This is a genomic window from Dyadobacter sp. OTU695, assembly GCF_038440355.1.
In the GTDB taxonomy this organism is placed as follows: Bacteria; Bacteroidota; Bacteroidia; order Cytophagales; family Spirosomataceae; genus Dyadobacter.
On record NZ_JASATN010000033.1, the window covers coordinates 1 to 42,949 of the forward strand.

Sequence of the window (42,949 nt, forward strand, 5' to 3'; positions counted from 1 at the left end):
CAACTACAAAAAACAGACCCAGCTTTATCGCTAGGTCTGTTTTTTGTATAGAATTAATAAAATCTAGTCAGAGAAATTACTAGTCCACAATCAACTTACTAATCTGGAAGGCCATTTTGATAGAGTAGCTACTTTTAAGGATACTGACTTTCGGAGACACATTGTCATCCCTGCTAAATGTCCTTGCTATATTTGAATTATATTCTGCAATAATTCCGACTCTTTTATACTGCAAGCCAATTCCGAGATTTCCGCTTGGAGCAAATCGGCGGTACCCGTCAGCATTCCATTTCATGTCTTTCTCATGATTCATGGCCTCTGTGTATCCTATAAACCAGTCACCTGAAAGCCCTCCCTCGAGAAATAACTTTAACCTACTTGCTGAATTAAGATATCCGCGGAGTCCAATTCCGGCCGATCCCCAATAATGTCTTTCGTATTGGTAGAATTGGCTCGTAGAACCACAATTACACAAAGTCTGGTTTGGAAGTTTCTGCGATGTAAAATTCAATCTCGGGATCAGAGATAATGACTTTGTTATAGATCGCTCTCCCCAAAAACCGACCCCATATGAATAATCTGATTTAAAGTCATAAACAGCCCCGGGGATTCTCTCTGCCGTATTAATTTTCCTGTCATACAAGTCCCTACCAAAGCTTGCAGATATACCATAATTCCATTTGGGAATGGTTTGCCCAATCACCAATGAAGTCGATAGAAAACCAAAGGCAACGATAAAAAGTATTATCTTCTTCATAACCGTAGATTTTAAGTAACTATTCTAAAACTACTCTGATTTTTTGAACTTCGAGCTTCGATTCCTTGGCGGGTACGGAATGAATATAGTATACCCCACGCGGAAGCTCGCCGACATTTATATCAATCTTATTATTGTCGCGAAATTTTTTCTGTGAAAAATATTCTCCGATATTCAGCGATACAACAGTTTGCTTCGTCACCTCACTAATTAGTATGACTCGCTCAGGAAGATACTCCAATTCTTCGGTATTTTCAAATTCAATAGTCATCGTCGATGTAGCTGGATTTGGATAGGCGAGAAATCCTGCGCAGCTAACCGATTTGAAACCATAGAATTTTGAAAATGAGGCGCAGGCATTCGAATAATTGTATCGGAACATCCCTTGTTGATTAGGGCCTTGAAACGTAATACTAAGATTGCCCGTACTTGGTTGCGTCCATGGTAAACTAGCTGGTGTGGATGAAATCTTTGTCCAAGAAATTGACGATGCGCCTCTAACAGTCGTGAAGACATTGCCGAAAGTAGGATTTGTATTGAAACAAAACGTGTTCGGATAAGACTCGTCGTCTTCCACCAAGCCATACTGTAGTCCATTGTTAACATAGTAGCCCAATGCTGGAATTGGATCACCTACGTATATTTTTTTATGAATCTTTACAGACGAACAAGCACCAGGGAATGATATTGTTGCCGACACCGTAACCTCGCCGCTCCCTACTCTCGTAGCGGTTCCGGCTGAATTAATTGTAAGGCGACTGGGATCACTCGAAGACCAGCCGCCAAAAGTTGCACCGCTTGGTAGAGAGGTGATGGAAAATGATCCAGTTGTGCAGACCAGATCTGGACCCACTACGGGGCCACCTGCTGTTTTTTCTACCGCTCTTAGAGCATTAATTCGTCCCATTCCAACTTCCTGGTGATATGTTTGTGTAGGGAACTTCGTATTGCCACCAGTTGAGTATGTATACCCACCAACCTTATCAGCAGTTTCTACTATTCTCGTCCTAACCTGTAGTTCGCTTAAGGTTGGATCTACTGATAAAATGAGTGCTGCTAATCCGGCAGCCATAGGGGTCGCCCAAGACGTTCTGATGTCGTTATTTGCCGTGCTGTTAGTGTAGTTGCTACCGACACTTGTGGTAACGTCAAAACCAGGTGCTACAACATCAACCAATCCCGAAGGGTAATTTGAGCCGTTTGATGAATTAGCGTTCCATCTCTGATCGTTTGCATTCGAAGCTCCTATCGCTAATGTTTTGGCATTTCGAACAGGAAGGTATGGAGCAGAGGTAACATTTTTATTTCCCGTAGCAGCTAGTAAAACACAGCCTTTATTGCCTCGTCCGGATGTTGCTGCAGTTGTTAGAGCGTTATCAATGGATTGGTCAATGGTGATATTCGTCGCAACACCAAGCACAAATGACATACTAATAATATCAGCATTACTTGCCGCAAAATTAATTGCCGCTGTTATATACTGATCCTTTGTTCCGCCGCCTCCGCCAATAATATCCCCTACTGCGTTGGTATAGTACGCCCGAATCGGAACAATCTTGCTTGTATATGCACCGCCAGCCACGCCAATAGAGTTATTCCCTGTCGCTGCTGCAAAGCCTGCGCAATTTGTTCCATGGGATTGTTCCCCGGCGACTGGTCCACCACTTGTGCCACTGGGTGTAGCGTCGAACCCAGGCAGAAGGTTTCCGACTAAATCCGGGTGGTTTAATTGCACCCCATTGTCAATTATCGCGATCTTAATCGTAGAACAACCCGTGGTAATATCCCACGCATCCGGGAATTTTGCTTTTATATGTCCCTGATTAGCGATGTACTGATCATTGGGGGTACCAGTCGGAATTACGATGCGAAAATTGTTAGGCTGTGCGAACTCCAAGTCGCCAGTTAAATACAATTTATTACAGACGCCTATTGGATCAGACAATACGGCTTCACCAGTCACATAGTACAATTGATCGTCAAAGGAGTCTTTATTCTTTATTGTCAGATTATTGGATTTCAACATTGCTTGAAAACCTTCAAATCTTCCACTTTTTACCCGAACAATCAGATCATCGAGAAAAGCACCAATAATTTCGCCGCTTTCAGATACCATGAATGGATGAGCGGTCAGAATATTGTCATTTTTGCGCAAAGAGGTAATACTTTGATTAAGATCCAGCTTCGAAATGGAATCTTCGTATGAGAGAACTGCTAAACCATCCATTTGCTCGATTATATTCAATTTAGATGCACTTGGGGCGAGTTCCGATAATTTGGCCCGTTTCAAAAGGCCTTTGTCTCTGTATTGGATAAGAACCTTGCTCTTGCTAAGGTAGATTGGGTATTGTCCTCCTTTTGCAAAATGAACTAAATCTTGTGCGATACCAGAGGCTCCTAGTACCAATGTGAAAAGGGCGATAATAAATAATGTTTTCTTCATAGTGTTTGTTTATAGTCTTTTAAATGTGACACACAATTATTGCTATTCGTTGTTTGAGAGACAAATTTATTTCATCAAATCAACCGAAATTCGACGAGTAGCCGTAATTTTTCGACGAACAATGGGTTTTCGCTAGGCAACCTGTATTTTCGAAAGAACACATAAAAACTTCAAACACATTGCCTTTATATTAGCAACAATGTTAATAAAAGAAGGTAGGTACAAATTGCACCTACCTTCTGAACTCTTCCACTATTAATAGATCGTCTAAACGGCACTAGAATTGCACGCAATGGTCAAATTTGAGGATCTGGCGAAAATCGTCCATCAACGCGAGTTGCCTTTTACTGCGCTGCGACCCGACTGGATGGATCGATCCAGGCACGGCAGATACTTTGAACGGATTCTGATTCGTTGACATAAACATTCTCATCATCTTTCGTAAAAACCCAAACTATTCTCATCATCTTCTGTAATTTTTCTCATCATCTTTTGTGAAAACCGCCTAAAAGCGACCATTTATTCTCACTATCTTTTGGATTAGACATATGGACAAGGCATAACAAAAGTTCCATAGTTAAGGATAACCTTTTTAAAGGGCACGCTGGGCCCGATTTTTCATTTTCTCGAATCCGTTACTGGAAATCATCGAAAGGCCAGTCTCAAAAGCTGTGAAACATTACCCATACTCCCGGCGAGCGGAGCTGTGCTCCTAATTCATTCAATCCAAAAAGCGCGCCCACTGTATCAAACTCGATATATCAATTGAGCTATTTGATAGATTACAACCTTCCTTCCAGCAACAACTTGTCAATTTCTGATGGATTAAGATATTTAGGCTCGGAGATCACAATTTCCAAAACAGCGCCCAGATACTGCTTCGCCAGGGCTACCTTAGGAACCGTTACATTTCCTTCCAGTTTGATTTCCCGCTTTTCATGTATCTTATGCCCGCCGTGCACGATCAACGACCGGTAATCATAGATTTTCTTGACGTTGGCAAAAACCTGAACCGCATCATACGTTCCCGGCGCATAAACAGAAAGTAATGCAGCCATCCGGAGTGCAAGCTTGTGAGTGATCTCACCTTTTTCTTTATCGCTGAGAAGCATTTCCAAAGCAATGATCAGATCAACAATAACGTCTTCTTCTTCCTCTCGCAGGATCGATTTATAATACCTGCGTAAGGCAAACTCAAGCTTGTTTTCTTTCGAGTTGTCAACGGAGGTATATAGACTGGCTATCTTTTTAAGCTCATCCGAACTGACCACCGGAAAGTTTTCCTCGTTCCAGTAAAAATTGTCGAAGAAGGACGGATAATTTCTAGTAGAAGCACCTTGCAGGTACATCAAATCCATTTTGTATCTATCCACCCAGTTGTTCGGATAGAGCAAGAACTGGGCATAACCCGATGTACAGTCGGTGACGACCTTTAACACCGTCAGAAATCTTTGTATTTGCGAGGTCGGATACAGGGCCGCATTTGAAAAAGAACTATCAAAAATCCTTGAAGGGCGTTTGTAGGAGTAGTCTTTCAATACGAGTTCATGTGTCGCAGACATATAGACGCTGCTGGCAATAGCAGGGGAATATGCGATGATTTTGGTTCTTGCACGGTGTGCCTCATCACTGATCCGCCGCAATTCAAGCCCTGGGGCAATTTCAAAACTATCCGTGTCAAACTGAACAAAAAGAATCGGGATGCTAATATCGAAATGAAGGTCTTCTGCGCATAGAAAATTGGCAACCGGCTCGAAGATCGCCCTAAATAATGCCTCGTCAAATATGCTTCCGTGTAACAGGTAGAACCGTTCAATAAAGTCGAGAATAAAATTCTCACACAACAGTTTGTAAAAGCTGTCCGCTCTGGTTTCGTCATCTATCCAGGTTGTGAAATAGGACTTGATCTGGGGCGTTTCCATTACCAGCGAAAGCAATTGGATGTACTCAGGGTAATCATTCGGATCTATGTTTGGCTCCCCATTGCCGACTTGCCTGAATAATCTAGATATGTCATCAAGGTGTCCCTCGGAAAAATCAGGAAAGCCATTTTTTCGATAAGAAAGAACAGGACGCTTTTCAATACTCCAGGGATAATATCTGGCATTGATCGCCGGCTGAATGAGTGGAAGGACTTGTGGGAGCAACTTAACCAGTAGCTCGTATTGTTTCTCAAAGGACATCGTAAAAGCGACTTTAAATTCTCAGATCTTTCGACTCCAAAAAGATTTGGACGAAATGCTAGCCTTGAAGATAAGAAACACAGTAATGATGTTTTTCTGGAAAGGAGATATTATAAAAATACAGACATTACAAAGCTTCCTAATTACGGCTAAAATAATATTTTTACTACATTATTCCCAGCCCATTTTACCTGTGCGGTTTCCCCCTTGGGAGGCAGCTTTTCTTTGTAAGGTAGCTATCGATAATCGTTTTTCATGGCGTTCCCTCCGGTCGAGCTTTTTACCGCAAGCCCGCAGTGCAGCCTGACTTCACTGCGGGCTACAGGGATAAAATCTAAGGCATTGTAAAACTGACGTGTCAGCATGAGATGAAGAGGTATTGTCGTATATTGCAAGTAACCACCTAAATCACTCTTTTGTTTTCATGAAAAAACTGACGAATGCCGAACTAATTGAATCTACACTATCGAAGTTGGGTGCTGTTCGGTGGGAAGATGACGAGCAGATTTTATACGACTATCCCAATCAACAAGTGAACCCTCACATTCATTTTGCTTTTGATGCGGCAGACCTCACTGAGGCAGCACAGGTGACAGTGACCTTGATGGCACGCGGCGATAATTTCAAAAGAGTAAATGGGAATTTTGTCGATATTCATCTCACCTCGCTGGGCGTGTTTCCAATGGAGGGATTTGCCATTTTTTTAGAAGGGCTGGCATCGGCTAAACCTCTAACATTAACGTCACAAACCTAAAAATTGCTGCTGACTCCTTCACCAATAAGGTTTCGGGAGTCACTGGCGATAAGGAGTTTCAGTCAAATTTCACTTCGTATAGAATGGACAGTTATGGCGGACTCACGATAGCAACCGTAGGGACGGCTTTACTTACGTTTACACCTTTCACCGAAAATAATGGCATGGAGATCATTTGTTTACAGGACGAGGCGTTTTATACCCTGATTGAAAGGGTCATCGAGCGGGTTCAACAAAAACAGACAATAAAGACAGACAAATGGGTATCGGGCGAAGAGGCCATGAAAGCTCTGCGGATTACCAGCAAAACGACTCTGCAAAAGCTACGAGATGAAGGCAAAATCCGATTTTCACAGCCTGAGAAAAAAATCATTTTGTATGACATGGACTCGATTCTTGCCTATTTACATAACCACGCAAAAGAGCCGTTTTAATCATGGATGAGCAACAGGAACAACAGTATATCAAGGGGTTTAATAGCGGTTATTTGTTAGCCAAACACGAACCAGGATTGGCAGCCCAACTTACAGCTACGCCTAATGAGCAGAATCCGTATTTTAAGGGGCTGGTATCCGGCAAGCAGGAGTATGACAAGGAAGTACGTGAATGGGCCAAAAGCTTTTCAAAAGGCGCTCCGGCCAAAGAGGATAGAAGCAACCATAAGGAGCGGTAGCGAAATCAGCAGCACAATGATCCGGCTTTTGGAATATTTACTAGAAATACAATTTATAGGTGCATAGAACCATCCTCCAAAACTATCAAAGGAGGATGCGTTTATTATGTTGACCAAGAAGAACAATCCGAGACGACAGACAAGCCAAACACCAGGCCTTCATTCAGAGAATATTATTAAGATTGAGCAAAAGCATTTTCAATCTGTGGTTGATGGCATATGTCAGCAATGCCGCTACCCTTTGTTGGCACTTCGAATTCTCGTCTATGTAATTTGCAGCAGCGATACGCAAGGGCGAGTCTACATCAACGCTCGCCAACTTTCCCGCAAATTAGATGTGCATTATGACACGCTCACAAAATGCCTCAAATACCTTCGGGAAACAGGCATATTGAGTCTAGACCAATGAGACTCTATCTCATTGTCTTTTGCTTTCTACTAGGTATGTTAGCCTGGGCTATTACGTCAAAATAATTGTCCAGTGCAGATCACCTATGTGAGCTTGTCGGCTCCAACTATTCTCCACGTCTCATTTTTACGAATTTGTCGCAAAGATAAAGGACAAATAATTGTTATATTTGTAAATATTACTCTCTTAAAATGGACTTTTTCAATATATGGCCCTGACAGATTTTTTCAGAATTAACCTCCCGTATGGCATCAAAAAAGATGAAGATGGCGCATGGTTTGCATTCAATCGCGAATACAAGCCGTTGGGATATAATGACTCACGAACTCGTGTTGAGTATTCGTCAATACCCATAGCAACTAAATACAAAGGACTGACTACAAATCGGATAAAGAAGATAATCGCTAATCCGAAGTTGATACACTATGACGATAAAGGTGAAGCTATCAGCGCTCATCTTTATAGTGACGCAACAAATCCGCAATCATTTCCTGAACATTGGGATACCTACTTCAAACAGATTAAAGAGTTATCAAAGCTTGAAATAAAGTAGTTACACTTATTGTATATTCCGTTTGCTGAAAGGATCATTTATAGAAAATATGGCAGTTTTGAATGCACGAATTGATAATTTTTATATCCAAAAGCTTGAAATAAAAGACATGCATTCTGAGGAATCCAGAATAGGGATATCCTTTGACTTGGCCAAACATGCTGATGGTCTCATTGTATAATCTGCGTTTTTATTTCATCAGCCAATAAATCCACTAACACATCCCTATGGAAATCTCGATAAGACCGTTGAAATAGAGTCAGTAACAAACTTTATTTTGAGCCGTGATTTGTTAGATGATTTTAAAAATAGAACTAATGACGTGTCAGAACTTTTAGCAGAAATGGCTCAAATAACTATTTCACACGCAAGGGCGGCAGTTTTTGAGATAACACTTCGTAATAATGAACTAGTTTCTGGAATAATGATAAAGCATTTTTCTACTGCGCTTCTGCACGAATATATTTTAGATAACAAATTTGCTCTGACTTACCTCAGAGAACCATTTTAGAATATGATATCAGTAATTTCCGGCATATATACTACTGATTAATTATGCGGATAAACCTTTACCCTATACGTGAAGCAGATAGTCGCCAAAAAGCAATAACCTTGCTGGCTAAATTTCTTCACGAACGGCATTTTATGTCACTCACGAAGTCAGAATGGAAACTGCTATTAAGTCAATTTTTTAAAGAGAATGGCAGCTTCCCCCTCCGGTTTAATAAAGATGGGTTAGCTACAACCGAAAGTCTAGTTGCGTTTGGCAAGGTAATGGATCGGTTTTCTGAACGAATGATAGATACGGTAGATCCTGCTTTTTACTTAGACACGCCAGATATTTTGACACTAAGTGCGAATACTGGTTTTGGCCAAACAGTGATCATTAGACTGGCAGTGAAGAAATAAATATTCGTTGCAGCCCTCCCCCGTAGATGATTCTGAGAAGTCAAAATCGGGTAAGTGATTTTTGAAGATTGCGCCCACGCCTTGGATTTTATATGATAACGTCCTTTATCAGACGTTAAACGTCAGTAAACATTATGATTGAATTGACTATAAAAGTAGCAACGCTACCCGTGCCGGCTTTGGTGGTTAGCGCCGGAGACCGGGCACAGGTGCGCTTCCTGGAATTCTTTGCGGCCACGATCCGGCACCCGAACACCCGGCGTTCCTACTGGCGGGCGGCGGCTGATTTCCTGGGCTACTGTGAGCAGTTAGGTGTGACTGCTATAGATCAAGTGATGCCGCTGCATGTGGCTGCATGGGTGGAGACACTTTGTCGTTCGGTGTCCTCTCCCACCGTCAAACTTCGTTTGGCCGCCGTGCGGCACATGCTGGATTGGCTGGTGACTGGCCAGGTAATCCCCCATAACCTGGCAGCATCAGTTAAAGGACCGCGTCATTCCGTTCAACGAGGCAAAATCCCTATTCTGGATCCAGCCGAAGCAAGGGGTATCCTGGACGGAATCGATATCTCGACACCGATCGGGCTGCGCGACCGCGCGCTAATTGGCTTAATGGTTTACAGTTTTGCGCGGATCGGTGCGGCTGTTGGCATGAAGGTGGAAGATGTGTTCACACAAAACCGTCGGCTATGGCTCCGGCTGCATGAAAAAGGCGGCAAAGTGCATGAAATGCCCTGTCATCACAACTTAGAAACCTACCTGCACGAATATATGGAGGGCACCGGCATCGCCAGTGATCCGCGTGACCCGCTATTCCGCACCATCGGGCGCGGCACAGGTCAATTATCTGGAAATACCCTGCCCCAAGCAAACGCCTGGGCAATGGTCAACAGGCGAGCGAAGGCTGCCGGCATTAAAACAAAGCTGGGTAATCACAGTTGGCGGGCGACCGGAATTACTGCTTATCTGAAAGGTGGCGGAACATTAGAGAAGGCCAAGACGATGGCCAACCACAGCAGCACACGCACAAGCCAGCTTTATGACCGGCGCGACGATGCAATTACACTTGATGAAGTTGAGCGGGTTATAATTTAACCTACTGTTTGTCTACATACATACGTCGTTTTATAAGTGCGCAAAAATGGCCTATAATATGCTGATATATAGTATGTTAGTTTTGTGTTTTTGATGAAGTATTTTTAGCGGAATGTGCTTTAGCCAGTGAGATAGGGGCTTTAACGGGAATCTTGCGATGGCAGGAGGTGTAAACGTCTCATTAACTCAGAACAATTTCTGAGATTGCGGCATTGATTTGTAAGACGACAATTTGAGATTGTTTCTTCGAGGGGTGATTTAGTCCTTGGCCCTCAACCTTCGCCTAGTTCAAAACGGACGTTTAGTGAAACGGCTTGTTTTAATAACTTCCAACGACTATCCGTAGCATAGGCATCGCTTTATCGGTTAACTTAAAGTAATTTTAGCTAACAAAATGAGTCATAAAGAGAATTGATTAACCAATCCAACTTACCACCGTCACTTCAGGTTCTTGCCAGCAGACGCAAAGGGGGGCGAGTAAATTTTAGTGGCATTGAATACCAGTTGCTATTTGCCATCAATAAAGCATTGCGTGTTTTCACTGATGACAATCCGAATCATCGGATAGATCTGGAAGGTCTCGAAGATGTTGACTTACGAAACAAGTTATCCGTGGATGGGCAGGAGCTGTACCAGCTAAAATTCACGTCTGAACCCATTAATGCCAGTACGCTTTGGCGTAAGGGGGTACTTCAAAATTTCGCCGAAGCGCATCTGATTGACAAGCAATTGAAGTTTGTTATCGTAACGAATCAACCCTTCCGAGATGGTAAACTAGCTTCACTCTTTGATGGTACTGCTAGCGTCGAAATATTCGAGTATTGGCAGAATATGTTTAATCAGCTTAAAACCGATTCAAAAACTCGAGATTGGCCATGGGAACGTTTCGACCTACGGGCATTTCTGACCAAGATTCAGTTACAGGTAGTCCGTCTTGACACGCTACGTCTTGAAAACGCATCGTTGATCACGCAATTTTATTCGTTGGACCATCCGAATCATTCCGTTTATCTAAATGCACTCTTCTACCAGTTTTTTATGGTGTCGAGGGCGGGGCAGTCGGTTGATCGGCGATCCTTGCTGGCGTTTGGACAGCAAGTTCAAGATCATCAAGCACAAGGTATTGTGAACCCGGCTGTTCAACACCGGCTCATCGAGCGAGTCAATTTTTTGGTGAGAACAGATAAAAACTACACGGATTATTTCGACGGTCAGCCAGCTCTCCCCGTCCATGTGGTTGCCGGACTGCCGGTCGTTCGGCCTAAAGTAGAGAAAACGATACTTAAGCATATTAATGAATTTGACGTTGCCATTCTAAAAGCCTCCAGTGGTCAGGGAAAATCTACGTTGGCTTGGCGGGTAAGCTATGCGCTGCATCAACAGGGGCAACCCATCTATCAGCTCCATAGCTGCCCGTCCAGCGAATCAACGGGGGGTGTCGTAAACTTTCTGGAATCCAGAGTGACCATTGGGGAAGCCCCTGTAGTAGTTGTTGATGGTCTGTCAAATCAGCACCGCTATTGGGCTACAGTGGCCAGCCGATTAATTGATACACCCGTTCGCTTCATCATCACCACGCGAGAAGAAGATTGGGCACGTTACGGGTCGGACGCTTACGCCGTTAGAACAGGCGACCCTATTAAACTTGAGTTTACTCGTGCGGATGCTAATCAGGTTTTTGATGAACTAAAACGACACAAGCGGCTGCACCCAACAGCCGGACATTGGCAATCGGCCTGGGAAACCGTTTATGAGCGGGGGCTGCTAATGGAATACGTCTTTATGTTGACGAGGGGTGAAATGCTGGCGCAGCGATTGAAGGGACAAATAGCTCGACTAAATCAGGAGCGCGACGGTGCTGTCAAGCTGGCGACGCTACGGCTGATAGCTACGGCAAATGACATAGGAATTCCGCTACTAACCCGGCAATTGTACCGTCACCTAACGGCGCAGTTTCGTCCCCAAACCGACATCGGAGAACTCTTTCGGCAGTTGGAAGCCGAATACTACGTGCGGTTCGATCAACGTTACGTCGAAGGTCTACATCCGGTGCGGTCCCGTCACCTTGTCGAACTTTTGCATGACTACGTACCCATCAGTGATACGTTGCTTGAGTTGGCCCTGCTACTCGAACCAACGGATTGGGAGTTATTCGGTAAAGCTATTCCGCAACGCATCCCCAGCGACGAACGTGGCTCGTTTTTCAAATCCTTGGTTGAATCGAAAGCTAACACCGAAGCGGGCGAGTGGGTTGCCCTACTGTTAGGAATCTACCAGGGTGAGGTAGGCCAACTTGTCGAGCAACACCGGGACCGCTTGGATGAGGTTTTCCAGAATGGAGGTTACGAATTTTTTGCCATATCAACGATTCCGTATCCACATGAAGATGCGTCTCCAATCTCGTTGATTCAACAGATTACCGAAACTACCGATAACCCAATGATACGGGCGATTCGTGAGCTTCCTGCTTTACCCGTTGAAGCAACATCACTACAAAAAATTGTGCCGCTTATTCAGAAGCAACTGCGGCAAGAGCAAGTCTCTGTGAGTGAGATGGGTGAATTACTCAGTTGGTTCGCCCTGATGAACGTACCCGTTGAGTTACCGGATGATGAAGAGCTTCTTCGTTATCTGACAGATATGGAGCCAGAATTGTCTTTTCGGATTGGGGTGGGCTTGCAAGCCTTGCAGCCAGAACGATTTCAAGATTTCGCAAGCCGACACGTCGCTACCATTTGCCATTGGCTTACCCGGAAAACAAACAGTCTTTCTATCGTTCCCGAGGGTACACGTATTGTGATTACCTACCTGCTCACCGACGATAAACATAAAGATTCCAACGGCGAAAGTGTTAGTAGAATTGACAAAGTTCATGCGTGGTTACCTCAGTATGAGACGTATGAGACCAATGCGCTCGTGTTCCCTTTTCCCAACGAAGAGCTAACCCGAATCATCAGGGATAACGCACACAAAACTCTTTCGCCCAAGATGATATTCATGCCGGTCAGGGTACGCGTCAACCAAAGCTGGAACAAAATCCTGGTTGACCCCTATTTGGCCGATTCGGCCTACAGCTGGCAGCTTGGACAGAAAATAATTCGTGAGAAAGCCCTAACCTGCGTTCAATTTTCCTGTCAATTGATGGAACGGGTATTACCACGCAATTCAAAGGGGAATTCGTTGGGCAAACTGTATTCAGAGTGGCGTCGAACGGCTAAAGACCTCCTTGATTTCCACCAAGCGGCCCCCTTATTTCCGTTCAAAGAGTCTGAGTCGGTAAGCACCGGACAAGCATTCAAAGAACAAAAACAGGCGATTTCGTCTTGGGCCTTTGATCTTCGAAATTTCGTCAATCAACTTGATGGCCTGATGCTGCTTGATAAACCCGACACGCGACGGGTTGCGCTGGTGAATGTCCGCAATGCGATTTCTCACCTACCGGGTATGCAGAAGGCATTCAACGAAATAATTGAACAAACGCATCGCTATTTTGATACTCACGATCTGGAAAAGCAGGAACTTTCCTGGTACAACCGTCTTCGCCGGACAGCTGAGTTCTATGCTGAACACGTTACGGATATGGCTTTTAAACCTGTAACCGATGTGACTGCTACTATAGCCGAACATTGGCGCACGAAGCAGGAACTACGCTTTAAAATTCTGAACGTTAGTCTGGATATTTTCGCACAACTCACCGGCTACAGCATCTACAAACCAAATCGGCTGCTCGAAGAGGGACTAATTACGGAGGGAGTCGTGGGCATCGAAGGGCTGTCGGCGGCTGATCTAGCCAATGACTTTGACTGGTTTGCCACCAGTTTGGCTGATGTTGACTCGACCGATATTGATTTTCTTAACGTTATTTTTTGCCAGGACAGGCAGGCTACGGGTGGATTCAGGGTAAACAAGGGTTTTCTTTCCAAAGTAGCCCGATATAACTCAGGCGAAGATGTTTCACTAGACCCGTCGGATAATCCTTATCCAATTAACGTAACCACTGACTTGATTAGTGTTCTGCCTGAAGTTTCCTGGCAGGAGCCAATTCCACACCCGATTGGTAAACCAGTAGCTGAATTGTATCAAACTATCTGGTTGTTCACGGAAACCAAACGGGGAATGGCTGATGGAAGTCTATCCGAAAAGGACTGGAAAGCTTCGCAACTTAACCTGCTCAGACGCGAAGCAGCGGAGGGGCTACGTCAGATTAAACAGACAACATATACGTCTGCAATTCAGCACATAGAGCCACTTTATGATGCAGTACTGGCCCAACCCGATCAATGGTCAGGGCAGCAGTTGGCTGAACATCTTTTGGGTACGATCCAGCTTCTGATAGAAACGAAACCAGTAGACTCGCCTTGAGAGGTGATGATTACACCAGCATAGTGAACTGCTTACAAAAGCCGCGCTTATTGAACTTGATCGTGGCTTTTGCGATAGGTGATTATTTCAGTACATCTTGCTCCTCTTAAATACCTGGTAAGGTTTTCGGACACGAATGATCTCACTATAGCATGGTTCGCCGTTGCGATATCGGCCGAAGTAACCGTCCACGGCTAGAATCAAAAATTTATCGATAGAGGCTAGCCACCTCTTTTTTGGGCTATACCCAACAGTCTTGAATAAACGCTCGAACGTGAGACGTTATACCCTCGTCCCTTACTTGATAGTTAGATGCATGCAAGTTCAATCCAAATTATCTTAACTTACATAAAATGTTGAATAATGAAGCGGAATCTCTACATCATCATATTCTATGGCTTTTCTCTTCCTGCAATGTGCAAAGGAGGAAAATCCGATAAAGCCTGTTAAGAATAAACAAACCATCAACACGCCCTCTATAATTAATTTGACACGCTTATTTCCGCACAGAACTTGGCTCTTTAAGATGCTGCTGCCGGACAAGCAACCTAAACCGAATAAGCCATGCGCGTAAATGTTCGAATCTGAACGGTAGGCAGCTAAAATCGGACAAAACACTTAATTTTCATTTTAAATTATGTTCGTTTCTGCCGAGTTAGGGCCTATTCTAGTTCCTGGCTTTTGATTTGCTATGCAAAGTGAAAAGATATATTTGGAAACATTTCAAACTCGATATGAAAGGTACCCAACTAGGCGAATTTGAAGAGGTAGTGTTGCTGTCGATTGCCATGCTTTACGATGACGCTTACAGTGTGGCCGTCTTGGAAGCATTGAATACACGTCTGGGCAGACCCGTGAGTCTTGGTGTTGTGCACCGGACCATGCAGCGGTTGGAAGAGAAAAAAATGGTCAAATCACGGTTTGGAGAAGCATCGGCCGAGCGAGGCGGCCGACGGAAAAGACTTTTTACAATAACAATGGCAGGCGAAAATGCCCTGCGTGACGCACGGCGCGTGCGTAATGAGCTTTGGGATCGTATTTCGGAAACTGCATTCGGCAATTGATATGAGACCTTCAAACAACTTGCCACCACGCTGGGCCGAACGCCTTATTGAAAGGATCGCTGCCCCGTACCTGCGCGAGGAAATCCTCGGCGACCTGTTCGAACTGTTCCAAAAACGGGTTACGCGTTTTGGCCACATCCTGGCGCAATGGATGTACGTATTGGATATTATACTTCTGATCCATCCCCGGCTCTGGCGGAAAAACCCGGAAACAGCCCGCCTACCTCATTATTCAACTGATTTTTCAAAACCCAATCCAATAGACATGCTTAGCAATTACATGAAAGTCGCAGCGAGAAATTTGAAAACCAACAAAGCATACGCCCTGATCAATATTGCAGGACTTGCACTGGGAATGAGCTGCGCGATCCTGATCTTCATGTTGGTGAGATACCACCTGAGTTTCGACAATTTTCACGCGGGTTCCGAGAGGATCTACCGGATCGTTACCGAGCAGCATCGCGACAATATCAGCTACCAGCGAAGCGTCCCGGCCCCGTTAGGCAAGGCTTTCAGGAATGATTATACTTTCGCAGAAAAAGTTGCCCGGATCGCGACTTTCGAAGAGTCACTCATTACGCTGAGGAATGGAAATGAGCTCAGGAAGTTTAAGGATGAGCTGGCATATGCAGAAGCTGACTTTTTTGAAATTTTCAATTTCCCATTGCTACAAGGAAATAAGGCGACGGCTTTGGAAGCCCCCGGAACGGCCATCATTACCGAGAAGATCGCAGAAAAGTACTTCGCCCATGAAAATCCGATTGGAAAGGTTTTTTGGCTTGATAATAAAATTGCTTTCACCGTGACAGGGATTTTGAAAGACCTGCCGGAAAATTCGGACCGGAAAACGGGTATTTATGTCTCATACAACAGTTTGAAAGCACTTAATCCGTGGCTGGCCAGTGATGACTCCTGGGGCGGCATCCAGAGTGTGATGCAGTGTTTTGTTCGGCTGCGCCCTGGTGTAACCGTAGCCCAGGTTGAAAAAGTGTTCCCGGCCTATGTCAAAAGGTACCGGCCAACGAGTAAAAACGTACACCACTACAAGTTGCAGCACCTGGCGGACATCCACTTTGACTCCCGGTACGACGGCCCGATGGAAAGGCGGAATTTATGGATCCTGTCGGTAATTGGTTTGTTTTTGATAGCTACCGCGTGCGTCAATTTTGTAAATCTTGCCACCGCACAAGCGTTCAAGAGATCTAAGGAAGTGGGTGTGCGTAAAGTTTTGGGCGGCCTTAAAGGACAACTTTTTTGGCAATTTCTTTCCGAAACATTTTTGATTTCAACGGCCGCAATCATCATCGCATTGGTTCTCACCTATTTGGTCCTGCCTGCCGCTAATTCTTTTTTTGATATAAGAATGTCCATTAATCTGCTTTCTGACAGGCTATTATTGACATTTGTTATGATACTGGGAATCCTGGTGACCTTTTTCGCAGGTTCTTATCCAGGGCTTGTCCTGGCGCGTTTCCAACCTATTGCCGCCCTGAAAGGCAAAATGTCGCAGGCCAGCATTGGCGGTTTCAACACACGCCGGACACTGATCGTGATCCAGTTTGCCATTTCTCAGATCCTGATCATTGGGATGGTAGTAATTATCAACCAAATGCGGTATGCCAACCAGGCTGATCTGGGGTTTGATAAAGACGCTATCGTCATGCTCCCGCTGGGCATTGATAGCACGAATGTAAAAATGAAGACACTTAAAAGTGAAATTTCAGAGATTGCGGGTGTTGAAAAAATCTCACTTTGCTTTTCGGCACCCGCTTCCTGGGAGGCCTGGAATAACAGTATCCGGTTTGACAACCAGTCAGAAGAGGTTAATTTCCCCACCAGCATCAAAGCTGGTGATGCAGACTATATTTCCACTTTTGGCCTGGAACTTGCCGCAGGAAGAAATATTTTCCCGACCGATTCGGTGCGGGAGTTTCTGGTAAATGAGACCTTTACCAGAAAATTGAATTTCAAAACACCCCAGGACGCTATCGGTAAGGTCATTGCCGCAAATGGAGGAACGATGGTAGCGCCGATCGTAGGTGTCGTTAAAGATTTTCATGACCGGTCTTTCCACGAAGATATAAACGCGATAGCCTTTACCAGTTTCATTCCCAATTACTCCGTGATGGCAATCAAAGTGAATCTGGCCAATATAAAGTACACAATGTCGGCCATTGAAAAGACCTGGACGGCGAAATATCCCGATCAGATCTTCGAATCCCAGTTTTTGGATGATAGCATTGGGCGGTTTTATGAAACCGAAGAACGAATGCTCAAACTGATCCAGGTATTTTCTTTCATCGCGATCTTCATTGGGGCCCTTGGCTTGTACGGTTTAGTCTCTTTTATGGCAGCCCAAAAAACAAAGGAGATAGGTATCCGCAAGGTTTTAGGTAGCAGCATTTCCGAGGTACTCTGGATTTTTGGCAAGGAATTTTCGACCCTGATCCTGATTGCCTTTGCCATTGCCGCACCAGTTGCATGGTGGGTGATGAACGGCTGGCTGCAGGATTTCAAGTTCCAAATCAAAATTGATGTTTGGGTATTCATCTTAACCCTTGCATCCACATTTCTGATCGTATTAGTCACAGTTTTATATAAAGCTTTAAAGGCGGTCCAAATGGACCCAGTCAAGAGCTTGCGGTCCGAATGACGGTATGTCGTAATTAGGCACCTGCCGAATAAAAGTGGCCGTGCTGAACATAAAGCCTTTTATGCGAAGGGGAATTCTGACAATCTCAGAAAACCCTCCTTAAAAACCAAACCTGAAAGCCCCGGCGTTGAAATGACACACTCAATAAGGTATACCCTGACCGAGCAATTTACAAGTCTGTAACCTTTTCAAACTAGCAAGGTTTTCACTTTAAATGCTGGGACTTCTACCATAAAAGGTATAAGCGCTTAGTGTCCTTACTTCCACAATCGTCAGAAATTCTCATGTTGATTGGATATGCAAGGGTCTCGACTCAAGATCAAAATTTGACAATGCAATTGGATGCCCTTAAAATAACGGGTTGTCAAAAAATTTTTCAAGAAAAGGTATCGACAGTGCAATGAAATCGCTTAAAATCTTAATTATTGAAGACGAGTTAGTCACCGCTCATGACATCAAAGAGACTTTGGAAAAAGCAGGCCACATCATAATTGACATTGCTCGAAACCTGTCTGCCGCTCTGACTTCAGTACGCGTTAATACACCTGATATCATTTTGATCGATATTCATTTAGAGCATTCGACCGAAGACGGCATCGACATAGCTCAACGTATTCTGGCCCTGCAAACCATACCTTTTATTTACCTTACAGGACATTCAGAGCATCCCACCATTGCACGAGCGCAGCAAACACGTCCCGCGGCATATTTGCTTAAGCCATTCCGGCATAAGGAGTTAGCCATCCAGGTTGAGCTGACCTACCATAATTATCAAGTTTCACTGGCTAGTTCAGCGGACCCTTTTTTATCTGACAACCTGTATCTACCCGTAGATCAGGGAAAAGGGTATGTAAAAATCAAAAAGAGCGACGTCCTCTACATGATGGCGGATCGGGTATATGTCGAAATCTATTTGGCAGGCGAGACACAAAAACGTGTTTTTTCGATGAATTTAGGCTATATCTCTCAATTCTTCACTACCGCCAACTTCTATCATTTGTCCCGGTCATTGGTTGTCAATCTGGACCATGTGGAGCGGATTGATAGAGGACAATTTTATGTGAAAGGGCATGAACACGCTGTTTCATTTCCAGAAGCGAACCATAAGCTTTTTCTTCAACAGTTTGCTATTATCAAAACACCGCCCAAACGAGAAAGCAGATGAGAGGTCAAGGAGTCTGCTTCATCGTCCCATGACATGCTGCTGCTCATCTCTTTCCTGCTGCTGGGATGGCCGAGATAGCGCCCTGTCAACCGCGTTTTCGCGCAGGTAATTATTACCCTCTCCCTGCTCAATCTGCTCGATGTTCGATTGGGTCTGAGAATGAAGTTCAATCACCGTCGAGTTATAGTATCCCCTGTTTGAAGGGGTAGGCAGAGGTGGCGAAACATGATCCACGTCTTTCATCGTCTCAAAAGGGATCGCGCGTTTTGCCTCTTCGATGGTCTGTGCATTTCTGGCCGCCGAATCCGCAGCGGATGGCGTGATGTCATCGCGCACAGAAACGAGTTTGATATTGCGCCGTGCTTCGTCGATAACCTGTTGGTTTCTTGCTTGCTGTTCGCTGCTAGCCCGGTTTAGAGCCTCCTCAACCGCATTTGCCATAATATTGACAGTTAGTTACTTAGCGAAAATAGAACTTATTTGGCGAGAATTATGACAGGCTACTTAATAATTTTTCAGCAGGTAGTTAATCCCTACCTCTAAGGGCATATATAGAGCGTAAGAGCCTGAAAAAGCTAAATTTCAAAGCTCTGCAAATATTTTACTTAATGCGATTATTGCACCTATTGCATTTATTTCGTTTATTTGCTATACTAAAATAGAGAGGTAATTATTATGCTTGCACATCGTCAACTTCCACCGTCTGCCCAAGATGCAGCGATGGCCCGTATTTCTGGACAGGTCTTGTCCCGTCATACTCGTATAGAGCGGCCCCTTACGTTACAGCTTCGCGAAGCTGGACAGGAAAATATTATTGAGCTTCCGGCAGGTGCTGTTTCCTTACTCAAAGATATTTTGGAGGCCATGGCTGCGGGGCGCGGAGTAGTCATTATTCCGGAAAACGCAGAATTAACAACGGTTGAAGCCGCAGAAGTTCTGAACGTATCACGTCCATTTTTAATCAAACTACTAAATGAGGGCGCTATTCCTCATCGGAAAGTGGGAAAGCATCGCCGTGTTCGTATGGAAGATGTTATGGCTTATAAACGTAAGATAGACCAGGAAAGGGAAGCCATCTTAGATCAGCTTGTCCTTGATGCCCAAGAGCAAGGTATGGGTTACGAATAGCATATGAGTACGTTTACAGCCCTTCTTGACGCGAATGTGCTCTATCCAGCTCCCATGCGGGATCTTTTGTTGCAATTAGCAGTCACTGATTTGTTTCGTGCAAAGTGGACGGATGACATTCACCGCGAGTGGATCAATGCGCTCTTACGGAATGAACCGTTGCGGGATCGCGCCACATTGGAACGGACACGTGATTTAATGAATCTAGCCACACGCGATTGCTTGGTCACTGGTTATGAATTATTTATCCCACAATTAACGTTGCCTGACGAGAATGACAGACATGTTTTGGCAGCTGCAATTGTTGGCCGTTGCGACGTGATTGTTACGCAAAATCTAAAAGATTTTCCAGGGGCGATTCTGGATCAATATGGCATTGTCGCCGAACACCCAGATGAGTTTCTAACCAACCATTTGCATCTGGCTCCAGGAGTATTTTGTAGTGCCGTCCGCAAGGTGCGTGCTCGCCTGAAGAAGCCTCCCTACAATGTCGAGGAATATTTAGCAATTCTAACCCAGCAGGGGCTTGTGGCAACAGCTGCGGAACTTGCTCAATTTTCTGAATTGATTTAAGGGGAATTCCGACCAGCGGCCTATTCATTTGTACTTTCTGGTGCAAGCAGATTCTGTAAATTTTAAACCAGAGCGGCGTTTAAAAGAAATCCCTTCTATCATTTTGTATCAAATACAAAGCCGTTACATACATCCAGAAGCCAGCATATGTTGCCGCCACTAATTTAATATTAACAATAGTTTCTACAATGAAGGAGGAGTTCCCAATACTTGAAATAGCTAGTGAAAAATTTCCCAGAGCTTATAGCCTACTTGAAGAATCAATCGATCTCGAGGAGGGATTCAATCGCAGGGATTTGTACGATTTTTTTGATGATAATGGGTTTTATATAGAGATCACAATTTCGCCCTCGGCCATTGATGATAACTGTCCTGCATTTGAGTTCACAATTAGAAGAGGTGATGGCAGTCTTGTTCCCGTTGACGTTTCACTTTTTGGCTATCAGCGCTTCAAGACAGAGTTTTCAGCTTTTTATAACGCTTTTAAAGTTTTGGAAGAGCATCTAGTTGGGAAAAATACCCAAGCATAGTAAATGTGCTAACTGATTCATGGTATCAGCCAAATCGGTGATCCACTCTTGCGCCTATCCCGTCAAATAACATCATTCAGAAAAATTACACGGGCAGAACACAGTTTTAAGAGCCAATCACAGCTTCAAGTGCTTCATCGGCATCTTTGTATATAAAAGCAGACTGATAGCCCATCGTCGTTCTTACATCACTGTGCCTGTAAAGTTTTTGCAGCATTTGAAGCGGCACCTTATCTCCGGCCAGTGTAGCAAACGTATGCCGGGCAACATGTGTCGTGAGTTTCCCCTGTATCTTGGCAATTGGAGTAATGTACTCCTGTAGCATCTTATTACAGCGATTGACTGAGTAAGAGATTTTCTTTTTCACCAAAAAGGTGTTTTTCAAATCCAAGCCTTTGAGGTCTGGAAAAACCAAATCATCCTGGGACGTTTTCAATGGCTCGTATTTCTCCAGAATCTGTACGACCTTTCTAGGCAACTTCAATGAACCCACCTTGTTATTCTTACCCATCGTATAGTGTAGACGTTCATTTTGAAAATCGGACCAACGTAAACGTAGAACATCCGAGATACGCATACCAGCGCAGTAGTAAGACGTAAGCCAGAGATTTCGGGCATGGTCATGCCTAGGGTTTACCAAACTGACCGTTTCAAGTTTTATCACATCTTCGAGGCTGATACCGATCTTGGTACTTTCAGGGAGCTTGATATTTATTTTCTCTTCACCGCCGAAAGGATAATGCTTTTTATCCAACACTTCTTCCTTAATGGCCTGATTGAAGATTGCGCGAATCGTAATCAGGTAATTCATTACCGTTCTGTCAGTCACTTGCCGTACCGACTTAAGATGCCGCTTGAATCTTTCCAAGAGCCCAACCGTAATATCCGAAAAAGCGATGTCATGCCCGCCCACATATTCTTTAAATATTTCCAAGCGGCACTTCTCTGCGGCATACACATTAAAATTTCCGCCACTCTTCAGACGGTCAAGAAAAAGCTGCGCCTGAGGAAAAAAGGTCGCACCTGTCACCGATTTTACCTTACGTCTAATGGCTTTGACAGAAACATCATCATTCTGCGTCTCCGCCTCAATTGATTTATCGCTCGCCTCTGCTTTCTTCTTTAGGATGAAGTTGTTCAACCGTTTGGAGTTTGGATGCGCCGATCTAACGGCCTGCTCTGCTTCGTTCCACTCCTCTTCTTTCAAATTGTGACCGAGATGAATAAAAGAAGTCTTTCTATCTTTGGTAATGCGGAGCGCGAGCGGATAACTGCCGTCTTTGTTCTTTTTCTTACGTAGAACAACTCTGATCGTAGCCATATGAAGAATGTTTTGATACATAAAGATACGAAACATGGTACAACATAGGTACAACAAATCGCGGTTTTTTATGGATTCTCATGAATTCTTATATTTCATAATCATCAGTAGATAAGCCAGTTAGAAACATATCAAACCATATCAAACCAGAAAAAATAGAGTTCGAATCTCTTCCTCTCTGCTGATAAGAGTAACAAAAAGCAGCAAAAGCCTGTAAATGAATCATTTACAGGCTTTTGCTTTTTACAGGTCGGCCAAAATATTCAGAATTTTCTCAACGTTCTGCTGAGCATGACCGTGATCAGGATGTCTTGTAAGCACACAATTCACTACACACGATAGTCACATCCGTAACTAGAATTCTATCGAATTACCCTTTCCTCCGCCGCCGATGTTACCGGCGTGAAAAAGTTGACCAAGTTACCATCCGGGTCGCGGAACAGTAGCGAGCGGTTCCCCCACGGCATTGTAGTCGGTTTTTGTACAAGCCCTTCACCGAGGTATGCAAGAATCCGCTCAAAATCGGCATCAACGTTCTCAACCCGGAATTCGAGTATCACGGAACGATTTGTTGCCGGAGAGGCCACTGCGTCTCCGCCAAACAGTTGCAAGGTGCGCGTGCTGCCAATGGCCAATACGGCCACCGGCGTACGAAACTCGGCGAAATCTGTGGTGTACCAGGTGGCGGAAAACCCCGTAACATTTTGGTAAAAATCAACTAACCGGTTGATATCGGCTGTAATAATTCGTGTTGAAACAAATGTCATATCCAGGATCGGTAAGATGTTTGATTTTCAAAGGAACAACCGTCAGGTGACAGCAGTATGTCAGTATGAATCGATAATCTGTCGACTTGGTCCTCGCATCTAGTCGCGAGGAGCTGGCGCAAGGGCGGCCTTTGAAAGATATGGATTATCGTGGTTTGCGCCTCCGACCAGAAAGGCCGGAGGCTGGGGTTGAAATGCGTTTCAGGCTTCCAGCTGGCTGCCAATAGGTCAATTAGTGATTTCATATTCCAATTAAGTCGTTAGTTGGCTGATCCGGGATCGCAAAACTTCAATCTCCTTTTCGAGTTGCTCGACATATTGGTCCTTCATGAAAAGTTGCTCTATCTCTTCTACGTTATATTTTGGATTGATATGCTGCGGGCAGTTCCAGTCATACGCTTTGATGTGGAGTAATATCATCCGCTCGGGCTTGAATCGATAGTTGTCCGGTTTGAGTTGCTCAAACAAACCGGTATTCGAGTTGATTTCAACGACTTCTGCTTCCGCGTAAATTTTCAGACGTGCCCGTAGCGGGTAGGATAGCAAAATCAGCGACACTTTCGGGTTGTGAGCCAGGTTACCGACAGAAATGTATTGCCTGTTCCCGCTGAAATCCACAAACCCGATCGTCCTATTGTCAATTACTTTGAGGAAGCCCTTTGGCCCTCCACGGTGTTGGATATACGGAAACCCGTTCTCACCGTAGGAGGCCATGAAAATGCTGTCCATTTGACCGATGAAACTCTCTTCGACTTCGGTCAGTCCCTCTACGTAGCTTTGCTTCTCGTGCCTTTCGTAGGCATTACGACTGCCCATTCTTTCCTGAATAGCCTTGATCTCGTCGGTGAAGGCCAGCTGTGAATAGTTCATGATGAATCGATGTTAGAATCCTACATGCACACCCATCAAAGTGCCAGGATCTGTCTGATCATTTGATTGGTAAAACCCCATTCGTTATCGTACCATGCCATTACCTTCACCAGATCTCCATCCACTACCCGGGTCATTTCAAGATCGACGGTGGCTGCGAAAGGACTTTTAATGATATCGCTAGAAACCAATGGCTCATCTGTAACCGATATCACTTCTCTGTAGCGGTCCGTTAATGATTCCTCCGTCAGGATTTGATTGATCTCCTGGGCACTCGTCGGACGACTGGCGATAAATGTGATATCCGAAATAGATCCCACCGGCACGGGAACCCGCACCGCGACACCGTCGAACAACCCCGCGTACTGAGGTAATGCTTTCGTAGTCGCAATAGCCGCACCGGTCGCAGCCGGAGCCAGGTTCATCCCGGCGGCTCGTCCCATTCTTGGCTCGCGTTTCGAGGGCGCATCTACCAGGGTCTGGGATGCTGTATAAGCGTGCGTGGTATTCAGGATGGCCTTCTTGATGCCTAACCTGCGGCCCAATATTTCTATGACTGGACTAATGTTATTGGTCGTACAACTTGCGCAGGAAAAGATAGCCACTTTCCCGTCCTCTGTATTCACACCATGAACAACAGTGGGCGTGTCTTTCGTTGGTCCCGATATCACCACAAACTTCGCTCCGGAAGCAAGGTGTTTTTCTGCCGCCGCCTGGGTAGTAAATATACCCGTGCTTTCAATTACAACATCCACCCCCAGATCTTTCCATGGCAGATTTTCGATATCCTTGAAGCTGAAATATTTAACCGGTGCGCCGCCGACCAAAATGCTGTCGCTTTCGATCCGCACTTCCTTCTCATATTTCCCGTAGTTGCTGTCGTACCGAAGCAGGTAGGCGGCATTTTCGATACTCATCAAATCATTGACGCCCACAAGTTGCAAATCCGGTGTTTCAAAAATCACTTTGAGCGCTGCGCGGCCGATGCGGCCAAATCCGTTGATTGCGATTCTTTTCATAATGTTTGTGATTTAATATGCTGAAAGGATTTTCCATCATTCAAAATTACCTCTGGGAAATTCCGACTGTTACCAACAGCATGCCAAGCTGTAAGTTATTTACCGAACGATCGGTATAAATATTAAGTTCCGATTGTAGCGATTAATTAACATTTTACCTTTGAAGTATTGAGAATATCCTAAATAGCGGCGGCATATCTCGACCCACCCATGCACGAAGTCTTTGGAAATCAACCTGGAAATTCCCGCTATCAAATCCATATTCTGGCAAATGAGCGAAAATAATCATATTGCCTCACAGCGGCGCCTGGACGACACCATCATCAGGTTAAAAACCGGCTTTTGATTTCGGCGAGCGCCTTTTCGAATAGCGAGTTATCGCCAAGCGTCACACTCAGTATCAGCGTACCCTGTATCTGGCCCACAGTGGTCGCACCGAGCTGGACCGCATGCGCTTTATCGTGACCAAAATCAATTGCCAGATCGGCAAATGCATTGATCCACGTTTTAAAGATCCTCCCGATTTTCTCCTGAAAAAGCGCCGAGGCCGAGCCATGTGAAAGGGCTCTTAAGGTACAGTCAACCTCCCCCCCTCGATATAGCTCGTGAATCATGCGTAAAACTTGGTCGAGTCGCTCCTCAGGGCTCCCTTCGGATTGAACCACCTGAACAATATTGCGGTCAGTCCAATTCACAACACTGTCTAAAACGGCATCGGCCATCGAAAGTTTACCGTCCGGAAAACGGTGGTATAGACTCGCTTTTTTCAGCCCGGTGGCTTCGGCAAGATCAGCCATACTGGCCCCATCATATCCCTTGGTACGAAAGACTTCAAACAGCCTGTCAAGCACCTGATCACGTTCAATTTTTGCGAAAGCCATGTAGAAGGAACCTATTTGTTTACCAAACGATCGGTAATATACATTAGGTTCCGCGCAATCAGTCTGCCAGCTTCCTGAATATCATCTGCATGGTCTGCTCGTCAAGAGCATTCATATCTACCAGCTTCAAGGTTTTGACCATTTTCAGGGTGCTGCTTTTGTAATGCAGGAAATGGGGCGTCTGCAAATGCGAGCGGTATGCAGCCTGATTGGCGTAAATCTCCAATATCCTGATCTGACTGGGATTTTCCTTCTGGTACATCGGGTAAATGGCTATCACGCCCGGCTCGATTTCCACGGACTCGGACGATTCCTTTTCCAGGATGGTTTTATACGCTTCCAGATGCTGGGGAAAAATTTCGATTTCGGAAATCCTGACCATCATGTCAGGCTCGGTAACAGGTAAGGCCGGTTGGCCCAGCAACTTTCTTAACGTGTTGGCTTGCATCCTTCCGAGGCATTTGTCGATCAGGTCTGCTATTTCTGCGAGCTGGCCGTCGGTAATGCCCGTATTTTTGCCCATCCCGATGTGTGCCTGCAACTGCGGCTCTACACCGGACATGGCGGCCAAAGCGGAAATGGTCACAAATTCACGCTGACGATAGTTCAACACGTCACGGCTGAATATATCGGCAAACAAATGCTCTTTTAAAAAGGCATCTATAACCGGTGCAAAAGCATTGACGCCCGTTTGGGGTCCGGTTTCCTCATTGCCGGTCAATTGCCGGAGTGTAATTTTCCCTGCTTCGTATTTATCCGCCGGGGCTGCTACGGGCGTGGCTTCTTTACCTTCCGCATCTTTAATTCCCCTGTTTTCACGCTCGTCAAGAACGGCCATCAACGTGTTGATCGCGTTCAAGCTTCGCGGGAAGCCGCAATAGGCATAAAGCTGTACCAATGCCTCCTTGATTTCGTTGACGGTTAATCCTGCGTCCAGCCCGGCATTCAGGGCGGATTTCAGTTGCGGAAGCTCGCCCGCAGCGGTCAGGGCTGCAATAGTCGCCATGCTCTGCTGATGCGCGTTTAAAGCGGCAGCGCCGCTGCTTTTATCTTGTGCGTTCATTGTGTTGGCCGTTACTGTCAAAGCAAAAAACAGTATCCAAAGTTTGGTTTTGCCCATGATTATCTGATTTACTGTTTATTGGTGCGTTCTATTCGGTTCCTTTGGAATTGTACCGGCTGTAAGGCCCGGGTTTCGGATTGGCCATTATCGGCAGCCATTTGCAAATTTCATCATTACATCTTTTGCGCATTTATACAGAACACGGAAGTATTTACCACTTTTACTGGTTGAGCAGCAACGGGGATTATCGTGCCTCCGGGTTTACTAAATTTACGTAAAAACATCTGGCACAATGGAACAAGTAGAAAGGATTGATACCGTAAAGCAGTACAATGAATCCGTAGGGGTTGACACGCGACACCCGCTTGTTAACGTGATAAATTTCGACGAGATGCCTACCTACCAGTATTTCCGCAGGTATATGGGCATATATTCCATTTTCCTGAAATATGTAAAGTGCGGTGATATGCGGTATGGCTGCCAACCTTACGACTATGAAGACGGGACCCTGGTTTTTATAGCGCCCGGACAGGTATACGGAATTGAAAATAATGGACAAACCATCAAACCCAGGGGAAGGGCACTGGTATTTCACCCGGATTTGATTGCCGGCACGCACCTGGGAAAGCAAATCAAGGAGTATTCCTTCTTTTCCTACGAAGTGAATGAAGCATTGCATTTATCTAAAAAGGAAAGGGCGACCATCAACGATTGTTTGGAAAAGATCGATACGGAAATTGACCTCAATATCGATAAGCATAGCAAAACACTGATCGTTTCCAATATTGAGCTTTTGCTGAATTATTGCAGCCGGTTTTACGACAGGCAGTTTATCACGAGAAGTCATGTTAATAAGGATATTCTCGTCCGCTTTGAAAATCTGCTGAGCGATTATTTCAAATCCGGCAAAGCGAGGGTCCTGGGCTTACCGACGGTAGGTTATTGCGCCGGGCAATTGCATGTGTCCGCTAACTATTTTGGCGATCTGATTAAAAAGGAGTCTGGCAGCACTGCACTGGACTATATCCAGTCAAAATTGATCGATGAAGCGAAAGGGAAAATTTTCGACCCAGACAAATCCATCAATGAAATCGCTGATGAGCTGGGTTTCAGGTATCAGCAGCATTTTACCCGTTTGTTTAAGCAAAAAGTCGGCATAACGCCCAATGAATACCGGAACCTCAACTAGTAACCCGGTCTTGCATCTATAACCATTTAGTGATGAAAAGTTGTCAGTCTGAAATCTGAAAAAATGTCATTGAGAACGGCATTTTTTAGCTCCTGGCATCAAGTTTGAATAATTGCTTCCACGACGGGCTATCCGTAAAGTTCACTAGTTTATTGTCTAACTTTAAAAAGGAGGTTAATTATGTCACTCATCAAAAGGAATGGGCTATTGCCCGGAACATTCCCAGCGCTGTTCGACGATTTCTTTGGCCGCGAACTTTTTAACTGGGGCAACAACAACTACTCATCCACGAGTACGACCGTTCCGTCGGTCAACATCCGGGAATCCAATGACAATTTTGAGGTCGAGGTAGCAGCCCCTGGTATGCAGAAAAGCGACTTTCAGATTCAATTGGACGGAAACACCCTGACTATATCCTCAAACCGACAGCATAATGAGGAAAAGACAGAGGAAGACTATACCCGCAAGGAGTTTAGTTACCAATCATTCCAGCGCAGTTTCCTACTGCCCAAGGACGTAGTCAATGACGAAGGCATTGTGGCACGTTATGAAAACGGGCTGCTGATGCTGACAATCCCGAAGAAAGAAGAAGTCAAACAGAAGCCGCCAAGGCTAATTGAAATTGGGTAATTTAATTTGAGGGGCCTGCTTCGGCAGGCCTTTTTTATTTTCATTTACCGGGCCTGGTAAGTCAATCCCTGTTGGCTTCCTTACGGCTTCTGAAAGTTTGGGTTTCCGATGAAGTGAAGCGATAGGCAAATCCAAGCCTGAACCGCGCAGCATTGAAGTTGCTGATGCGATCGATGCGGTAGTTGTCCGTCGCCGTCAGCGTTCTTACTTTATTGGTATTCAAAATATTAGTCCCGTCCAAAGTCAATGCACCCCTGCTTTTGAACAAGCTTCGGCTGACTCCTGATGCGAGGTAGTAATAAGATCTGGTTTGGCTTTGCGCGTTGTTATCAGGTCCCTGAGCGTCCAGCCGGCATTGAAAAGCGATTTTCCAGGGTAATTTAAGGCGCATGTTCAGCCGACCATTCCACGACCGGCTCGAAAAATTGAAATTGATATCCCGATATGCTCCATATTGCCCGAACAAATACCAGGCCCATTGGCCATTAACCGACAGCCACGGCAGCGGGTTGTAAGTCGCTGAAAGCTCTGCGCCGTAACGCTTTTCACGGGAAAGGTTAAAAGGCATGGTAATCATCACGTTCTTCTCATTCCGGAAGGTATATTGCAGGACGGGTGCGGTTGTAAAATGGGCGAATGCGGTCGGGCTCAACGTAACTTTGTCCCATTGTTTCGTCAAAGCCAGCTCTGCAACGTGTGTGAAGGAAGGGTTCAGTGCAGGGTTTCCCACAAATTGGGCATTCAGGTCTGTAACCTCATTGAACGGGTACAGATACCATAATGATGGTCTGTTGATGCGCCTGGAATAATTGGCCTGGATAGTCATTGCTTCTTGCAAAACATAGCTCAGGTTAATGGTCGGAAATATGCGGCCATAATGCTTTTTACCGCTGAAATCGCCTTTCCTGTCCTGAATGCTCACTCCCGTGTATTCATAGCGCACCCCGAACTGGTAGGTGATCTTTCCGGGGCGGCTCTTGTATTGCGTATAAACCGCACCAATCTTCTCCTTATAACTAAGCTTGTTATCAATGCCGTCAAGCACCATCCAGGTGTCATGCAGGTACTGCCAGGCCTTATAATCGTTTAATACCGACCTGGTTTCAGTTTTGAGACCCGCTTCGAAAGACGATTGATTGTTAAAAGGATAGACGAAGTCGGATTGCATGACCAGATCACGGCTATCACCTTTTGAAACCGTCCTGACAGCAGGAAATGCCGCCGGCGTCGGAAACGTCTTTTCTGTGAATAGGTCCCATGTTTTATCACTGTCCCAAAAATCGTATTGCATGTCGAAGGTCAGTTTTTGTCCTTCCCTGCCAAATGTCCGGGTATAATTCGCTTCAAACTGATTGTAACTGCGGTTTTCCAGGGAACTCCCCGTGCGTGTGAGGAGGCTGTCCGCACCCGAAGATGAGTAAGTGTAATCGAGCGTCGTGCCGTCGATGTCTTTGGTCGTATTTTTGAAATATGCCAGGGTGAAGGTATTGTTTGAATTAAACTGGTAGTCTCCCCCAAGGTAGATCAGCCTGCCGTCGTCGTGGCGGTTCTCGTGCTGCACTTTTTCCAACGAAACTGCCTGACTATCTGTCGCGGTTTGTTGGGTCGCATAAAATCCGGTATAATCCGAATAGCGGCCTCCCAGGGTGGCAAAAATGTTCCAATTACCCGCTTTGTAGTTCAGGTTCGCATTCAGATTGTAGTCGTTCGGCTGCCCGACAACTACCCGCGCCTGACCGCTTATTTTGTCCCTGGCATTCTTTTTCAGGACAATGTTGATAGTACCCGCCGAGCCGGAGGCATCATACCGCGCCGAAGGGCTGGTCATCACTTCGATTCTTTCGATGCTCCCCGCCGGGATTTGTGACAGGATACTGGCAGGAGGCAGGCCAGACCGCCGACCATTGATCAGGATGGTTACATTGTTATTGCCTCTGAGCCTGACAGTCCCGGCCGGATCGGCGGCAACGGATGGAATACCGTTGAGCACATCGGCTACCGCGCCGCTTTGCGACAGGATGTCTTTGCCGATGCGGTAAACCTTTTTATCCAGCTGCACATCTACTTCCGGTTTTTCGGCCACAATCTTTACTTCGCGCAAGGAAATAGTGTCATCTTTCATTGAAGGCACCCGAATGCTGTCAGTCGGGCTTCCCGGGCGCCCGGCCGGTAAAGCCTGCCCATGAGCCGCAATGGCCAACAGATTGCCGGCAACGAACAAGCATATCCGGATAAATCCCGCTCCGGCGGACTTCTGTGACTGGGCCCCTCCCCCATTGAAGCTGACATTGGATTGAGAAATGCGAAGAGTCGGCATAAGCTGTTCTATTTAGTTCAACGCAAATGAACGCAATCACAACAGCCGGTTTCCGGGTTTTAGCCGAAGTACAAGTTAGTCCCTCTATAAAACATGAATTGCTCCCATTAACCGAAAAGCGGGAAAAACCGGTCGAAAACGGTACAAAGACCGTTGTCCGTCGAATGCTAAATGCCCGAAGGTTTAAATTATTAACTTTGATAGTAAATTGACAGTCACATACCTGCACCGATTACAGAATGACCCGACGTCTTTACATCGCAGGCAACCGTTTGCTCACGCACATATTGTTTTGGGTAAGTTACCTGTTCGTATACACGGGCGTTCATGCAGAAGGAGAAGATGGGCTTTGGGCCTATTTCCTGGCCGAGCTACAAGGGCTACCTGCCGCGATGCTCGTTACTTACGTCAATATTTACTGGTTGTTCCCGCGCTTTTTCAAACCGAAAAGATACATTTCCTATGCCATTGGTGCCATAATGCTATTATTTGTGGCTTCGCTGCTGAACAGGGTGTTGATCGAGCGGATTATTGAACCCCGGTTTTTTCCCGACACTACCTATTATGAACCGATCTTCGTCTGGTACCTGCTTTTCAAAGTCATGCTGTGGTTTCTGGCTCCGGTCCTGTTGTTCACGCTTTTGATCAAAGCCGTTGGGCATTGGGTGGAACAGGAGCAGCTTCATCAGGATACGATGCGAGAAAAGCTGGCCGCCGAACTGAACTTGCTGAAGGCCCAGGTACATCCGCATTTTCTTTTCAATACGCTCAACAATCTTTATGCGCTCACGTTGCAGGCGGCCCCGGCTGCGCCGCAGGTTGTACTGAAACTTTCCGAACTGATGAGCTATATGCTCTATGAATCCCAATCCGAGCGCATTTTGCTCGAAAAGGAAATCGGACACATTAACAACTACATCGCGCTCGAAAGACTCAGGTACGGCGACCGGCTGGATGTTTCGCTTGTCGCATCCGGGGAAACGGAAGCCAAGATGATCGCGCCGCTGCTTTTGATCCCTTTCGTTGAAAATGCATTCAAACATGGCGTGAGCAACGAAACGGAAAATGTTTGGGTGACCATTGACATAAAAGTAAAAGATGGATGGCTCAGCGTAAAGGTGGAAAACAGCCATTCCTCGGGCGAAAAACCAGGCAACGAAAATGCAGTGACGGGCGGAATCGGTCTGCAAAATGTACGACGCCGGCTGGCATTACTTTACCCGGACTCCCATAAGCTTACCCTGAAGAAAGAACCCGAGCATTACTCGGTCGACCTTAAAATAAGATTGGAACAATCATGACGGCAAACAAAATCAGGTGTCTGATCGTGGATGACGAACCGCTGGCCATATCCGTCTTGCAGGATTACATCAGCCAACTAGAAACGCTGACGCTCGTCGGCACGTGCGGCAATGCCGTGGAAGCGCTGCTGTTTTTGCAAAAAAACAAAGTGGACCTACTCTTCCTTGACGTTCAGATGCCCAAGCTCACCGGTATCGATTTCCTGAAAACTTTACCCAACAGGCCCAAAGTGGTCTTCACAACGGCGTTCCGTGAATATGCATTGGAAGGTTTTGAGCTTAATGTATTGGATTACCTGCTGAAACCGATCCCGTTCGACCGGTTCCTGATCGCCATCAACAAGTACTATTCTGGAAACGAACCTGCTCACGCACTGCCGTCACTGCTGGTGCAGGCCGATCATGGCGGCACCGGTGAGCAGTTTATTTACCTGAAATCAGATAAAAAAATGGTGAAGGTGTTCCTAAGCGAAATCCTTTACATTGAAAGCCTTAAAGATTATGTCAAGGTAAAAACCAGGTCCGGAGAGGTTGTAAGCTACCAACGGATCAGCTATCTGGAAGAGAAACTACCCGATCGCCGGTTTCTTCGCATCCATCGCGCCTACATCATCGCGACCGACAAGATCAGATCCTTCAACAGTTCGATGATCGAAGTAGGCGGTCAGGAACTACCCATCGGCCGGCAGTACAAGACGGAAGTGTTGAAAATATTGGGCATTTATAAATTTATTTAAAAAAAATCTAACTTTCCTCTAAGTGTTTCGGTGGCCGAAAACGACATTATAATAGTAAGCCTTAGAACCGGCCTGCTGTCGGCACTTTAACCCGCTAGTAATGGATAGTTTGGATTTGTCTGATCATCACGAGGATGATCCTGGTCAGCCTGCACCTCCGGGCCGCGGCCCCGACCGTCTTTCACGTCGGCCAGAGTTTCCTGCCGAATCGGAGATGTTGTTAAAAAAGGCTTTTGAATCGGATGTCAATATAGGGATCGAACTCCTGTTCCGGTGGTATTACCGGCCTCTGTGCAGCCATGTGGTCAGGTATGTTTCCTCCAAGGAGATTGCCGAAGACATTGTATCGGAGGTTTTCTACAAGTTTCATAAGGACGCGGTGTATGCCAGTGTGGACACGTCCTTCCGCAACTACCTGTTTTCGGCTGTGCGGTACAGTGCATTCGATTACGCAAGGCTCGAAATGAAGCGGAACACTTCGCTCGAATATGCCGAGTACGTAACCCTTCAGCCGGAGCACCAACCCGACCATATCACGCAATATGAAGATCTGTATAACGACGTACAGAACGCCATCAACACGCTTCCGCAGAAGCAGCGGCGGGTATACCTCATGCATCGCTATGAAGGGAAGAAATACAGCGAGATCGCGGCCGAGCTGGGCGTATCGTACCGCACCGTAGAGTCGCAGATGTATACTGCAATGCAGGAACTGAGAAGAATTATCAAAGCCAAATGGCTGTTCGCACTGCTCACCCTATTCAATTAGTCCATCACCCAACGGGTATGGCCAAGCATTATCTGTAAAAATTAACCATGAAAGATTCGATAAACAAAGAGCTGATTTTCAACTACTTTTCAGGAAATGCAACCGCTTTTGAAAAGGACCTGATCGATCGTTGGAGCGCCGATCCGCAAGCCAGGGAGCAATTGTTCATTTGGCTGATGGAGTGGGAGAATCAGAATATTCAATACAATGCCGACGTCGACAGTGCGATTACCCGCCATTTTTCCCGCCTCGACGAAGATGTGGCCGCCCCTGAAACCGAAGTCGAGCGTAGCGTTCGGCGGCCTACGCTGGTCTTGCCGGCAAATGGAAAGTCATGGCTCGTTGCTGCGGCGATTGCATTCATGGTGCTATCAGGCGGCTGGCTTGCGCGTGATCATGTGCGCTACGAGATTTACAGTACGAGTTTCGGGCAGATCCAGCGGCTGGTACTACCAGACGGGAGCAAGGTAGTACTCAATGCGAATTCCACACTGCGGATCCCGCGCTTTGGGTTCGGGAAAACCACCCGGGAGGTGTATATGACCGGAGAGGCGGACTTCTCCATTACGCACACGGCTAACCATCAGAAGTTCATCGTCCACACCGAAAAGAATTTCGATGTGGAGGTACTGGGCACCGAGTTTAACGTATATGCACGACCGCGACGCGCCCGTGTTGTCCTCAACAAGGGTAAGGTGAAACTGCATTACCTGAAAGGCTCTGAAACGGACCAAATCGTTATGAGGCCTGGCGACCTGGTAACCTTCGATGTGCCTGGCCACGCGTCGGTAACGAAAACAGCCAACCCGGCCAACTACTCTGCCTGGAAAGCCCATCGCTTTGTGTTTGAAAATGAGAGCCTGCGTGAGATCTGCAACCTGTTCGAGGATAACTTCGGCCTGGAAATCCGCATACCCGATTCTACGCTCGCCGCCCAGACGGTTTCCGGCTCCTTTACGGCACTCAATGCCGAGGAGCTCTTTGAAATACTGGCCGATGACTCAGGCCTGTCCTATTCCCGCTCAGAAGACGGGAAGGTTATCACACTCGATTATTAATACGACTACCTCTACACCCCAACCAATTCTTACCCCTTTCAAAGCCCATTATGAAAAAACCGTTACGATCCCTTCTATTCGTGCTCGCAGCCGCAGGTGCCGGCTCTCCCGGCCACGCGCAGCTGCTGGCCGCTATCGGGCAGCGGCAACACCCGTTTGTAGCCCAGCAATCGACCAGGAGCCTGAAATCAGTGTTACAGGATTTCAAAACACATTACAAAGTTGACATCCTTTATTTCGACAGTGTGGTACAAGGCTATGAGGTGCCGGTGAGCGCCCTCGATTTTCAGCCCAACGCGGAAAAGTCACTTGCCCGGATACTGAAACCCCTCGGCCTGCAGTACCGAAAGTCCAAAACCGGGGGCTATATCGTGATCAAGCCGTTGAAAAGTGATAAAAAGTCGCAGCAGGCTCCTGTATCGAATGCCGTCGAGCAACCGGCCGACAATCGCCAAATCACTTTCACCGCTTCGTCGGCAGGCGGACAGGCCAACAATGTAACCGCTGAAATCAGCCTGAACGGAAAAGTTTCGGACGAGAAAGGCCAGGGCTTGCCCGGCGTGAGCGTGGTAGTGAAAGGCACCCAGCGGGGGACGATCACCGATGAACACGGCGAATTCAAGGTAGAGGCGGCTGACAGGGATGCGATACTTGTGTTTTCGTTCGTGGGATTTTTATCACAGGAAGTGAATGTAGGTAACCGAACACGAATCGACATAACACTTGCATCCGACACCAAAGCCCTGGAAGAGCTTGTGGTTACCGGGTATAGCTCTCAGAAAAGATCGTTGATGACCGGTTCTGTGGCCACGATGAATGTCACGGAAGAAATGCAGAATATCCCCACGACTTCCACTGGTAATTTGCTTTCGGGCAAACTGGCAGGCGTTTACATCGGCACGCCCAATGGTATACCCGGTACCAACCCGCAGATCAGCATCCGGACGGGTTCATCGCTTAACGCCCAGCCGGTCACCTATGTGATCGACGGTATCATCAGGACATGGGAAGACTTCAATAACCTCAGTCCCAACGAAATCGAAACCATTTCGGTATTGAAAGACGCCGCTTCGGCCGCTGTTTATGGGTCCCGTTCTGCCGGTGGTGTCATTTTGGTTACCACCAAAAGAGGTAAGTCCGGCAAGCCATCTTTCAATTATTCTTTCAACACCGGCTTTGATACCCGGACCAAAAATGCATCGCTGACCAGCGCGGTACAGGCAGGAGAGCTGTACAACCGCATCAACGGCAATACCGACCCCGCGGGCTGGGCCTGGTCGCAGGAAGAGATAGACCATTACAAAACCATTAACGACGGCTGGGGCTACGACCAGTTGGAATCCGTCTGGCGCAACCCGTCCACTTCCCAGCACAATCTGAACGTAGCTGGCGGCACCGAAAAGGTAAAATACTTTGCGGGCGCTTCCTACGTGAAACAGAATGGCTTTTTGAAACCGCTGACTTATGATAAGTACAACATTCGCCTGAATACGACCGTCGACGCCACCAAGGACCTGCAATTTTTTGTAGGATTGGGCCTTAGCAATAACCTTCAGGGCAATGTAACATGGGAAGGGCCTCAATCGCTTTATCGCAAACTGCTGGTGTGGCAACCCGATCAGCCGGTATATACCGATAGTGGGAAGTTGCTCGATTACGGCTGGATCGCCAACGTAGGGGGCACCGTGAATGGTAACGGGGGGTATGATAAGATTAATTTTCTGAAACCGCAGGTGGTGTTGAACGCGACCTACAACATTCCCGTCATTAAAGGCCTCAGCGCGAAAGCTGTTTTCAGCAAGAATTTTGGTTACAGCCGCAGGAAAGTTTTCCAGAAAAGCTATCTGATGAATATCATGAAACGGGATGGTGCCAACAAGCATATTATCCATACCGACGATGCCAGCATTATCGGTACCAAGGCATCTACCAACATCTCAAAGGACTATCTGCGCACAGATGTATCCTGGGGCCAGGATTACCAGCTCGATCTCCAGTTAAACTATGAAAACACTTTCAGCAACGTCCACCACGTGCAGGGTACGCTGGTGTATGAAAAAGCGGAGACCAGCGGAAGCGGCATCTTTGCCGGCCGGGAAACCTTTCCGGTGTACACGACAGACCAGTGGTGGGCAGCAAGTGGAGCGCGTGCCGACGATTACGGAGGAGGAAGCAGCGATTACATCAACGGCCGGGCTTCATTCATCGGGCAATTCAACTACGATTACGACGAAAAGTACCTTGCTACCTTTTCTTTCCGGAAAGATGGTTCGATGAACTTTGCAGCAGACAAACGATGGGGACTTTTCCCTGCGGGCGCTCTCGGATGGGTAGTATCCAAGGAATCCTTCTTCCCGACCGGCTCGGGGATCGATCAGCTGAAACTGCGCTTGTCGGCCGGACTCACCGGGAACGATGCGATAGGCTGGCTGAACGGCAATCCGGTGCTCACCAGCTGGCTATGGCAGGAATCCTACAAGCAGGGTACTTCGGCCTACTTTGGAACGGAGCCAAAAACCGCGGCGGGTATCACCTACGGATCGGTCGTGAACCCGAACCTGACCTGGGAGAAAGCATTGACCTATAATGCCGGTGCAGACATTTCCTTCCTGAAAAACTGGACGGCGACGGCAGAGTACTGGAACCGGAAGTCGTACGATATCCTGGGGCCGAGGTCACTCTCCACACCACCGACATTCAGTCTGAGCCTGCCGGCGGAAAACTATGGGGAGATCAAAGCGCAGGGATTCGATTTGAGCATAGGTTATGCCCGTAAAAAGAACGTATTCTCCTACTATGGCAACCTCACCGCCTCCTATGGATGGAACAAGGTCATCACACAGGATTATGCACAGAATGCGCAGGCGATAGATATCACAGCAGGCAGATCCATGACGGTGATCCGCGGACTCCAGTTCGACCGCATTATCCGCACCCAATCGGACCTTGATCAGTTCAACAGCGAGCATCCAAACTACTCGTACAGCGGCATTAAACCAGAACTGGGGATGATGACCTATAAAGATCTGAGCGGCCCGCAAGGCACTCCGGACGGGATCATCGACACCTATGACCGGGTCGTGATCAAAGCAAGCAATTTTCCGATCGTCTACGGGCTTAACCTGGGCGGAACCTGGAAAGGGTTCAGCGTGGACCTGATGTTCAACGGAACTTTGAAACAGAAGAAGTCCTTGCGCGACCTGGCTGGTGGTGTGGAATGGAACCGGATGTATTCAGGGTGGTATGACGATAGCTGGACGCCAGAAAACCCTAATGCGACACTGCCCAGGCGAATTTCGGCGAGCCAATCCAATACCTACTCGGCCGAATCCTCCTATTGGTACCGCAATGCAGGTTTTGCCCGCCTGAAATACCTTACGGTCGGCTACACGGTGCCCACCCGGCTTTACAACAATGCCCTGGAAAGCGTGAAGTTCTATTTCTCGGGAACTAACCTCTTTAACCTGACCGGTTTCTCGTATTACGATCCCGAAATCGCCGACGGTACGGCATACCCCGTCATGCGGAGCTTCAACTTCGGCGTAAATGTCACATTCTGATCAACTTAAAAGGATTTAATAATGCGTAAACATATAAAGAACCTTCCGTTCTCATTGCTCTGTCTGGCGATCATGATGGTGCCTCAGGCCTGTGAACCTAACCTCGACTATGTCAACACGAATGCAATCAATCCGGACAATGTCTGGAATGACGAAAAACTGATCAGCGCGTTTTTGACGGATATACACGGAAGCGCTATTCCTTCCTGGCCCGTGAATGGTAACAGCAGCGACGAAGGCATGAACGCGCCCGGCTCGATGGGCACTTACCTGAGAGGCATCATCAGCGTTGCCTCCGACGGGCAGAAACTTGATTATACGAGTATCGACAAAGTCAACTTCTTCCTGGCGCGGGTCGCGGATGTGTCGTCATCGGTACTTTCCGACGAGAAAAAGAAGCAGATGACCGGCCAGGCGCTGTTCTGGCGTGCATGGGATTACTTCGGCAAGGTAGCTACATTCGGAGGCGTTCCCCTGATATTGAAACCACAGGATCCCTCCAACAAAGAAGGACTTTTCGTTGCCCGCAACAAAACTTCCGAATGCGTTACGCAAATACTGGCCGACCTTGACGCCGCCATTACTTCCCTGCCCGATCAATGGGACAATGCTAATTATGGGCGTATCGACAAAGGTGCGGCGATGGCATTCAAAGGCAAAGTATTACTATGGTACGCGAGTCCGCTATTTAATCCCTCGAATGACCAGTCGAGATGGCAGAAAGCTTACGAGGCCAACAAGGCAGCCGTCGACTACCTCAAAGCACAAGGAAAAGGCCTGCTGGGCGCATATGGACAGATATGGAAGCAGGAGCGTAACAAGGAAGTCATTATGGTAAACCAGTTTACCTATCCGGACCATCCGTTCAACCAGGCAGGCATCCGTCCGCAGCCGCTCACACAGGGCGATGCAAACAGAAACCAGCCATTGCTTCCATTGCTGAACGCCTATCCCAAAAAGGATGGCTCCCCGATGCAGTTCGATGCGCCGAAACTCCTGACCGATCCGGCTTATAACGAGCAGTACATGACCGATTTCATCACCAATCGCGACGACCGGTTCTACGCAACGATCTTCACCGGCGGCACTCCGTACCCCACCCCGGACCTTCCTACGGGTACCCGGTACTGGAGTGCATGGAGAAAAGTAGCGGACGCCAGTTCACCCGGCGGCTTCAAGTATGTCTCCCTCGCCGCCGATCAGAAATCTGTCACGATCGGGGCAGGCGTATCCGGCTTCTTCCAGATCAAGGGGCTTGACAATACGCTTACCAGTACGTTAATCGGCAACGCTGCTACCGACTGGGTAGAAATCAGGTTTGCGGAAGTACTGATGAATTACGGGGAAGCCGCCAATGAAGCCGGCAAGCCGGAAGAGGCGTTACAAGTATTAAAGGACATCCGCGCACGGGCAGGCATCACGCCGGGGGCATCAGGCAGGTACGGCATTACAGCCACGACGCAGGCGGGCATCCGCCAGGCATATATGGACGAGCGGTTTGTTGAATTCGCATTCGAAAACAAGCGTTGGGGAGATCTGCGGCGCTGGAAGCGATTTGATGTGGTGAACAAAACCACGTTTCGTCAGGGTATCTACTTTGTATTGAAGGAGGGGGCAAAAATTGACTGGACAGATGATATTTCAGACGCGGCAGTCCGTAAAAAATTCACGGCCGTCTTCATCGAGAATCTGGATGGCGATCCCCAGTACAAGTTCAACCTCGACCTGAACCACTGGTTTTACCCGATCAGCCAGCAAAACCTCGAAGCCAGTTCTGTGTTGAAGCAGAATGTGGAATGGGGCGGCACTTTCAATCCATTGGAATAAAATAAAGTAGGTTTTAACAGCGATGATGCTTACTCTACCAGATAGGCATCATCGCTTTTTTGTGAAGATTCCACCAGTCAGCGTTTTCAATAAATTACCTCAGATATGCGATTTCGGATTTCCCAGACTATTGTTTTTAACCTCATTGCCTTTTTCCTGGCCTCATATGCGCATGCGCAGCATGATTTCACAACTAATTATTTTAAAATCCACATCAACAGCAAAGGCTGGATTACCAGCATGAAGAATGTGACGGGAAAAGCTCCCCATCGCGAGTTCAGTCCTTTGGAAAAACCATCCCCATTGTTATCGCTCTTCGATAGCAGGAAGCAACGCTACTACCAACCAACAAAGGCCATTTTCAACAAAACCAAACAGGCATTTACATTGCATTATGCCAATGGCTCTGTGGCGACAGTTTCATTGGGTATCCATTCCAAATACTTCAAAATGACACTATTGTCGCTGCATCCGCGCAATGGCGTCGACAACGTGCAATGGGGCGCCTATCATACGAACATCACCAACCTTTTTGGGGAAATCATCGGTGTGGCGCGCGATACGAGCGAGGCGGTCAACTACGCGATCGGAATGCTCGCTCTTAACGACAATACGCTCGGCGGCACTTCCGAAACAGTAGCCGACGCTGCCCCATTCCAGTACATTATACACAGTCCCGACAAAAAACGCTTCCCGCTTCCTGACAACCTGCATGAGGGGCAGGTATTCCCCATCGGAGGCGATGGCATCAGCGATGTGGCTTTTTATGCGCATAAGGAACCCTATTACAGGATTTTATATGGTAATGCTGCGCAGATCGATGCTCAGGGCAGGATATCCATTGCATATAATTCCAGGGACAGGGCCCCGAAGCGGACAGTCTTTTTTTCGCTAATACCCAATATGACCGCCAATGTTCCCAACCACCTGGACGTGCAGCCCCTGCCGGGAATCGACTACGTGGGCTCTTCGGTAGCTCTGTGGGGCAGCCCCGACAGTACCGCATTGCTGGATGTGGTCCAGGAAATCGTGCGCTCGGAGGGACTTCCCTATCCTACATTCAACGGCAAATGGGTTAAAGATCCCGCCGGATATGTACCCGACGTGCTCACCAGCGGCGGTGTGTACGACAGCATTGTACCGTACACGCATCAGTTGGGCTTCAAGGCGATCAGCCTCTACGACCAGGGATTCATCCGGCCCGACCGGGGTGACGGAGGGTATATCGACGGAAGGAATTTCGAGAAGAAACCTTTGAAAATGGCGGCTGGAAACAAATCGCATAAGGAACTTTCGGAAATCGCGGCACGGCTGGGCATTATCATCGGCCGCACGCCCATTACCACTGCACTCGCTCCCGGCACGCTGGACGCTAGCCCGTTCCCGAGCGACAGCCTTTGCTATCAGCAGAAGCGTATCCTGACCAGGACCATCGGTGCTGCCGACACGCTTATTTTCGTCAATGATCCGCAATATCTCGATGAAATAGCAAGTTGGGAAGGCCATTGCAAGAACCTGAACATGATTAAAATAGGCAAGGAACTCATTCATTACCTGGGTGTTTCCCGCGAAGCGCCTTACCGCCTCCTGAACGTCAAGCGCGGCTACTGGAATACCGCCACCGCGGGTCATTCGGCAGGCGATACCATTTACAAGCTGCAAGTTACCATCAACTACGGCTACGATGGCTTGATCCCCAACATGCAGTTACAGGACAAGATCGCCGAATATTATGCCTCGATCTGCAAGATCAATGGCATGGCTTACTATGACTTCGACGGACAGGAATTTCTGTTCAACAACGGGCACGGGTATTATTCGGTCAAACGCTTTTTCCGCAAGATGTTTGAAAAAAGCAAGGAACTTGGCGTCCCTTACATCCGCTTCACCGGGTCGACGCTATCGGAGGGCTCATGGCACTATCAGAGCATCTGGAATGTGGGTGGCGGCAAAAACCTCTACGACGTCGAAAGACGGGAATGGGGCAGCGCAACCAGCCAGGGCAAAGACCTCAGGGATGTGACCTATGCGAATTTTTTCCCCTCCGGAATGGGCGGCAACTTCCCAATTAAGGCAGGTTCGACAGTGGCGCAATATGAACATATCCAGGCCATTTCAGTCGGTATCGGTTCAACTTACAGCTTGCAAATCAATCAGAAAGATGTAGAGGCCTGCACCGAAAAATATGCCATTTTCAAAGCAATCAGAACCTGGGAAAATGCCCGCTCGGCCAACGCTTTCCCCAGATGGGTCAAAAAACAGCTTGCCGATCCCGCAAACCAGTTTCACCTGGAAGAGCAAGATAAAAACACATGGATGCTCTACAAAACGGATTTTGACGGCAAGAATGCCAGGCTGTTTTGTAGGCTAAGTCGACCAGTTCAATAACT

At 46.9% G+C, this 42,949-nt stretch carries 34 protein-coding genes; 23 read left to right on the forward strand and 11 right to left on the reverse strand.

Annotated elements, in window-relative coordinates; all coding sequences use genetic code 11:
- Positions 1 to 79 precede the first annotated feature (79 nt).
- The 3 genes from AAHB90_RS30990 to AAHB90_RS31000 all read right to left on the reverse strand — a co-directional run bounded on the left by AAHB90_RS30990 (position 80) and on the right by AAHB90_RS31000 (position 5,383).
- The gene (locus tag AAHB90_RS30990) at positions 80 to 757 is read right to left on the reverse strand and encodes a hypothetical protein (protein ID WP_342089210.1); all 678 of its coding nucleotides are present in this window, start codon (positions 755 to 757) and stop codon (positions 80 to 82) included.
- Between the two features lie 19 nt (positions 758 to 776).
- Positions 777 to 3,200, reverse strand: a complete 2,424-nt coding sequence (locus AAHB90_RS30995; RefSeq protein ID WP_342089211.1) for a S8 family serine peptidase — start codon at positions 3,198 to 3,200, stop codon at positions 777 to 779.
- Positions 3,201 to 3,982: 782 nt separating this feature from the next.
- The gene (locus tag AAHB90_RS31000) at positions 3,983 to 5,383 is read right to left on the reverse strand and encodes a hypothetical protein (RefSeq protein WP_342089212.1); all 1,401 of its coding nucleotides are present in this window, start codon (positions 5,381 to 5,383) and stop codon (positions 3,983 to 3,985) included.
- Positions 5,384 to 5,807: 424 nt separating this feature from the next.
- On the opposite strand from AAHB90_RS31000, the gene AAHB90_RS31005 reads away from it, so the two are divergent.
- The 11 genes from AAHB90_RS31005 (at position 5,808) to AAHB90_RS31055 (ending at position 19,019) form a co-directional block, all read left to right on the forward strand.
- Entirely contained in the window at positions 5,808 to 6,137 is a 330-nt protein-coding gene (locus AAHB90_RS31005; protein ID WP_342089213.1) for a hypothetical protein, read from the forward strand.
- 83 nt (positions 6,138 to 6,220) lie between these two features.
- Positions 6,221 to 6,571, forward strand: a complete 351-nt coding sequence (locus tag AAHB90_RS31010) for a helix-turn-helix domain-containing protein (RefSeq protein WP_342089214.1) — start codon at positions 6,221 to 6,223, stop codon at positions 6,569 to 6,571.
- Positions 6,572 to 6,573: 2 nt separating this feature from the next.
- Positions 6,574 to 6,810, forward strand: a complete 237-nt coding sequence (locus tag AAHB90_RS31015) for a hypothetical protein (RefSeq protein ID WP_342089215.1) — start codon at positions 6,574 to 6,576, stop codon at positions 6,808 to 6,810.
- 617 nt (positions 6,811 to 7,427) lie between these two features.
- Positions 7,428 to 7,772, forward strand: a complete 345-nt coding sequence (locus AAHB90_RS31020; protein WP_342089216.1) for a hypothetical protein — start codon at positions 7,428 to 7,430, stop codon at positions 7,770 to 7,772.
- Positions 7,773 to 8,327: 555 nt separating this feature from the next.
- Positions 8,328 to 8,681 carry a hypothetical protein gene (locus AAHB90_RS31025; RefSeq protein WP_342089217.1) on the forward strand — a complete coding sequence of 118 codons (354 nt, stop codon included), beginning with the start codon at positions 8,328 to 8,330 and terminating at the stop codon, positions 8,679 to 8,681.
- 134 nt (positions 8,682 to 8,815) lie between these two features.
- Positions 8,816 to 9,775 (forward strand): tyrosine-type recombinase/integrase, encoded by a 960-nt coding sequence (locus AAHB90_RS31030; RefSeq protein ID WP_342089218.1) that lies wholly within the window; start codon positions 8,816 to 8,818, stop codon positions 9,773 to 9,775.
- A 411-nt stretch (positions 9,776 to 10,186) separates the two neighbouring features.
- The gene (locus AAHB90_RS31035; RefSeq protein WP_342089219.1) at positions 10,187 to 14,137 is read left to right on the forward strand and encodes a dsDNA nuclease domain-containing protein; all 3,951 of its coding nucleotides are present in this window, start codon (positions 10,187 to 10,189) and stop codon (positions 14,135 to 14,137) included.
- A gap of 734 nt (positions 14,138 to 14,871) precedes the next feature.
- A complete protein-coding gene (locus AAHB90_RS31040; protein WP_342089242.1) occupies positions 14,872 to 15,201 on the forward strand; it encodes a PadR family transcriptional regulator in 330 nt (109 codons plus the stop codon).
- A 1-nt stretch (position 15,202) separates the two neighbouring features.
- On the forward strand, positions 15,203 to 17,854 hold the full coding sequence (locus AAHB90_RS31045) for an ABC transporter permease (protein ID WP_342089220.1): 2,652 nt from the start codon (positions 15,203 to 15,205) through the stop codon (positions 17,852 to 17,854).
- A 284-nt stretch (positions 17,855 to 18,138) separates the two neighbouring features.
- On the forward strand, positions 18,139 to 18,258 hold the full coding sequence (locus AAHB90_RS31050) for a recombinase family protein (protein WP_446717944.1): 120 nt from the start codon (positions 18,139 to 18,141) through the stop codon (positions 18,256 to 18,258).
- The gene (locus AAHB90_RS31055; RefSeq protein ID WP_342089221.1) at positions 18,255 to 19,019 is read left to right on the forward strand and encodes a response regulator; all 765 of its coding nucleotides are present in this window, start codon (positions 18,255 to 18,257) and stop codon (positions 19,017 to 19,019) included. Before AAHB90_RS31050 ends, AAHB90_RS31055 begins: the two co-directional genes overlap by 4 nt.
- A gap of 18 nt (positions 19,020 to 19,037) precedes the next feature.
- On the opposite strand, the gene AAHB90_RS31060 is transcribed toward AAHB90_RS31055, so the two are convergent.
- Positions 19,038 to 19,355 carry a hypothetical protein gene (locus AAHB90_RS31060; protein ID WP_342089222.1) on the reverse strand — a complete coding sequence of 106 codons (318 nt, stop codon included), beginning with the start codon at positions 19,353 to 19,355 and terminating at the stop codon, positions 19,038 to 19,040.
- 339 nt (positions 19,356 to 19,694) lie between these two features.
- Here AAHB90_RS31060 and AAHB90_RS31065 point away from each other — a divergent pair, with 339 nt between their 5' ends.
- The 3 genes from AAHB90_RS31065 to AAHB90_RS31075 all read left to right on the forward strand — a co-directional run bounded on the left by AAHB90_RS31065 (position 19,695) and on the right by AAHB90_RS31075 (position 21,250).
- Entirely contained in the window at positions 19,695 to 20,147 is a 453-nt protein-coding gene (locus AAHB90_RS31065; RefSeq protein ID WP_342089223.1) for a helix-turn-helix domain-containing protein, read from the forward strand.
- Between the two features lie 3 nt (positions 20,148 to 20,150).
- Positions 20,151 to 20,720 (forward strand): PIN domain-containing protein, encoded by a 570-nt coding sequence (locus tag AAHB90_RS31070; protein WP_342089224.1) that lies wholly within the window; start codon positions 20,151 to 20,153, stop codon positions 20,718 to 20,720.
- Positions 20,721 to 20,908: 188 nt separating this feature from the next.
- Positions 20,909 to 21,250 (forward strand): hypothetical protein, encoded by a 342-nt coding sequence (locus tag AAHB90_RS31075; RefSeq protein ID WP_342089225.1) that lies wholly within the window; start codon positions 20,909 to 20,911, stop codon positions 21,248 to 21,250.
- 106 nt (positions 21,251 to 21,356) lie between these two features.
- On the opposite strand, the gene AAHB90_RS31080 is transcribed toward AAHB90_RS31075, so the two are convergent.
- From AAHB90_RS31080 to AAHB90_RS31105, 6 genes are all read right to left on the reverse strand, one after another.
- Positions 21,357 to 22,571, reverse strand: a complete 1,215-nt coding sequence (locus AAHB90_RS31080; protein ID WP_342089226.1) for a site-specific integrase — start codon at positions 22,569 to 22,571, stop codon at positions 21,357 to 21,359.
- A 362-nt stretch (positions 22,572 to 22,933) separates the two neighbouring features.
- On the reverse strand, positions 22,934 to 23,338 hold the full coding sequence (locus AAHB90_RS31085) for a VOC family protein (protein ID WP_342089227.1): 405 nt from the start codon (positions 23,336 to 23,338) through the stop codon (positions 22,934 to 22,936).
- A gap of 252 nt (positions 23,339 to 23,590) precedes the next feature.
- Entirely contained in the window at positions 23,591 to 24,208 is a 618-nt protein-coding gene (locus AAHB90_RS31090; protein ID WP_342089228.1) for a pyridoxamine 5'-phosphate oxidase family protein, read from the reverse strand.
- A gap of 35 nt (positions 24,209 to 24,243) precedes the next feature.
- Entirely contained in the window at positions 24,244 to 25,227 is a 984-nt protein-coding gene (locus AAHB90_RS31095; RefSeq protein ID WP_342089229.1) for a type I glyceraldehyde-3-phosphate dehydrogenase, read from the reverse strand.
- A gap of 323 nt (positions 25,228 to 25,550) precedes the next feature.
- Positions 25,551 to 26,108 carry a TetR/AcrR family transcriptional regulator gene (locus tag AAHB90_RS31100; protein WP_342089230.1) on the reverse strand — a complete coding sequence of 186 codons (558 nt, stop codon included), beginning with the start codon at positions 26,106 to 26,108 and terminating at the stop codon, positions 25,551 to 25,553.
- Between the two features lie 58 nt (positions 26,109 to 26,166).
- Positions 26,167 to 27,228: a carboxymuconolactone decarboxylase family protein gene (locus AAHB90_RS31105; RefSeq protein ID WP_342089231.1), complete on the reverse strand. Its 1,062-nt coding sequence runs from the start codon at positions 27,226 to 27,228 to the stop codon at positions 26,167 to 26,169.
- Between the two features lie 235 nt (positions 27,229 to 27,463).
- Here AAHB90_RS31105 and AAHB90_RS31110 point away from each other — a divergent pair, with 235 nt between their 5' ends.
- Both AAHB90_RS31110 and AAHB90_RS31115 read left to right on the forward strand, forming a co-directional pair.
- Positions 27,464 to 28,360, forward strand: coding sequence for a helix-turn-helix domain-containing protein (locus AAHB90_RS31110; protein WP_342089232.1), 897 nt, complete (start codon positions 27,464 to 27,466; stop codon positions 28,358 to 28,360).
- 180 nt (positions 28,361 to 28,540) lie between these two features.
- Positions 28,541 to 28,990 carry an Hsp20/alpha crystallin family protein gene (locus AAHB90_RS31115; RefSeq protein WP_342089233.1) on the forward strand — a complete coding sequence of 150 codons (450 nt, stop codon included), beginning with the start codon at positions 28,541 to 28,543 and terminating at the stop codon, positions 28,988 to 28,990.
- Between the two features lie 61 nt (positions 28,991 to 29,051).
- Here AAHB90_RS31115 and AAHB90_RS31120 read toward each other — a convergent pair whose 3' ends face one another.
- Positions 29,052 to 31,307, reverse strand: a complete 2,256-nt coding sequence (locus AAHB90_RS31120) for a TonB-dependent receptor domain-containing protein (RefSeq protein ID WP_342089234.1) — start codon at positions 31,305 to 31,307, stop codon at positions 29,052 to 29,054.
- 239 nt (positions 31,308 to 31,546) lie between these two features.
- On the opposite strand from AAHB90_RS31120, the gene AAHB90_RS31125 reads away from it, so the two are divergent.
- From AAHB90_RS31125 to AAHB90_RS31155, 7 genes are all read left to right on the forward strand, one after another.
- Positions 31,547 to 32,608, forward strand: a complete 1,062-nt coding sequence (locus tag AAHB90_RS31125) for a sensor histidine kinase (RefSeq protein ID WP_342089235.1) — start codon at positions 31,547 to 31,549, stop codon at positions 32,606 to 32,608.
- Positions 32,605 to 33,345, forward strand: a complete 741-nt coding sequence (locus tag AAHB90_RS31130; protein ID WP_342089236.1) for a LytR/AlgR family response regulator transcription factor — start codon at positions 32,605 to 32,607, stop codon at positions 33,343 to 33,345. Before AAHB90_RS31125 ends, AAHB90_RS31130 begins: the two co-directional genes overlap by 4 nt.
- A gap of 100 nt (positions 33,346 to 33,445) precedes the next feature.
- Positions 33,446 to 34,114, forward strand: coding sequence for a sigma-70 family RNA polymerase sigma factor (locus tag AAHB90_RS31135; protein ID WP_342089237.1), 669 nt, complete (start codon positions 33,446 to 33,448; stop codon positions 34,112 to 34,114).
- Between the two features lie 47 nt (positions 34,115 to 34,161).
- Entirely contained in the window at positions 34,162 to 35,172 is a 1,011-nt protein-coding gene (locus AAHB90_RS31140) for a FecR family protein (protein WP_342089238.1), read from the forward strand.
- A gap of 50 nt (positions 35,173 to 35,222) precedes the next feature.
- Positions 35,223 to 38,732, forward strand: a complete 3,510-nt coding sequence (locus AAHB90_RS31145) for a SusC/RagA family TonB-linked outer membrane protein (protein ID WP_342089239.1) — start codon at positions 35,223 to 35,225, stop codon at positions 38,730 to 38,732.
- A 21-nt stretch (positions 38,733 to 38,753) separates the two neighbouring features.
- Positions 38,754 to 40,559 carry a RagB/SusD family nutrient uptake outer membrane protein gene (locus AAHB90_RS31150; protein ID WP_342089240.1) on the forward strand — a complete coding sequence of 602 codons (1,806 nt, stop codon included), beginning with the start codon at positions 38,754 to 38,756 and terminating at the stop codon, positions 40,557 to 40,559.
- 105 nt (positions 40,560 to 40,664) lie between these two features.
- A complete protein-coding gene (locus tag AAHB90_RS31155; RefSeq protein ID WP_342089241.1) occupies positions 40,665 to 42,947 on the forward strand; it encodes a hypothetical protein in 2,283 nt (760 codons plus the stop codon).
- Positions 42,948 to 42,949 lie beyond the last annotated feature (2 nt).

What these genes read in the sequence shown, in the direction of transcription:
- AAHB90_RS30990 (WP_342089210.1), bottom strand. Translation starts at nt 757, where the DNA reads ATGAAGAAGATAATACTTTTTATCGTTGCCTTTGGTTTTCTATCGACT.
- AAHB90_RS30995 (WP_342089211.1), bottom strand. Translation starts at nt 3,200, where the DNA reads ATGAAGAAAACATTATTTATTATCGCCCTTTTCACATTGGTACTAGGA.
- AAHB90_RS31000 (WP_342089212.1), bottom strand. Translation starts at nt 5,383, where the DNA reads ATGTCCTTTGAGAAACAATACGAGCTACTGGTTAAGTTGCTCCCACAA.
- AAHB90_RS31005 (WP_342089213.1), top strand. Translation starts at nt 5,808, where the DNA reads ATGAAAAAACTGACGAATGCCGAACTAATTGAATCTACACTATCGAAG.
- AAHB90_RS31010 (WP_342089214.1), top strand. Translation starts at nt 6,221, where the DNA reads ATGGACAGTTATGGCGGACTCACGATAGCAACCGTAGGGACGGCTTTA.
- AAHB90_RS31015 (WP_342089215.1), top strand. Translation starts at nt 6,574, where the DNA reads ATGGATGAGCAACAGGAACAACAGTATATCAAGGGGTTTAATAGCGGT.
- AAHB90_RS31020 (WP_342089216.1), top strand. Translation starts at nt 7,428, where the DNA reads ATGGCCCTGACAGATTTTTTCAGAATTAACCTCCCGTATGGCATCAAA.
- AAHB90_RS31025 (WP_342089217.1), top strand. Translation starts at nt 8,328, where the DNA reads ATGCGGATAAACCTTTACCCTATACGTGAAGCAGATAGTCGCCAAAAA.
- AAHB90_RS31030 (WP_342089218.1), top strand. Translation starts at nt 8,816, where the DNA reads ATGATTGAATTGACTATAAAAGTAGCAACGCTACCCGTGCCGGCTTTG.
- AAHB90_RS31040 (WP_342089242.1), top strand. Translation starts at nt 14,872, where the DNA reads ATGAAAGGTACCCAACTAGGCGAATTTGAAGAGGTAGTGTTGCTGTCG.
- AAHB90_RS31045 (WP_342089220.1), top strand. Translation starts at nt 15,203, where the DNA reads ATGAGACCTTCAAACAACTTGCCACCACGCTGGGCCGAACGCCTTATT.
- AAHB90_RS31050 (WP_446717944.1), top strand. Translation starts at nt 18,139, where the DNA reads ATGTTGATTGGATATGCAAGGGTCTCGACTCAAGATCAAAATTTGACA.
- AAHB90_RS31055 (WP_342089221.1), top strand. Translation starts at nt 18,255, where the DNA reads ATGAAATCGCTTAAAATCTTAATTATTGAAGACGAGTTAGTCACCGCT.
- AAHB90_RS31065 (WP_342089223.1), top strand. Translation starts at nt 19,695, where the DNA reads ATGCTTGCACATCGTCAACTTCCACCGTCTGCCCAAGATGCAGCGATG.
- AAHB90_RS31070 (WP_342089224.1), top strand. Translation starts at nt 20,151, where the DNA reads ATGAGTACGTTTACAGCCCTTCTTGACGCGAATGTGCTCTATCCAGCT.
- AAHB90_RS31075 (WP_342089225.1), top strand. Translation starts at nt 20,909, where the DNA reads ATGAAGGAGGAGTTCCCAATACTTGAAATAGCTAGTGAAAAATTTCCC.
- AAHB90_RS31080 (WP_342089226.1), bottom strand. Translation starts at nt 22,571, where the DNA reads ATGGCTACGATCAGAGTTGTTCTACGTAAGAAAAAGAACAAAGACGGC.
- AAHB90_RS31085 (WP_342089227.1), bottom strand. Translation starts at nt 23,338, where the DNA reads ATGACATTTGTTTCAACACGAATTATTACAGCCGATATCAACCGGTTA.
- AAHB90_RS31090 (WP_342089228.1), bottom strand. Translation starts at nt 24,208, where the DNA reads ATGAACTATTCACAGCTGGCCTTCACCGACGAGATCAAGGCTATTCAG.
- AAHB90_RS31095 (WP_342089229.1), bottom strand. Translation starts at nt 25,227, where the DNA reads ATGAAAAGAATCGCAATCAACGGATTTGGCCGCATCGGCCGCGCAGCG.
- AAHB90_RS31100 (WP_342089230.1), bottom strand. Translation starts at nt 26,108, where the DNA reads ATGGCTTTCGCAAAAATTGAACGTGATCAGGTGCTTGACAGGCTGTTT.
- AAHB90_RS31105 (WP_342089231.1), bottom strand. Translation starts at nt 27,228, where the DNA reads ATGGGCAAAACCAAACTTTGGATACTGTTTTTTGCTTTGACAGTAACG.
- AAHB90_RS31110 (WP_342089232.1), top strand. Translation starts at nt 27,464, where the DNA reads ATGGAACAAGTAGAAAGGATTGATACCGTAAAGCAGTACAATGAATCC.
- AAHB90_RS31115 (WP_342089233.1), top strand. Translation starts at nt 28,541, where the DNA reads ATGTCACTCATCAAAAGGAATGGGCTATTGCCCGGAACATTCCCAGCG.
- AAHB90_RS31120 (WP_342089234.1), bottom strand. Translation starts at nt 31,307, where the DNA reads ATGCCGACTCTTCGCATTTCTCAATCCAATGTCAGCTTCAATGGGGGA.
- AAHB90_RS31125 (WP_342089235.1), top strand. Translation starts at nt 31,547, where the DNA reads ATGACCCGACGTCTTTACATCGCAGGCAACCGTTTGCTCACGCACATA.
- AAHB90_RS31130 (WP_342089236.1), top strand. Translation starts at nt 32,605, where the DNA reads ATGACGGCAAACAAAATCAGGTGTCTGATCGTGGATGACGAACCGCTG.
- AAHB90_RS31135 (WP_342089237.1), top strand. Translation starts at nt 33,446, where the DNA reads ATGGATAGTTTGGATTTGTCTGATCATCACGAGGATGATCCTGGTCAG.
- AAHB90_RS31140 (WP_342089238.1), top strand. Translation starts at nt 34,162, where the DNA reads ATGAAAGATTCGATAAACAAAGAGCTGATTTTCAACTACTTTTCAGGA.
- AAHB90_RS31145 (WP_342089239.1), top strand. Translation starts at nt 35,223, where the DNA reads ATGAAAAAACCGTTACGATCCCTTCTATTCGTGCTCGCAGCCGCAGGT.
- AAHB90_RS31150 (WP_342089240.1), top strand. Translation starts at nt 38,754, where the DNA reads ATGCGTAAACATATAAAGAACCTTCCGTTCTCATTGCTCTGTCTGGCG.
- AAHB90_RS31155 (WP_342089241.1), top strand. Translation starts at nt 40,665, where the DNA reads ATGCGATTTCGGATTTCCCAGACTATTGTTTTTAACCTCATTGCCTTT.